Origin of the sequence: Streptosporangium sp. NPDC002524, assembly GCF_040295985.1 — a bacterium.
Classification (GTDB): Bacteria; Actinomycetota; Actinomycetes; order Streptosporangiales; family Streptosporangiaceae; genus Streptosporangium.
This window is the reverse complement of record NZ_JBEOWK010000004.1, coordinates 57672-114214: the sequence shown is the minus strand read 5'-3', so window position 1 is coordinate 114214 and position 56543 is coordinate 57672. Positions and strand designations below refer to the sequence as shown.

At 71.9% G+C, this 56543-nt stretch carries 50 protein-coding genes (1 of these 50 only partly in view); 31 read left to right on the top strand and 19 right to left on the bottom strand.

Annotation, left to right across the window (positions count from 1 at the left end; genetic code table 11):
* Positions 1–437, bottom strand: partial view of a sugar ABC transporter substrate-binding protein gene (locus ABT053_RS07570; protein WP_350968066.1) — the start only. Its footprint begins 817 nt before the window's first position; only the first 437 of its 1254 coding nucleotides appear in the window; its start codon is at positions 435–437; its stop codon lies beyond the left edge, outside the window.
* Positions 434–1459 (bottom strand): LacI family DNA-binding transcriptional regulator, encoded by a 1026-nt coding sequence (locus tag ABT053_RS07565; RefSeq protein ID WP_350968065.1) that lies wholly within the window; start codon positions 1457–1459, stop codon positions 434–436. The genes ABT053_RS07570 and ABT053_RS07565 overlap by 4 nt, the downstream gene beginning before the upstream one ends.
* A 481-nt stretch (positions 1460–1940) precedes the next feature.
* On the opposite strand from ABT053_RS07565, the gene ABT053_RS07560 reads away from it, so the two are divergent.
* Positions 1941–5141, top strand: coding sequence for an AfsR/SARP family transcriptional regulator (locus tag ABT053_RS07560; protein WP_350968064.1), 3201 nt, complete (start codon positions 1941–1943; stop codon positions 5139–5141).
* 253 nt (positions 5142–5394) lie between these two features.
* Here the strand turns inward: ABT053_RS07560 and ABT053_RS07555 are convergent, their stop codons facing one another.
* The 3 genes from ABT053_RS07555 to ABT053_RS07545 form a co-directional block, all read right to left on the bottom strand.
* The gene (locus ABT053_RS07555; RefSeq protein ID WP_350968063.1) at positions 5395–5538 is read right to left on the bottom strand and encodes a hypothetical protein; all 144 of its coding nucleotides are present in this window, start codon (positions 5536–5538) and stop codon (positions 5395–5397) included.
* Between the two features lie 587 nt (positions 5539–6125).
* Positions 6126–7094, bottom strand: coding sequence for an NADP-dependent oxidoreductase (locus ABT053_RS07550; RefSeq protein WP_350968062.1), 969 nt, complete (start codon positions 7092–7094; stop codon positions 6126–6128).
* A gap of 48 nt (positions 7095–7142) precedes the next feature.
* Positions 7143–8150 carry a zinc-binding dehydrogenase gene (locus ABT053_RS07545; RefSeq protein WP_350968401.1) on the bottom strand — a complete coding sequence of 336 codons (1008 nt, stop codon included), beginning with the start codon at positions 8148–8150 and terminating at the stop codon, positions 7143–7145.
* A 128-nt stretch (positions 8151–8278) separates the two neighbouring features.
* On the opposite strand from ABT053_RS07545, the gene ABT053_RS07540 reads away from it, so the two are divergent.
* The 7 genes from ABT053_RS07540 (at position 8279) to ABT053_RS07510 (ending at position 15352) form a co-directional block, all read left to right on the top strand.
* Positions 8279–9517, top strand: coding sequence for an ADP-ribosylglycohydrolase family protein (locus tag ABT053_RS07540; protein ID WP_350968061.1), 1239 nt, complete (start codon positions 8279–8281; stop codon positions 9515–9517).
* A gap of 163 nt (positions 9518–9680) precedes the next feature.
* A complete protein-coding gene (locus tag ABT053_RS07535; protein WP_350968060.1) occupies positions 9681–10526 on the top strand; it encodes a helix-turn-helix transcriptional regulator in 846 nt (281 codons plus the stop codon).
* A gap of 185 nt (positions 10527–10711) precedes the next feature.
* Complete coding sequence (locus tag ABT053_RS07530) at positions 10712–11059, top strand: hypothetical protein (RefSeq protein ID WP_350968059.1); 348 nt, start codon at positions 10712–10714, stop codon at positions 11057–11059.
* A 593-nt stretch (positions 11060–11652) separates the two neighbouring features.
* Positions 11653–11922: a hypothetical protein gene (locus tag ABT053_RS07525; RefSeq protein WP_350968058.1), complete on the top strand. Its 270-nt coding sequence runs from the start codon at positions 11653–11655 to the stop codon at positions 11920–11922.
* The gene (locus ABT053_RS07520) at positions 11915–12559 is read left to right on the top strand and encodes a DUF6879 family protein (RefSeq protein WP_350968057.1); all 645 of its coding nucleotides are present in this window, start codon (positions 11915–11917) and stop codon (positions 12557–12559) included. The genes ABT053_RS07525 and ABT053_RS07520 overlap by 8 nt, the downstream gene beginning before the upstream one ends.
* Before the next feature lie 179 nt (positions 12560–12738).
* Positions 12739–14976 (top strand): ATP-binding protein, encoded by a 2238-nt coding sequence (locus ABT053_RS07515; protein ID WP_350968056.1) that lies wholly within the window; start codon positions 12739–12741, stop codon positions 14974–14976.
* A 193-nt stretch (positions 14977–15169) separates the two neighbouring features.
* Positions 15170–15352 (top strand): DJ-1/PfpI family protein, encoded by a 183-nt coding sequence (locus tag ABT053_RS07510; RefSeq protein ID WP_350968055.1) that lies wholly within the window; start codon positions 15170–15172, stop codon positions 15350–15352.
* Positions 15353–15396: 44 nt separating this feature from the next.
* Here ABT053_RS07510 and ABT053_RS07505 read toward each other — a convergent pair whose 3' ends face one another.
* The 4 genes from ABT053_RS07505 to ABT053_RS07490 all read right to left on the bottom strand — a co-directional run bounded on the left by ABT053_RS07505 (position 15397) and on the right by ABT053_RS07490 (position 20480).
* The gene (locus ABT053_RS07505; protein WP_350968053.1) at positions 15397–15792 is read right to left on the bottom strand and encodes a hypothetical protein; all 396 of its coding nucleotides are present in this window, start codon (positions 15790–15792) and stop codon (positions 15397–15399) included.
* The gene (locus ABT053_RS07500; protein WP_350968052.1) at positions 15768–16553 is read right to left on the bottom strand and encodes an ARPP-2 domain-containing protein; all 786 of its coding nucleotides are present in this window, start codon (positions 16551–16553) and stop codon (positions 15768–15770) included. The genes ABT053_RS07505 and ABT053_RS07500 overlap by 25 nt, the downstream gene beginning before the upstream one ends.
* Complete coding sequence (locus ABT053_RS07495; RefSeq protein ID WP_350968051.1) at positions 16550–18052, bottom strand: hypothetical protein; 1503 nt, start codon at positions 18050–18052, stop codon at positions 16550–16552. Before ABT053_RS07495 ends, ABT053_RS07500 begins: the two co-directional genes overlap by 4 nt.
* Before the next feature lie 280 nt (positions 18053–18332).
* A complete protein-coding gene (locus tag ABT053_RS07490) occupies positions 18333–20480 on the bottom strand; it encodes an MMPL family transporter (protein ID WP_350968050.1) in 2148 nt (715 codons plus the stop codon).
* Between the two features lie 70 nt (positions 20481–20550).
* Between ABT053_RS07490 and ABT053_RS07485 the strand changes: the two genes are divergently transcribed.
* From ABT053_RS07485 to ABT053_RS07475, 3 genes are all read left to right on the top strand, one after another.
* Positions 20551–21021: a MarR family winged helix-turn-helix transcriptional regulator gene (locus ABT053_RS07485; protein ID WP_350968049.1), complete on the top strand. Its 471-nt coding sequence runs from the start codon at positions 20551–20553 to the stop codon at positions 21019–21021.
* A 186-nt stretch (positions 21022–21207) separates the two neighbouring features.
* The gene (locus ABT053_RS07480; RefSeq protein ID WP_350968048.1) at positions 21208–21564 is read left to right on the top strand and encodes a nucleotide pyrophosphohydrolase; all 357 of its coding nucleotides are present in this window, start codon (positions 21208–21210) and stop codon (positions 21562–21564) included.
* Between the two features lie 162 nt (positions 21565–21726).
* Positions 21727–23568, top strand: coding sequence for a DNA/RNA helicase domain-containing protein (locus ABT053_RS07475; protein ID WP_350968047.1), 1842 nt, complete (start codon positions 21727–21729; stop codon positions 23566–23568).
* Between the two features lie 32 nt (positions 23569–23600).
* Here the strand turns inward: ABT053_RS07475 and ABT053_RS07470 are convergent, their stop codons facing one another.
* Complete coding sequence (locus ABT053_RS07470; protein ID WP_350968046.1) at positions 23601–23807, bottom strand: hypothetical protein; 207 nt, start codon at positions 23805–23807, stop codon at positions 23601–23603.
* Between the two features lie 98 nt (positions 23808–23905).
* Here ABT053_RS07470 and ABT053_RS07465 point away from each other — a divergent pair, with 98 nt between their 5' ends.
* Positions 23906–24076, top strand: a complete 171-nt coding sequence (locus tag ABT053_RS07465; RefSeq protein WP_350968045.1) for a hypothetical protein — start codon at positions 23906–23908, stop codon at positions 24074–24076.
* Positions 24077–24107: 31 nt separating this feature from the next.
* On the opposite strand, the gene ABT053_RS07460 is transcribed toward ABT053_RS07465, so the two are convergent.
* A complete protein-coding gene (locus tag ABT053_RS07460) occupies positions 24108–24791 on the bottom strand; it encodes a DUF998 domain-containing protein (RefSeq protein WP_350968044.1) in 684 nt (227 codons plus the stop codon).
* Between the two features lie 113 nt (positions 24792–24904).
* Between ABT053_RS07460 and ABT053_RS07455 the strand changes: the two genes are divergently transcribed.
* Positions 24905–25591: a TetR/AcrR family transcriptional regulator C-terminal domain-containing protein gene (locus ABT053_RS07455; protein ID WP_350968043.1), complete on the top strand. Its 687-nt coding sequence runs from the start codon at positions 24905–24907 to the stop codon at positions 25589–25591.
* A 95-nt stretch (positions 25592–25686) separates the two neighbouring features.
* Here ABT053_RS07455 and ABT053_RS07450 read toward each other — a convergent pair whose 3' ends face one another.
* Entirely contained in the window at positions 25687–26340 is a 654-nt protein-coding gene (locus tag ABT053_RS07450; protein WP_350968042.1) for a class I SAM-dependent methyltransferase, read from the bottom strand.
* Between the two features lie 38 nt (positions 26341–26378).
* Between ABT053_RS07450 and ABT053_RS07445 the strand changes: the two genes are divergently transcribed.
* The 3 genes from ABT053_RS07445 (at position 26379) to ABT053_RS07435 (ending at position 28823) form a co-directional block, all read left to right on the top strand.
* Complete coding sequence (locus ABT053_RS07445) at positions 26379–26804, top strand: MerR family transcriptional regulator (protein WP_350968041.1); 426 nt, start codon at positions 26379–26381, stop codon at positions 26802–26804.
* A gap of 343 nt (positions 26805–27147) precedes the next feature.
* The gene (locus ABT053_RS07440) at positions 27148–27795 is read left to right on the top strand and encodes an HD domain-containing protein (protein WP_350968040.1); all 648 of its coding nucleotides are present in this window, start codon (positions 27148–27150) and stop codon (positions 27793–27795) included.
* Positions 27783–28823 carry a GlxA family transcriptional regulator gene (locus tag ABT053_RS07435; RefSeq protein ID WP_350968039.1) on the top strand — a complete coding sequence of 347 codons (1041 nt, stop codon included), beginning with the start codon at positions 27783–27785 and terminating at the stop codon, positions 28821–28823. The genes ABT053_RS07440 and ABT053_RS07435 overlap by 13 nt, the downstream gene beginning before the upstream one ends.
* A 209-nt stretch (positions 28824–29032) precedes the next feature.
* Here ABT053_RS07435 and ABT053_RS07430 read toward each other — a convergent pair whose 3' ends face one another.
* The 3 genes from ABT053_RS07430 to ABT053_RS07420 all read right to left on the bottom strand — a co-directional run bounded on the left by ABT053_RS07430 (position 29033) and on the right by ABT053_RS07420 (position 31664).
* Entirely contained in the window at positions 29033–29218 is a 186-nt protein-coding gene (locus tag ABT053_RS07430) for a hypothetical protein (RefSeq protein ID WP_350968038.1), read from the bottom strand.
* Complete coding sequence (locus ABT053_RS07425) at positions 29215–30168, bottom strand: class I SAM-dependent methyltransferase (RefSeq protein ID WP_350968037.1); 954 nt, start codon at positions 30166–30168, stop codon at positions 29215–29217. The genes ABT053_RS07430 and ABT053_RS07425 overlap by 4 nt, the downstream gene beginning before the upstream one ends.
* A 239-nt stretch (positions 30169–30407) precedes the next feature.
* Positions 30408–31664 (bottom strand): cytochrome P450, encoded by a 1257-nt coding sequence (locus ABT053_RS07420; protein ID WP_350968036.1) that lies wholly within the window; start codon positions 31662–31664, stop codon positions 30408–30410.
* A gap of 311 nt (positions 31665–31975) precedes the next feature.
* Here ABT053_RS07420 and ABT053_RS07415 point away from each other — a divergent pair, with 311 nt between their 5' ends.
* The 10 genes from ABT053_RS07415 to ABT053_RS07370 all read left to right on the top strand — a co-directional run bounded on the left by ABT053_RS07415 (position 31976) and on the right by ABT053_RS07370 (position 42170).
* Positions 31976–32359, top strand: coding sequence for a hypothetical protein (locus tag ABT053_RS07415; RefSeq protein WP_350968035.1), 384 nt, complete (start codon positions 31976–31978; stop codon positions 32357–32359).
* Between the two features lie 78 nt (positions 32360–32437).
* The gene (locus ABT053_RS07410; RefSeq protein WP_350968034.1) at positions 32438–33391 is read left to right on the top strand and encodes an ABC transporter ATP-binding protein; all 954 of its coding nucleotides are present in this window, start codon (positions 32438–32440) and stop codon (positions 33389–33391) included.
* A gap of 5 nt (positions 33392–33396) precedes the next feature.
* Positions 33397–34227, top strand: a complete 831-nt coding sequence (locus tag ABT053_RS07405) for an ABC transporter permease (RefSeq protein WP_350968033.1) — start codon at positions 33397–33399, stop codon at positions 34225–34227.
* Between the two features lie 289 nt (positions 34228–34516).
* Positions 34517–35854 carry a cytochrome P450 gene (locus tag ABT053_RS07400; protein ID WP_350968032.1) on the top strand — a complete coding sequence of 446 codons (1338 nt, stop codon included), beginning with the start codon at positions 34517–34519 and terminating at the stop codon, positions 35852–35854.
* A complete protein-coding gene (locus ABT053_RS07395; RefSeq protein ID WP_350968031.1) occupies positions 35844–37046 on the top strand; it encodes a flavin monoamine oxidase family protein in 1203 nt (400 codons plus the stop codon). Before ABT053_RS07400 ends, ABT053_RS07395 begins: the two co-directional genes overlap by 11 nt.
* The gene (locus ABT053_RS07390; protein WP_350968030.1) at positions 37046–38278 is read left to right on the top strand and encodes a Rieske 2Fe-2S domain-containing protein; all 1233 of its coding nucleotides are present in this window, start codon (positions 37046–37048) and stop codon (positions 38276–38278) included. Before ABT053_RS07395 ends, ABT053_RS07390 begins: the two co-directional genes overlap by 1 nt.
* Positions 38275–39069, top strand: a complete 795-nt coding sequence (locus tag ABT053_RS07385) for an alpha/beta fold hydrolase (RefSeq protein WP_350968029.1) — start codon at positions 38275–38277, stop codon at positions 39067–39069. The genes ABT053_RS07390 and ABT053_RS07385 overlap by 4 nt, the downstream gene beginning before the upstream one ends.
* Before the next feature lie 47 nt (positions 39070–39116).
* Positions 39117–39989, top strand: a complete 873-nt coding sequence (locus tag ABT053_RS07380; RefSeq protein ID WP_350968028.1) for a hypothetical protein — start codon at positions 39117–39119, stop codon at positions 39987–39989.
* Complete coding sequence (locus tag ABT053_RS07375) at positions 39923–40627, top strand: VOC family protein (protein ID WP_350968027.1); 705 nt, start codon at positions 39923–39925, stop codon at positions 40625–40627. Before ABT053_RS07380 ends, ABT053_RS07375 begins: the two co-directional genes overlap by 67 nt.
* Before the next feature lie 103 nt (positions 40628–40730).
* Complete coding sequence (locus tag ABT053_RS07370; protein WP_350968026.1) at positions 40731–42170, top strand: NAD(P)/FAD-dependent oxidoreductase; 1440 nt, start codon at positions 40731–40733, stop codon at positions 42168–42170.
* A 185-nt stretch (positions 42171–42355) separates the two neighbouring features.
* On the opposite strand, the gene ABT053_RS07365 is transcribed toward ABT053_RS07370, so the two are convergent.
* A complete protein-coding gene (locus ABT053_RS07365) occupies positions 42356–44794 on the bottom strand; it encodes an ATP-binding protein (RefSeq protein WP_350968025.1) in 2439 nt (812 codons plus the stop codon).
* A gap of 237 nt (positions 44795–45031) precedes the next feature.
* On the opposite strand from ABT053_RS07365, the gene ABT053_RS07360 reads away from it, so the two are divergent.
* Genes ABT053_RS07360 through ABT053_RS07340 form a run of 5 tightly spaced genes read left to right on the top strand, consistent with a single transcriptional unit; the run spans position 45032 to position 54618 of the window.
* Entirely contained in the window at positions 45032–47281 is a 2250-nt protein-coding gene (locus ABT053_RS07360) for a TOMM precursor leader peptide-binding protein (protein WP_350968024.1), read from the top strand.
* 14 nt (positions 47282–47295) lie between these two features.
* A complete protein-coding gene (locus tag ABT053_RS07355; RefSeq protein ID WP_350968023.1) occupies positions 47296–48657 on the top strand; it encodes a SagB family peptide dehydrogenase in 1362 nt (453 codons plus the stop codon).
* A gap of 6 nt (positions 48658–48663) precedes the next feature.
* Entirely contained in the window at positions 48664–49476 is an 813-nt protein-coding gene (locus tag ABT053_RS07350) for a biotin/lipoyl-containing protein (RefSeq protein WP_350968022.1), read from the top strand.
* Positions 49477–49492: 16 nt separating this feature from the next.
* Positions 49493–51721 carry an NHLP family bacteriocin export ABC transporter peptidase/permease/ATPase subunit gene (locus tag ABT053_RS07345; protein ID WP_350968021.1) on the top strand — a complete coding sequence of 743 codons (2229 nt, stop codon included), beginning with the start codon at positions 49493–49495 and terminating at the stop codon, positions 51719–51721.
* Positions 51718–54618: an NHLP bacteriocin export ABC transporter permease/ATPase subunit gene (locus ABT053_RS07340; RefSeq protein ID WP_350968020.1), complete on the top strand. Its 2901-nt coding sequence runs from the start codon at positions 51718–51720 to the stop codon at positions 54616–54618. Before ABT053_RS07345 ends, ABT053_RS07340 begins: the two co-directional genes overlap by 4 nt.
* 334 nt (positions 54619–54952) lie before the next feature.
* Here the strand turns inward: ABT053_RS07340 and ABT053_RS07335 are convergent, their stop codons facing one another.
* The 3 genes from ABT053_RS07335 to ABT053_RS07325 form a co-directional block, all read right to left on the bottom strand.
* A complete protein-coding gene (locus tag ABT053_RS07335) occupies positions 54953–55579 on the bottom strand; it encodes a hypothetical protein (RefSeq protein WP_350968019.1) in 627 nt (208 codons plus the stop codon).
* A 16-nt stretch (positions 55580–55595) separates the two neighbouring features.
* Complete coding sequence (locus ABT053_RS07330; RefSeq protein ID WP_350968018.1) at positions 55596–55994, bottom strand: DUF4259 domain-containing protein; 399 nt, start codon at positions 55992–55994, stop codon at positions 55596–55598.
* Between the two features lie 87 nt (positions 55995–56081).
* Positions 56082–56432: a DUF1801 domain-containing protein gene (locus ABT053_RS07325; protein ID WP_350968017.1), complete on the bottom strand. Its 351-nt coding sequence runs from the start codon at positions 56430–56432 to the stop codon at positions 56082–56084.
* Between the last annotated feature and the right edge of the window lie 111 nt (positions 56433–56543).

Here is a 56543-nt window from a genome sequence, read left to right as displayed (position 1 = left end):
ACGTACCAGGGCACGCCGTACGCGGTCCCCTCCACCTCGACCGTGCCCCACGCGCCGGGGAAGAACGCCGACTTGTCGATCAGGCTCGCCGGGGTGGGGTCGAGGGCGCCGGTCTTGGCCATCTCGCCCATCCAGGTGCTGCCCAGCATGGTGACGTCGGGAGTGGCGTTCCCGGCGATGGCCGCGGTGATCTTGTCGTGGGCCGAGTCCCAGCCGAGCGCGGTCACCTTGATCGTGATGCCGGGGTTGGCCGTCTCGAAGTCCTTGGCGAAGGCGCCCAGCGCCTCCCCCTCGGCCCCGATCGCCCAGACCGTGACCTCGCCGGTGGCCTTGCCGGTGTCGACCTCCCGCGCCTGCTCCGCGGCCCCTCCGGTGCTCCGGCCGCACCCGGCGAGCACCAGCCCCAGCGCGAGGATCCCGACGGCGTACTTCTTCACTTTTCCTCCAGGGGGTGAGGCCCGCAGCTGGATCGGACGATCAGCTGGGTGGGGAGAATCTCGGAGTTCGGGACGGTACGAATACCCTTGATGAGCTCGTCCAGCGCGCGGGCGGCGCGGGCGCCGAGCAGGCGCATGGGCTGGCGCACCGTGGTGAGGGCGGGCCTGGCGTGGCGGGCGGCCATGATGTCGTCCCAGCCGGTGATCGCCACGTCGCCCGGCACGTCGAGGCCGAGCTCCTCGGCCGCCAGGATGACGCCGAGGGCCACCTGGTCGTCGGCGCAGATCACCGCCCGGGGACGCCGTCCGTGTTTCTTGCTGAGCAGCGTCCGCCCCGCCGCGTACCCGCCCTCCACGGTGAGCTCGCACGGCAGCGGCTCGGGGGGCCGGATCCCGTGGCCGGACAGGACCCGCCGCACCCCCGTCCAGCGCTGGGTGACGTCGCCCCGGTCGTCGTCCCCGGCCAGGGCGAAGGTGGTGTAGCCGTGGCCGAGCAGGTGGGTGGCGAGCGCCTCGGCCGACGCGGTGTTTTCGCTGGAGACCGCGTCCGCCCGCTCTACGGGATCGCGGGCGAGCAGGACGAGCGGCGTCCTGCTCCTGACGATCTCGTCCACCACGGCGTCCCCGACGGTCCTGCCGAAGATCACCATGCCGTCCACCCGGCCGACGAGGTCCCTGACCAGGTCCTGTACGGCCGCTCGCCCGCGCGTGGACAGGATGAGCACGGAACGGCCGAGCTCGGCGGCCACCTCCTCGTACCCGAGGAGGACCTCGGCGAAGTAGGGACCCGACAGGTCGGGGAAGACGATCCCGTTGGCCGCGTGGCGGCCCTGGGCGAGGGAGACGCCGAGGCGGCTCGGGGTGAAGCTGAGCTCCTCGACCGCCCTCAGCACCTTCTCGCGCGTCCCGGCCGCGACGGGTCCGGTGTTGCGCAGCGCCCGGGAGACGGTGGCGATGGAGACGCCCGCCCGCTGCGCGACCTCGTAAATGGTCGCGCCCTGACCCTCGTCACTGTGTGGCACCCGTCGTCCGATCTCCAGGAGTGGAAGCGCTTACACTCAGCGGCGACGAAAAGTGGAAGCGCTTACAGTGGATGATTCGGAGTCAACCACCGGACGGAATCATCAGTAAAGGCTTGTTACATCACCGTTACCAAACGGGCACGGCGACGCCCGGGTGTTCGTGAGACCGCCGGAACGGGACGCCCCGATGTTGGTGAGACCGCTGGAACGGGACCTTCCAGAGTGCGTGAGACCCTTTGGAACGGGACCCTCCGGTATTCGCGGGACTCTTCGGAACGGGACCCTCCGTGTTCGTGAGACCCGCCGGAACGAGACGCCCCGATGTCGGTCAGACCCGCCGGCACCGTGCGCACGAACACCCGCCGACTACCGTTAAAAGATCATCCGAGCTATTCTCGCCGGAATCGGGCAGTCCATAACCTCCAGGGCGCGGCGCCGTTCACCTCGCCCCCTGAGATCCGTGAGCCGTTCGGGGAGCTTGATGAGATTCCAGGTGCTCGGCGATGTGACGATCGTCGCCGACGAGGGTCCCGTACCCCTGTCCTCATACAGGCAGGAGCAGCTGCTCGCGCTCCTCGTCTGCGCGCGGGGACGTATCGTGACGGCCGAAACCCTGATCGACGCGCTGTGGGGGGAGCGGCTCGGGCCGCGCGCCGGCAAGAACCTGCGGGTGCTCGTGCACCGGCTGCGCAGGACGCTCGACGCCCCCGAGCGGATCCGGCACGACCGCTCGGGCTACACGCTGTCCGCGCGGCCGGAGGAGGTCGACGCCTGGCACTTCGCCGACCTGGCCGAGCGCGCCAGGCGGACGCTGAACGAGGGGAAGCCGGAGGCGGCGTCCGTCCTGCAGCGGGAGGCGCTCGCGCTGTGGAACGGCCGGGCCTTCTCCGGACTGGACGGCGTGGCCCAGCTCGCGGAGGCGGCCGAACGCCTGGAGCAGGACCGCAGGCGGCTGCTGACCGAGCGCATCGACACCGACCTGGCGCTGGGCAGGCACGCGGAGGTCATCCCCGAGCTGCTCTCGATGGTCGCGGAGGATCCGCTGGTGGAGTCCACGACCGCGCGGCTGATGGTGGCGATGCACCGGGCCGGGTTGCGCACGGAGGCGCTGGAGACCTACCGGCGCACCCGCGCCGTCCTCGCCGACGAGCTGGGCCTGGAGCCGGGGCCGCAGCTGCGCGCCCTGGAACAGGCCATCCTGCGCGGGGACACCCGGGTCGACCTGGACCCCCGGCCCGAGGCGGCACCGGCGAAGGACCAGGCTCCCCCTCCCCCGGCCCCTCCCCCCGCGGCCCCGTCCCTGCTCCCCGCCGGGGTGAGCGACCTCACCGGGCGCGACACCGAGCTGCGCTGGCTCGTCTCCGTCCTGCGCGACCGCCCCGCCGCCGCGCCGGTGGTCTGCGCCGTCTCCGGCATGCCGGGGGTGGGCAAGAGCGCGCTGGCCCTGCGGGCCGCCCACGACCTGCGGGACGCCTTCCCCGACGGGCAGCTGTACGTGAACCTGCGGGGCGCCGGAGCCGAACCGGTCGAGCCGTCGCACGTGCTCAGCCGGTTCCTGCGCGCCCTCGGCGTGGCGGGGACGGCCATCCCCGACGGCCTGGACGAGCGCGCCGAGGTGTTCCGCGCCCACCTGTCCGACCGGCGCGTGCTGGTACTGCTGGACGACGCCGCGAACGAGGCGCAGGTCGAGCCGCTCATCCCCGCGGGGAACGGCTGCGCGGTGGTGATCACGAGCCGCGGCGCGCTGACCGCCCTGCCCGGCGCGCAGCGGCTCGCCCTGGGGGTGCTCGGGAACGCCGCCGCCGTCCGGCTGCTGGGCACGATCACCGGCCGGGCCGAGCTCACCTCCGGCACCGCCGCCGCCATGCGGCTCGCCGAACTGTGCGGGCATCTCCCGCTGGCCCTCAGAATCGCCGGGGCCCGCCTCGCCGCCCGGCCGCACTGGACCGTCGACCGGCTGCTCTCCCGGCTCACCGCCGAACACGACCGGCTCGACGAGCTCACCCACGGCACCCTGTCGGTACGGGCCAGCCTCGCGCTCGGCTACTCGGGTCTCGACGAGCCCGGCCGTACCCTGTTCCGCCGGCTCGGCCTGGTCGACACACCCGACTTCGCCGGCTGGGTCGCCGCGGCCCTGCTCGACATGGGACCGGGCGGCGACACCGGCCGTCACGACACCGGCCCGCACGGCGACACCGGCCCGCACGACGATGCCGGACCGCACGACATCGGCCGTCGCGACACCGGCCCGCAGGACGCCGAACCGCAGAACGCCGGACCGCGCGGCATCGGACCGCGCGGCATCGGATCGCGGAACGCCGGACCGCAGGACGCCGGACCGCGTGACTCCAGGTCGCGTGACACGTGGTCGCGTGACACCTGGTCGCGCGACGCGGAGGAGATCCTGGAAGGGCTCATGGAGGCGCGCCTCGTCGACTACGCGGGCCAGGACGGCACCGGCGAACCCCGCTACCGCGTCCACGACCTGGTGCGGCTGCACGCCAGGGAACGCGCCGAGACCGACGATCCTCCCGGCGCCGTCACCGCCGCGCTGACCCGGCTCGCGGGTGGGTACCTCGCGCTCGCCGAACGGGCGCACCGGCGGCAGTACGGCGGCGACTACACCGTGCTGCACGGCGACGGGCCCCGCTGGGACTGCGGTGAGGCCACCTCCGACCGCCTGCTCGCCGACCCGTCCGGCTGGCTGCGCGGCGAGCGGCTCGGCCTGGTGGCGGCGGTGGAGCAGGCCGCCCGGCTCGACCTGAGCGAGATGTGCTGGGACCTGGCGATGACGGCGGTCACCCTGTTCGAGGCGCAGGGCCACTTCGACGACTGGCGGCACACCTCGGAGACGGCGCTGGCCGCCGCCCTGCGCGCGGGCGACCGGCGCGGCGAGGCCGCGATGCGCTACTCGCTGGGCACGCTCGCCCTGTTCCGGCAGCGCTACACCGACGCGCGGCCACACCTGGAGGCCGCGCTGCCGCTCTTCGAGGCGGTGGACGACCGGCACGGCCAGGCTCTCACCCTGCGCAACGCGGCGCTGATCGAGCGGGTGGAGGGACGGGCCGAGACCGCGCTCGACAGCTACCGGCGGGCCCTGCGGATGCTCCGCGAGGTCGGCGACCGGCACGCCGAGGCCCACGTGCTCGGCAGCATGGCCCAGATCCACATCGAGCACGACCGCCCCGGCGCGGCGGCCCCGCTCCTGGAGACGGCGCTGGCCGTCTACCGCGACCTGGGCAACACTCGGGGGGTCGCGCAGATCCTCAACAGGCTGGGGCTGCTGCACCTGCGCCGGCACGACCCCGTCCGGGCGAAGGACGCGTTCGAGCAGGTGCTGGTGGCCGCCAGGGTGGCCGGGGACCGCATCGGCGAGGCGTACGGCATGCTCGGGATGGGCGAGGCCGAACTGCTGGCGGGCGAACTCGACCACGCGGCCAACCTGCTCGATTCGGCGCTGCTGCTGGCCGAGGGGCTCGGGGAGCCCTTCGTCGCGGCCCGCGCCCGCCTGGCCTGCGGGCGGCTCGCCGCCGAGCGCGGCGAACGCGAGCTGGCCGTGGCCATGCTGGACCGGGCGGTGCGGGAGTTCGCCGACATCGGCCTGCCGGTCTGGCACGAACGGGCACTCGACGCCCGGCGCGCCCTCGACGGCACGTTCTCCACACCGCCCACCCCGTGCTGACCTCTCACCCACACGACTCCTCGTGCCAACCGCGCCCGTACGCCTGCCCGTGCCGACCTCTCACCCGCGTGCCCGCCTGTACGCCTATTCCTGCCTCGCCCGTACGCCTCCCGCGAACCCGCTCGTGCCGGCCGGTCGCGGTGCCTCGGTGGCCTTCCCCTGCCCCCTACACACCGCCCACCCCCGTGCCGGCCGGACGGGAGCACCGAAGTCCCTCGCCCGGCCGCTTCCGGCGGCGCCGGTCGTCGGTGGGCTACTCGCCCGGGTCCATCCAGTGGCTGTCGCAGTTGAACCCGAGGCTCTGGCACGGAACCTCGATCGCCGAGGCCGGCGCGGCGCTCGCGCCCAGCAGCCCGGCCACCATCAGCGCCAGCAGCCCCGCCTTGATCTTCTTCATCGTTCTCCTCGTTCGTCAACAGATCAGTCCATACCCCCGCGGGCCTGGTGATCGATAGCAATACCACGACCATCGGTGCCGCGTATGGGATCTCGCCGTTGAACTTCCTCCCCGCCAGCCGCTGAGAAGCGAGGTGCCAGGTATGGGCACGGCCGCCGTTGGCCGTGCCCATACCGCCCCGGTGTCGTGTCGTTAAGCCCCGGTACGGACGACCCCGTCACCTCACATCCAGCTCGGACGCCGTCTGCGGACGGCATCGGTGCTGGTCGAAGCCAAAATAGACGGAACGGGTTTCACGAGGGTTTCACCTCGTTCCCGGCCTGAACCGCGCACCGCGGGTCCGAGCACCGCCGGTCCGGGCACTGCGGGTCCGCGCACCGCGAGTCCGCGCACCGCGGTCCGGGCACCGCGAGTCCGTGCACCGTGGGTCCGAGCACTGCGGGTCCGAGCACCGTGGGTCCGAGCACCACGGGTCCGAGCACCACGGGTCCGAGCACCACGGGTCCGAGCACCACGGGTCCGGACACCACAAGTCCGGACACCACGGGTCCGCGCACCGAGGGCTCCCGGCCGTCGCGGGCCCGGTGTCACGGAACGGTGATCACGATCTTGCCGAGCACATGTCCCTTCTCGCTCAGCCGGTGGGCGTCGGCGGTCCTCCTCAGCGGGAAGGTCGTGTCGATCGGCACGCGCAGCGCGCCGCGCTCCAGCAGGGGAAGGACCTCGGCGAACACCTCCGCCAGGGGGACCCCGCCGGCACCACCGGTGGAGAAGCGCACACCGTACTCGGCGGCCCGCCCGTCGGCGATGGTGACCACCCTGTCCGGCCCACCGGCCAGTTCGACCGAGACGGCGAGCACGTCGCGGCCGGAAGCGTCCAGGACCGCGTCGACGCCCTCCGGGGCCGCCGCGCGCACCCTCTCGGCCAGGCCGTCGCCTCCGTCGCCGTACTCGACCGGCCGCACGCCCAGCTCGCGCAGGAAGTCATGCCGGGCCGGGCTCGCCGTGCCGACCACCCGTACGCCCCTGGTCCGGGCGAGCTGCGCGGCGACCAGGCCGACGCCACCGGCGACCGCGTGGACCAGGAGCGTGTGCCCCTCCTTCACGTCGAGCTCCCGCAGGGTGCGCCAGGCGGTCTCGACGGCCACCGGCAGGGCGGCTGCCTGTTCGAAGGACAACCAGGCGGGCATGTCCAGCAGGTGTTCGGTGCCGACCACCACGTGGGTGGCCGCCGCACCGGAGAGGACCTTGCCGAAGACGGCCCGCCCCACGCTCCGGCCCCCCTGCCCGGCGGCGCTTCCGGCAGGGGTCCCGGCGCCCGCACCCGCACCGATGGCGTCGATCGTTCCGGCGAACTCGACGCCGACGCCCGCGGGCCCGGCCGACAGTCGGCCACGGTCCATGAACCCGTAGCGGAGTTTCCAGTCGATGCCGTTGACCCCGGCGGCCCGTACCGCGACCCGCACCTGCCCGGGGCCGGGTTCGGGAAGGGGAACGTCGTCGAGGGTGAGCACCTCGGGACCGCCGTGGCGGTCGTAGCGGATGGCCTGCGACATGGTCTTCTCCCTTGGAACGTGTGCGTGCTCGGTCGGCGGCATGGGTGCTCAGATCAGCAGCAGGGTCTTCCCCACGGTGTCGCGGGACTCGATCGCGGTGTGCGCGTCGGCGGCCCGCTCAAGCGGGAAGGTCTGCCCGACGACCGGCCTGATCCGGCCCGCCGCCGCCTCGGCGAGCGCCAGCCCGGCCAGCCGCCTGCCCTCCTCCGGGGCGAACTGCACCTGCTCCATCCCGCGCACGGCCACCCCGCGCCGTCCGGCCTCCCCGGGGTCGATCAGCGCGAAGTCCCCGCCGGGCACGCCGTACGTGAAGAACCTGCCGCCGCGCGCCGTGATCCCGAACGCGTCCTGGCCGATCCGCCCGCCTGCACCGTCGAAGACCACGTCGACTCCGGCGTCGCCTGACGTCCCGAGCGGCCCCCCATCGCCTGACGTCCCGAGCGGTCCTCCGTCGCCGGACGTCCCGAGCGGTCCCCCGTCGCCGGACGCCTCCCGCACCCGCCCGGCCCAGCCGGGCTCGGAGTAGTCGACCACGGTGTCGGCTCCCAGCTCCCGGAGCAGGCCGAGCTTGCGCTCGCCCCGGGCGGCCGCGACCACGTGGGCGCCGGCCGCGTGGGCGAGCTGCACCAGCAGGCTGCCGAGCCCTCCCGCCGCCGCGGTGACCAGCACCCGCCGCCCCGGCCTGAGCTCCGCCGCGCCCGCGAGGCTCAGCGCGGCCGGGCCGATCTGGAGAAGCGCCGTCGCCTCCCGTACGCCCACCCCGTCCGGTACGGGGACCAGGGCGTCCACCGGGACCACGGCCCGCTCGGCGTACCCCCCGTCGCCGGTCATGGCGATGACGTCGCGCCCGACCCAGCCGGGATCGACCCCCTCCCCGGCCGAGACCACCCGCCCGCCCACCCCGCCCCCGGGCACGTACGGCGGTTTCTGCCCGAAGAACTCGACACCCCAGCCGGTGCGGAGCTGCGTCTCCAGGAACAGGACGTCCACGACGGATACCCCGACCACGACCTGCCCGGCCCCGGCGACCGGCTCCGGCACCCGGTCCACGACCATTACCTCTGGCCCCCCGAACGCGGTTACCTGGACAATGCGCATATCGATCGCTCTCCCTCGATGGCTTAGCGCACAGTCTCAAACCTCAAGCATTGTTGATGTCAACCGGTGACGAAAGGATTGTGTCCGTGCGTCCTCCCGCCCGTGATCTGCCGGACCACCGCGACCGCGTGAGGGGTTGCCTGCTGGGCGGCGCGCTCGGCGACGCGCTGGGGGCTCCCGTCGAGTTCGAGTCGATCAAAAGGATCCGCGGACGGCACGGCCCCGAAGGGGTGACCGGCCTGGTCCCCGACTGGCGCGGCAAGATCGGCCTGATCACCGACGACACGCAGATGACGCTGTTCACCGTCGAGGGGCTGATCCGCGGCGGTGACGTCGCCGCCGTCCGGCGCGCCTACCTGCGCTGGCTGGACACCCAGCACCACCGCTCCCCGCTCCCCGCCTCCCCCGTCTCCCCCGCTTCCGTTGTGAACGACAGCCCCGCCGCCCACCCGGCGCGCGCTTCCTCCCCGGCCGCGAACAACCGTCCGGCGTACGACGATCCAGCTCCGGCCTCGTCCGGGAACGACCTGATCCGTACCGGCCTGCTCCGCGAGCAGGAGTGGCTCTACTCCCAGCGAGCCCCCGGGAACGCCTGCCTGTCGGGCCTGCGCGGCTCCCGGGCCTTCGTCCCCGCCCCGTTCGGCGAGCCGGGGCCGGTCAATCCCAACTCCAAGGGCTGCGGGACGGTGATGCGCTCGGCCCCCTTCGGCCTGGGCGCGCGCGGCCCCCGCCACGCCTTCGACCTGGCCGCCGAGTGCGCCCAGATCACCCACGGCCACCCCACCGGCTACCTCGCCGCCGGTGCCTTCGCCGCCATCGTCCACTTCCTGGCGGGGAACGGGCCTGTCGAGGCGAACGGGTCTTCGAAGCCGGACAGGACAGTCGCGCAGGCCGTACGGAAGGGAATGGACCTGCTGGCGACGTACCCCTCGCACGAGGAGACCAGCCTGGCGCTGCGCGAGGCCGTGTCCCTCGCGGCGGAGGGTGGCCCGAGCCCGGAGAGGGTCGAGGCGCTGGGCGGCGCGTGGGTCGCCGAGGAGGCGCTCGCCATCGCGGTCTACTGCGCCCTGACGTATCCCGCGCCCGGCGACGTCGGGCGGGCGCTGCTGCTCTCGGTCAACCACTCCGGCGACAGCGACTCCACCGGCGCCGTCTGCGGCAACCTCCTGGGCACCCTCCACGGTGAGGCGGCGCTCCCCGCCGGGTGGCTCGCGCACCTGGAGGGCCGCGACACCATCACCGAGCTGGCCGACGACCTCGCGGCCTGGTCGGCCGGGAGGCACGAGATCACCGACGCCTGGCTCAGGAAGTACCCCGGCGCCTGACACCGGGCAGGTCCCGGCGTACCGCACGGTGATCACATTGCGGCGGTCCCAGGAGGCGTGCGCCGGGGCGGGCGTCACCTCGAAAAGCACCCCGCGAGCACCCCGTCCCGCCTGGGACGGGTGGTACCAGGCTGTCCCCCGGGCACCGGCGCATACTGGGGGAATGACCGAAAGCGGAGAGCTGGGCCCCGCGCTGCGGCACTGGCGTGACCGGATCGCCCCGGCCGCGGTCGGGCTGCCCGGTGGCGGGCCGCGCCGTGCGGCGGGCCTGCGGCGCGAGGAGCTGGCGATGCTCGCGGGGGTGTCGGCCGACTACATCACCCGCCTCGAGCAGGGCCGGGCGACCTCCCCGTCCACGCAGATCCTCACCGCGCTGGCCCGGGCGCTGCGGCTGTCCACCCAGGAACGCGAGCACCTCTTCCTCCTCGCGGGACAGCCACCGCCCACCCCCGGACGCATGTCCTCCCACATCACCCCGAGCGTGCAGCGGCTGCTCGACCAGCTCGACGGCACCCCCCTCAGCGTCAACGACGCCGCCTGGAACCTGATCAGCTGGAACCGGCTGTGGGCCGCGCTCTTCGGGGACCCCTCCCTGCTGGCCGGGCGCGGGCGCAACGTGATCTGGCGCCACTTCACGGGCGGCCTGGGACGCGTCAGCCACACCCCGGAGCAGGAGGTCCGCTTCGAGACGGCCGCGGTCGCCGATCTCCGGTCGGCGACCGCCCGCTACCCCTCCGACACCGACCTGCGCTCGCTCGTCACCGACCTGCGCGGCACCAGCCCCCGCTTCGCGGAACTGTGGGACACCCACGTCGTCGGCGTCCACGAGTCGGACCGCAAGACCGTCCACCACCCCGACGTCGGCCCGCTCACGCTCGACTGCGACGTGCTCGCCGTGCCCGGCAGCGACCTCCGCATCGTCGTCTACAGCACCGCCCCCGGCACCGACGCCGCCGACCGGCTGAAACTCCTCACCGTCATCGGCACCCAGACCATGCGGCCGTCCTGACCCTCTCCATGAAGACCTGCTCCACGAAGACCCGCTTCACGAAGACCCTCTCCATGAAGGCCCGGCAAAGCGTCTCGTACGGCGAACCTGACAGATGCCTGCCCGCAGGGAACGGAGCATCACGGTCGACGTACAGGGGCGCCGGGCGTGACGAATTTCGCGGCGGACTTCCGCTGTTTCGGAATATGGCCGACACTGAGCACATGTCGAGACGCGCACTGGCCTGGTCGGGTGCGGCCGTGGCGCTGATGGCACTGGTCGCTCTGGGGTGGTATTTCATCGCGGTCGGCCTGGATCGCGCCGACAAACTCGCCAGCGTCCTCGGAGCCTTTGTCGGGCTGCTCGGGCTGGGGCTGGCGGTTTACGGCGCTGTTTCCTCGCGCCCCGAGGACACGGCGCCCGAACCTGGGCCCGGCGGTTTTCACAACGAGATCAGCGGCACCGTGCACGGTAACGTCGTACAGGCCGGGGATATCGAAGGTGGGATCACCTTCGGAGCTCCGAAACCCCACAGAGAACAGGACGTGGACTGACCGTCCTTCACGAAGGCGGCGATCAGGTCCCGCCGGTGGCCCCGGTCAATCGTCCCCGTACCGACCGTTACTCCAGTCGCAGATCACGAGTCGCGCGTGTGCGAACCCGCCGCGACCGTCCTCCGGCCATCCCAAATGGCGTCCTGGCCTGCGACAACACCCGCACTTTCCCTTCCTTCTCTTTGAGTATGAGAGTTCCTGCTACGAGAAAATCCCCTGTGCACTGTTCATGCCGTGGTGTTCTCAAAGTCTCCGGAGTCCGCTGACCGCCGCAATCGATCACCGATGAGCCGGATGTCGGAACACGCGACCAAAGCACGAATCCAAAAAGGCCCGTCCCGATCCGCGTTCAGCCGATAAACGCCCGCTCATGGTCGACCCGGCGTCGAACCATCGTGACTCTGCGCACCGGGAATCGGCGAAGCGGCGCGACGGCCACTTTCATTCAGTTCGCTTTCCTCCCGTTTCGGACCGGCCGTTTGTTTTTTTCAGCTGTTTTTGCATGGCAGCTTACTGATTCCGTTGTACCGGAGAACCGTCCAACATATGCTCCGCACAGGTGAAACGTACAGTCAAGCCGACTGGAGGCGGGCATGGCTCGTTCCTGGGAGGCCGACCCTTCCGCGTTGTTCGAGCGGCGATTAGGGAAGTCGGCCAAGGAGTTGGATCGTTCGGACGGGCGTGACGAATGCCCCGATATCTGGCAACTCAGCAACGGCGACATCGCGGTGATCGGCAGGGACCTCACGGCCGCCTACGGCCCTCACCTGCCCGAGGGCGTGTCCCTCGCACCAGATGAGCGACTGGTCGTCATCCCCGGCATCATGCTCAGCACGGCCAAGGCGGACATCGCCGATGTTTGATCCCCGCGCCCCTTTCGTCGTTCCCGGGCGGGGTGTTCCCGCGCAGGGCGAGAAACTCGTCAGGGAGGCCTACAAACGCGACTTCCGGCAACGGGACGCGCAGATCCGCGACCGTGACTCCTGGAAGTTCGAGCGGCGGCAGCATTTCGAGGAGCAGGACAGCCCAAGCCGTGACGCGTTCCGGCGAGGCGACTGGGACGAGGCGCTGCGACTGCTCGAGGAGAGACGAGACGACCTCCTCGCGCTCACCCGAGAGGACGAACGCCGCGGTTCCTTCTTTCACCGGGTACGCGTGGTCGAGACACCGCTCACCCCGTATATGCAGTGGGAGCTGCACTCGCTGCGGCTCCGCGCCGAATGCGGTGAGCGGATCCGTGTGATCGGCGTGGAAAAGGTGGCGGCCTCGGAGAAGACCGATCCCCTGCCCGAAGTGGTCATCCTCGGCGGCCGGACCCTCTACTACGTCCTCTACACCGCGACGGGCGTCCCGAACGGCGCGATCCGCTACACCGATCCCGGCTTCATCGAAGATTGGGAGAAATATATCGAAGATCTCTATGGGGTCGGCGAAGATGTGATTTCCTACTTCGACCGCGAGTTGACCTATCTTCACTCGCCCGGGACGAAGCTGGAGTAGGCGTCAACAGGACCGGAGAAGGAGAGGAGCGCCCCGGCGACTCGCGTTCCGAACTGTCGGGGTCCTCGCGTGATGTCGTACAGGCCAGGGACGTCAGTGGCGGAGTCCACTTCCACGAACACGGCAAACCTGACCGGAGCGTCCCCGCCAACCTCACCCCACGGCAACTACCGGCCGATGTGCGGGGATTCGTCAACCGCACCGGCGAGTTCGAAGAGCTGAACACGGTTTTGATCGGTGAGGACGGCGATCCGCGCGTCATCTCGGTGTACGTGATCGCCGGGACGGCGGGCGTGGGAAAGACGTCACTCGCGCTGCGCTGGGCACATCAGATCCAGGATCGCTTTCCCGACGGGCAGCTTTACATCAATCTCCGTGGCTACGACCCGGGAGAGCCGGTCACCGCCCACAAGGCCCTGCACCGTTTCCTGGTCGCTCTCGGCGTCCGCGCCCATTCCGTGCCGCAGGACCTCGACGACGCCGCTGCGCTCTACCGCTCGCGGCTGGCCGGCCGCCGGGTGCTGATCGTGCTGGACAACGCGGCGACGGCGGGCCAGGTCCGTCCGCTGCTGCCCGGCAGCGCGGGCTGCCTGGTCGTCGTCACCAGCAGAAACCGCCTTTCGAGTCTCGCCGTACACGACGGGGCCCGTCGGCTGACGCTCGGCACGCTGCCCGAGCCGGAGGCCGTCGCCCTGCTGCGTGCCGTCACCTCCGGATACCGGCCTGAGGACGACGAGGAGAAACTCACCGAACTGGCCCAGCTGTGCGCCCGGCTGCCGCTCGCCCTGCGCATCGCCGCCGAACGCGCCGTCAGCTACCCCCACATGCGGCTGGACGACCTGATCGCCGACCTACGCGACGAGTCCGCCCTGTGGGACGCCCTGAGCACGGGGGACGACGAGGAGGCCGGAGCCGTCCGTACGGTGTTCGCGTGGTCCTATCGTGCCCTGCCGGAGCAGGCCGCCCGGCTGTTCCGCGTGCTGGGCCTGCACCCGGGCCCGGAATTCGGCCTCCACGCCGCCGCGGCCCTCGCCAAACTGTCCCCCAGCCGGACCCGGCAGCTCCTTGACTCCCTGGTCGGCGCCCATCTGCTCGAACAGACGGCGCCGGACCGTTACCAGTTCCACGACCTGTTGCGCGCCTACGCCGCCGATCAGGCGCAGCAGGAGGAACCGCCCGGGGAACGGGACGCCGCGCTGCGCCGGGTGCTGGACTGGTACCTGCACACCGCCGACGCCGCCCAGAGCTGGATCAATCCCGCCGAAGCCCGGGTGGAACTCACCCCACCGGCGGACGGCGTGCGTCCGCTGACCTTCCCCGACTACAACGCCGCCGTGGACTGGTCCGAGCGTGACCACACGAACCTCCTGCAGGCGATCAGGATCGCCGCCTCGACCGGGCAGGACCGGCTCACCTGGCAGCTGTCGGCCGTCCTGTCGAACGCGCAGTCTCCTTCGGCGCCGGTCGCCGACTGGCTGGCCGTGGGCCGCCTGGGGCTGGCGGCGGCCGAACGGCTGGGTGACCGCGTCGCGGAAGGGCAGTTGCTCACCGAGCTGGGCATGGGACACACCCGGATCAATCACCTGGCCGAGAGCCTCGAATGCCACAGGAACGCGCTGGCGATCTGGCGCGAGCTGGGTGACCGGCTCGGCGAGGCGCACTCGCTCAACCTGATCGGTCTGGCGCATCTCCGCACGAGACGGCTGGACGACGCCGCGGAGCACTTCGAGCAGGCCGCCGCCGCCTTCCAGGAGCGGCACTCCGCTCACTGGGAGGCCACCATGCTGTCCAACCTCGCCAGCACCCACTACCACGCGGGCTGCCTGCCGGAGGCCGCGGACGCCGCCCGGCGCGCGCTGGCGGCGCACCGCTCCCTGGACAACCAGCGCGGTGAGGGCAACGTCCTGCGCCTCATGAGCGAACTCCAGCGGGAACGGGGAGAGATACGGGAAGCCCTGGAGTCGGCTCACGCCGCGCTGGACATCGCCCTCGGCCTCCGCAACAACCGGCTGGAGGGCTTCTGGCTCATCACCCTCGGCAACGCCCAGCTCGCCGACGGCCGGTTCGCCGACGCGCTGGACTCCTACCACCGCTCCGCCACGCTCCACCGCCGCCTCGGCGACCGCAGCCGGGAGGCACTGGCCTGGCACGGCGCGGGCGAGACCTACCGCCACCTCGGCCGCCACGCGGAAGCGGCCGACTTCCACCGCCAGGCCGCCACCGTCCACCACGAGCTCGGCGACACCTGGAACGAGGCCCTCGCCCTCGACGGCCTGGGAGCGGCCCTGCTCGACGAGGACCCGGAGGCGGCCCACCGGCACTGGACGAAGGCACTGAGCCTCCTCACCGGCTACGACGACCTGCGGGCGGTGGCGGTACGCGACCGCATCGGACTGCGGGTGACGGAGACGAGCTGAGCGGAACTCGGGTGCGGCGGTCACATCCCGGGAGTCCGTCCGGCGCTGGCTGCCTCAGGGATAGGCGACGGTCGGCCACACGGTCCGGGGAAGCCGGTTTTACCGGTTCCTGGGATTCCCGCCGTTGCCCTCGCCCATATGCGTGATAAGGATCGAAGGACACGGACCACGGAGTTGTTACGGGGTGGCAAAGGTGCTGAAGGGAAGGGAGAGCAGCGCCTACCCGGCCTGTGCCCCCGACGTCGAGCAGGCGGGCGGGACCTGGATCGACAGCGAGGCTCACGTCGACCAGAACCTGGTGACCGGCCGGGCCTGGCCGGACCATCCGGCGTGGATGCGCGCGTTCATGAAGGTCCTCCGCGCCGTGACCGGCTGAGCGGTCTCTCCTTTTTCGCGGCCACCACGGCGAGACCGGGTGGCTCAGGACCGGCGATCGCTGCGGGCACGGGCGCGGTAGTGGTCGAGGACGTCCTGGCGGAGGAGGTGGCCGAAGCCCGCGGCTTCGATGCGCAGGCCGAGTTCGGGCTCGGTCACGCCGAGCGCGGCGGCGGTGGCGGCCACGTTCCAGCCGGTGGCGGCGAGCCTGGTCAGCAGGTGGCCGCGCCGGACCTGGTTCTCCGACAGGCGGAACGTCTTGAGGTACGCGACCCGGCCCGCCCCGTCGGTGATGAGCTCGCCGATGTGGTTCTCGCGCTGCCGCTCGAAGGTCGGCAGGAAACGGGACAGGCGATACCCGCCCATCTCGTACACGCGCTGGTAGGTGTAGTCCGCGCCCAGCAGCCCGCCCGCCATCACCTTGTCGTGAAGGCCGCCCACTCGTCCCGCTGCCGGCGGGCCCGCGCGCGCAGGTCGGCGAGCGAGCGCACCGTCGCGTCCGCGACGCGGGCGCGGAAGTCGGGCACCGGCCCGCCGAACATCGCGTAGTGGTGGATCAGCTCGCCGTACAGGTCGTGCACGAGGGTGGTGTGCAGGGCACGGTAGTCGTCGGGGTGCGGCACCACGAACACGGCGGCGAGCGCGTCCGCGACGTGGACGAGAACGCCGCACTGACCTCGGTGGATCTCGAAGACGCGCAGGGCGTCCTCCAGGCCGCTGACCTCGGCGCCCACGTACGCCTCCTCGACGCGAGGCGAGAGCCCGCGGCTGACCGCGCGGTGCGACCACTCCTCCCACGCGATCTCCGGCCCGCCGAAGTGCAGCGCCAGATACCCCTCGAGCGCCAGGTGCATGGGCAGGAAGCGCAGCCGGTTCCTGTCGGCCCGGCGGGCCATCCGGCGGTGGAACCGCAGCGACATCCGCGCGGGCGGGCGGTCACGCTCCCGAGGCTCCCGGAGCTGGGTCCCGTACGCCGCGGCGGGGGTGCCGTCGTTCGTCCAGCTCGCCACGAACCCGTGCGGGATGTAGGAGAGGTACGAGGTCCGCGAGTCCACCGCGACGACTCCGAGCTCCGCGTCGTAGAGCCGGGCGTCGAGCCGCAGGTCCTCGATCGGCTCCTCGCGGACCAGCGGGACGAGCCGTACGCCACCCCACGCCTGGGCGGGGCGGGTGGAGAGCCCGGTGAGAGCGAGATCCGTCACGCGTCCTCCCGCAGGAACACCTCGGCGCGGCGGGCCAGGTGGGCGCGCAGCTCGGCGATCCCGCTGCGTCCCTCCGCGAACCGGGCCAGCTCCACCAGGGCGACCAGGTTCTCGGCGTCGCGGATCCCGGCGGTCGGGACGGTGGGCGCGAGCCGCCGTACGTCGAAGTCGGCGGCGTCGTACACCGGGTTGAGGTGCACGACGGCGCAGGTGTGGTCCGGGTCGAGCCGGGTGCGCCAGATCCGCAGCACCTCTCCCGCGAGCCCCGGCGGTGAGTTGTCCCATCCGTCGGAGACGATGACGAGGCGCTCGGGTCCGCGTTCGAGAGCGTCGAGGACACGCTCGCCGAGCGGTGTCGCCCCGTACGGATGGACAAGCAGCGCGTCCGTACGGCCCGACAGCCACAGCGGCGTGTACTCGGAGGCCAGCGCCTCCAGCAGGAAGTGGCAGGCGAGCGGACGGCGGCGCTTGTGCCCGGAGCCGTACGCGGAGAAGCTGTCGTCGAGGACGGCGGCCACCGTGCCCCAGCGCCCGGCCTGGTCGCCCGCGATCCGGCGGGCGGCCGCGCGCAACGCCTCCGTCAGCTCGGCGCGGCGGTGGACGCGATCGTCCACCGACAGGGCGAGCACGTACGACGCCAGCCGGGTCAGCGGCATCGTGGTGAGGTCGGCCCGCACCGCGCCGGCCCCCAGGCCGCGCGCCGACTCCTGCAACCGCAGCCGCTCCAGCCGGGTGAGCCGAGGCGCGATGCGCTCCAGGAAGGTGGCGCGCGCGATGCGGTGCTTCGCCGCGAACCCCTCCGCGACCGTGTACGGCAGCCTGTAGATCGCGGCCTGCTCGTAGTGGGCCCGCCGCCAGGTCTCCAGGATCGGCGTGGCGTAGGCGGCCGGCCGGTGCGGGGTGAACAGGAACGGCCCCAGCTCCCCGCCGGGCCTCAGGTGGGCGTGGCGGACGACGTCCTTGACGGCGCCTCGGTACTTCACCGCGTCGAACGCGAGGTCGGGACGGGCCGCCAGCCAGTCCCGCATGATCGCCCTGGTGCGCCGGTTGTTGACCTTGGCCCGGTGCAGCTCGCGGAACAGCCGGTACACCCGGGGCGGTGGCAGCAGGGCGAGCCTCCGCGCGATCAGGCGCCCCTCGGCCCGGCGCTGCCCCGGATCCGCCTCCCCCGCCGTGACCAGCAGGTTTCTCACGATCAGTACGGCGTTGTGGTCGTTGACGTCCAGGGCGAGGGTGGCCGCGTACAGGTCGCGGTAGTTGCCCAGCAGGTAGCTGTGCAGGAAGTCCAGCGAGAGGCTCTGCTCGCCCGCGCCGGAGTGGAACTCGCGCTGGCCGGTGGAGGTGATCGCCGCGTTCACGAACAGCAGGACGTCCTCGGCGGCGATCAGGTCCGCGACGGTCTCGATGTGAGCGTCGATCGCCGCCTCCGGGGTGACGTACGGGGCCGGCCGGGGAACGAGGGCACAGGCTCGCAGGGGTCGGCCGAAGAACGGGAGCACGAGCTTGTACGAGGTCGGCCGGGGAGTGGGAGCACGAGCTGCGAATCATCGCTTCAAAGGCGGGTCCCGGAAGTCGCGCCGGAGTCCCGCGGCCGACCCCGGAAGGCTAGCACCGGCATACCGCCTTCTTCCGCCCTATTTCCCGCCGCCCACGCCGGAGGTCACCTGTTTCCCGTCCGGGCCGGGTGTCACTTCGGCTTTCCCCTCTGGGCCAGAGGTGCCACCTCGACCTTCCCCTCCGGTCCGGCGCGTCACCTCGACTTCTCCCCTGGGCCGGGTGTCACCTCGGCACCTCGGTCAGTTCCCGGGATTTCGGCCCCACCTCGGCACGGCCCAGACGGCTGGGCCACCAGGCCCGCCCGCCCAGGTCCCGTACCAGCGCCGGGACCAGCAGGGATCGCACCACCAGGGTGTCGAGCAGGACGCCGAAGGCGACGATGAAGGCGATCTGCGCGAGGAAGGCCAGGGGGATCACCACCAGCGCGGCGAAGGTGGCGGCGAGCACGACGCCCGCCGAGGTGATCACCCCGCCGGTGGTGACCAGCCCGCGCAGCAGCCCCTCCCGTGCCCCGTGGCGCGCGGTCTCCTCGCGCACCCTGGACATGAGGAAGATGTTGTAGTCCACCCCCAGCGCGACCAGGAAGACGAAGCCGTACAGCGGAACGGACGCGTCGACGCCGGTGAAGCCGAACACGTGCGTGAAGACCAGCGTGGAGACACCGAGGGTGGCCAGGAAGTTCAGTGCCACGGTGACCACCAGGAGCACGGGCGTCGTCAGCGAGCGCAGCAGGACGATCAGGATGAGCAGGATGATCGCCAGGACGACCGGGACGATGAGCAGCGTGTCGTTCCTCGCGGTCTCCGTCGTGTCGTACCGCTGGGCGCTGTAACCGCCGACCATGACGCCGTTCTCAGCGTTCTCAGCGTTCCCGGTGTTCCCGGCGTTCCCGGCGTTCTCGGGGGCGAGCGCGGCGCGCAGGCGCCTGACCGTGTCCTGGGCGGCGTCGCCGTCCGGCGCGTCGTCCAGCGTCGCCTCCACCAGCGCGAGCCCGTCGACGACCTTGGGGGCGTCACCCGGCCGTCCGCTCCGGGTCACCACCTCGGCGCCGGACACGCCCTCGACGCCCCCGGCCGTCTCCGCCAAGGCCTCGGCACGCCCGGCGGGGACGACGATGACCGCGGGCTGCCCCGAGCCGCCGGGGAAGTGCTCGCTCAGCGTCGCCTGCGCCGCCACCGACGGCGCGTCGTTCACGAAGGTCTCGTCCAGCGGCACCCCTCTGGCGTTCAGCTGCGGCGCGAGGAGGGCGAGGGCGACGAGGGGCAGGACGGTGGCGATCCAGAGGCGGCGCGGACGGCGGTCGACCAGGGTGGCCACCCGGCCCCAGATCCCACGCGCCTCGGCGCCGGACACGTCCGCCGGGCGCGGCTTCGCGGGCCACAGGGCGGCGCGGCCCAGCAGGACGAGAGCGGCGGGCAGGAAGGTGAGCGCGCTGAGAGCGGCACACGCGATGCCGATGGCGCCCACCGGGCCGAGCGCGCGGTTGTTGGTCAGGCCGCTGAGCAGCAGCGCGAGCAGGGCGAGGGCCACCGTGGCGGCACTGGCGACGATCGGCTCGAACGAGCGCCGCAGCGCGACGCGGCCCGCGGTGAAGCGGTCGCCGGTCGTGGCGAGTTCCTCCCGGAAGCGGGCGGTCAGCAGCAACGCGTAGTCGGTGGCCGCGCCGATGACCAGGATGAACAGGATGCCCTGCACCTGTCCGTCGACCCGGACGATGTCGCGGTCGGCGAGGAAGTACACCACGGCGCACGCCAGGCCGAGCGCGAATACCGCGCCGCCGATGATGACGAGCGGAAGCAGGACGCTCCGGTACACCGCCAGCAGGATGATCAGAACGGTGATCAGCGCCACCCCGAGGAGCAGGCCGTCGATCCCGGCGAAGGCGTCGGACAGGTCGGCCCGGGTGGCCGCCGGCCCCGCGAGCTGAGCCCGCAGGCCGTCGACCGCCACCGCCGAGCCGATCCGGTCGAGGGTCTCCCCGAGCGAGCCCTCGACGTCGGGGCCGAGCTGGATCACTCCCTGCAGCGCCTGGCCGTCGTCCGACGGGATGGAAGGCGAGGGCGTCCCGACGACGCCCTCCGTCCCGCGCAGCGAGGCGAGCGCCCGGGTCGCCGCGTCGCCCTGCTCGGGCGTGACGTCCCTGCCGTCCGCGGTCCACACCACGATGAGCGGCTGCGTCGCGTCCTGGCGGAACCGCTCCTGCACCTCCAGGACGCGGGTCGACTCCGCGCTCTGCGGCAGGAACGCGGCCTGGTCGTTGGTGGACACCTCGGTGAGCTTGCCCGCGAACGGCCCCAGCCCTCCCCCGACGGCCAGCCAGACCAGCACCAGCATCGCCGGGACAAGCCAGCGGATCGATTGCCGCGCCATGAGATCACCTTTCCCACATATAACTCAACCATTAAGTATCTCAATGATTGAGTTAAAGTAGCATGGCCGTATGGACGGCGACAGCGAGGAAGGCATCGACCTGCTGTCCTTCGCAGTGCGGCTGCGCCGGATGACCGCCGAGTTCAACCGCATCGCCCACGAGTTCGCCCACGAGCACGGGCTGCACCCCACCGACGTCCAGGCCCTGATGAAGATCTTCGACGCTCCGTCGCCGATCACGCCGAGCCGGCTGCGGGAGGAGCTGAACCTCACCTCGGGTGCCATCACCGCGTGCCTCGACAGGCTGGAGCGGGCCGGGCACATCCGCCGGGTCCGCGACGCGCACGACCGGCGCGTGGTCCACCTGCACTACCTCGACGCGGCACAGGAACTCGCCGCGGTCTTCTTCCGCCCGCTCGGCCGCGGCACGGACAACGTCCTGCGGCGCTTCGGCCCCGAGGAGCTGCGCACCGTGGCCACCTTCCTCGACGCCATGAACGAGGAACTCGACGCACTACGAGCCGCGCCGGGTTCTCGTTGACCCCGCTCCCGGCCGCGCGGCCCGGCCGGAGGTCGGCAACCGATCCAGCCGCGCCTCACCCCTGTGTTCCTCGTCCACACGTCCGGGCGGGAGTCGCGGAAGTCCTGGTACGGCGAGCTCGCCGAGGTGACCGCCCCCGTGCGGGCTGCCGGTGGTTTTGATCGCCGCTGCCTGTAACGTGCCTCCATGACAGAGCTTGAGGAACTGGCCGGAAAACTTCGGCGGTTCGCCGAGGTCAGGGACTGGGAGAGGTTCCACACGCCGAAGAACCTGGCCATGGCTCTGGCCGGCGAGGTCGGCGAGTTGCTCGCGGAGCTCCAGTGGCTGACGCCCGGGGAGGCCGCGAGCGTCATGGACGATCCCGAGGCCGCCGAGCGCCTCAGGTCCGAGGTGGCCGACGTCATGATCTATCTGACCCGGCTCGCCGACGTACTGGGGATCGACCTCGTCGAAGCCGCCCACGCCAAGCTCGACCAGAGCGACCGGCGTTACGACGCGGAGACCTATCGGGGGTCGGCCAGGAAGGCCCCGCCTCTCGCCTGATTTTGTCGGATGATCGCTGTAATGTGCCTGGCGTAGTGATGCGGCCCGACGGGCTTCCGCTCGTCGTCTGAGCGCGGACACGCCCCCACACCGCACGAGTCTCTCGTGCTGCCTGGGGGTAGGTCCGTGACGGCATTTCGGCATTCCGCCGAAAGTCTGGCCATGCTGGCGACCGACGGTTCGGTTCCCGAACGACGGTTGAGCGAAGTCATCGCCGAGCACCTCCGAAGGACCGCGCGCATCAACCCCTCCGACGCCGAGCGCAGGTCCTGGGACCGCAGCCTCCCCGTCCTCGCCCGCGACCTGGTCGACGCCGGGCTCGGTGCCGTCGAGATGCTGGTCGAGTACCAGCTCCCGCTGACCAGCAAGCGCGCCGACGTGGTCCTCGCCGGGGTCGACCGCCGCACGGGCGGTGACGCGTACGTGGTGGTGGAGCTGAAGCAGTGGAGCCAGGCCGAGCTGTTCGAGGGCGATCCCAAACTCGTGCTCGTCGGAGGCGTGTCCGGCGACCCCCGGCTGCACCCGGTGCTCCAGGTCGAGAACTACTGCGAGTACATCGCCGACTTCGTCGCGGCCCTGGAGGGGCGGAGTGACGTGCTCAGAGGCGTGGCCTACCTGCACAACGCGGCCGACCTCGACGTCGAGGACCTCTACGGGGAGGTGCTGGGCGAGCAGGGCCGTATGTTCACCAAGAGCCGTCGCGGAGCCTTCCTCGACTACCTCCGCGAGCGGTTCGCCCCCGAGTCGGGCGCGGGCGCGGCCGACCGGTTGCTCACCAGCGCCGTCCGTCCCTCCAAGCAGCTTCTCAAACTCGCCGCCGCGGAGATCAGGGACCGCGAGCAGTTCGTGCTGCTCGACGAGCAGCGGCTGGCGTACGAGATTGTGCTGAACTCCGTCGCCAGGGCGCGCGGGGCGGACTCGAAGGAGGTCGTCATCGTCAGCGGCGGCCCGGGAAGCGGCAAGAGCGTCATCGCGCTGTCCCTGCTGGGCGAGCTGTCGCGACAGGGTCGCGACGTCATGCACGCCACGGGGTCCCGCTCGTTCACCGAGACGCTGCGCCGGGTGCCGGGCAAGGGCTCCTCGAAGGTGAAGAACCTCTTCAAGTACTTCAACAGCTTCACGAAGGCCGAGCGCAACGGTCTCGACGTCCTCATCTGTGACGAGGCGCACCGGATCCGGGAGACCTCGCAGAACCGCTACACCCCGGCCCACCTGCGCAGCGACCGGCGCCAGGTCGACGAGCTGATCGACGCCGCCAGAGTGCCCGTCTTCCTGCTGGACGAGCACCAGGTGGTGCGACCCGGCGAGATGGGCACCGTGGCCGAGATCAGGAGTCACGCGGAAGCGCGCGGGTTCCGGGTTCACGAGGTCTCCCTCGACGAGCAGTACCGCTGTGGCGGCAGCCGCGCGTACGAGGAGTGGGTGCTTCGCCTCCTCGGCCTGCGAGCCGGCGGCCCCGTGCCGTGGCTCGGCGACGACCACTTCTCGGTCTCGGCGGCCGGTTCGCCGCAGGAGCTCGAGGCCCTGCTGCGATCGAAGCTGGACAAGGACTACTCGGCCCGGATGACGGCCGGATTCTGCTGGCCGTGGAGCGATCCTCGAAAGGACGACACACTCGTCCACGATGTGCGAATCGGCGACTGGTCCCGTCCGTGGAACGTCAAGGGCGACCGCGCCGTGGGCGACGCGCCCGCGAGCGCGCTGTGGGCGACCCAGGACGGCGGCTTCGAGCAGGTCGGCTGCGTCTACACCGCCCAGGGCTTCGAGTACGACTGGAACGGCGTGATCATCGGCCCCGACCTGGTCTACCGCGACGGCAGGCTCGTCACCGTCCGGGCGGCGAGCAAAGACCCGGCTCTCACTCGCGGGACCAGCGACGAGCAGGCGGACCGGTTGATCCGCAACACCTACAAGGTCCTGCTCACCCGCGGGATGGCCGGCACCCACGTCTGGTCCGTCGACGCGCGGACCCAGGAGTTCATCGAGCAACTGATGCGGGCCTGAGGGCCCGGAGCGACACCGAACGAGCGACGCGTTCAGAGCCCGCGCCTGCTGCTCCTGGCGGGGCGTACCTGGAAGGGCGACTGGACCGACTGGGAGCGGCGGCGCTGCTTCGTCGAACCCGTGGAGGGAACCGGAGGGGAGGTCCGATGGACGTCCACCGCGTCCGGTGGCACGTCCTTCGCGACGGCCCGTGCCATGCGGGACGTCGCCCTGGGCGCCGAGCCTCCGGTACGGCTCACCCGCCGGGCTGTCGACGCACTCGCCGAAGTGCGGGCCGGGACCTACGACACCGTCCACCCCGACTGCACAGTGATCGCGCGCCAGGACGGCGACCTTCGTGCCCCTCCATCTCCGGCACCCGCAGGTGGACGACAGGGCGCTGAACGGGCTCAAGTTCAACACCGTGCTACCTCGCGGGCTCGCCGTCGAGACACTGGCCGCCCGCCTGGCCGACTTTTCCGCCGCGGCATCCGTACTCGGCGAGCCGACACGTCTTCTGGTCCGGTGATCGCCACGTCCGCACCACCGTGACCTTCTTCTCACCCGATGCCGGACCTGGTCTGCGTGTGTGATGCGCGCATCCGTACCGCGAGTGCCGCGGCCCACCCCCAGCCCAGGAGGGCGATGGCTCGGAGGAGCAGGCTCAGCGGCCGGGAGTCCTCGCCGCTGTCCGACAGCAGTCCCGCCAGCACGTAGAGGGCGGGAAGCGCCACGCCGGTGGCCGCGCAGTAGAGGGCCCATCCGCGCTCTCCCCGTACGGCGAAGTAGCGGGTGAAGACGAAGCACGCCGCGACCAGTGCGACGAACACCAGGCCGAAAGCGGCGCCGTGCAGGATGTAGCCCAGGCCGGGGTCGTCGGGGAGGCCCTGCGGCGCGCCGGGCGGGTAGCCCCACGCCGGTTCGAAGCGGAAGACACCGGTCCCGACCAGGCCGGTGCCGTACGCGCCGATCAGTAGCGGCCCCCAGGTCCCGCCGCGGCCCGGACGCAGCGCCCGCCACAGCCCTGCCGCGAACGCGACGTTCAGCAGGCCTGTGATCACGAAGTTGGCGATCTGGATCCACCCCAGGTCGCCCAGGCTCAGCATGCTGAGCGGCTGCCGCCGGGGGTCGAAGTCCGCGCGCGCGTAGTCCTGGATCACGACCACGAGGACGAACAGCGGCCCGGCGACGGCACCGCAGGTCAGCAGCGCCCTCGTGAGCCGCTGTTCTCGCATGGTGGACATGCTTCTCCCCTCCGCGGCCGACACTCCTGGGGTGTCCGGCACGCGAGTTTTCCTTAGCAGTGCTAAGTGCGCGTCGCCGTCATGCTTCCTTAGCGCTGCTAAGGTGTCAACCGATGGGTGAGAACAACGAGAACAAGCGGGGAGCCGGCCTGACCCGGCAGATGATGATCGACACGGCGCTGCGGCTGCTCGACGAGGTCGGCCTGGACGGGCTGACGGTGCGCAGGCTCGCCTCGGAGCTGGGGGTCCAGTCGCCCGCCCTGTACTGGCACCTGCGCAACAAGCAGGAGCTGCTCGACGGGATGGCCGACGCGATCGTCCTGGCCGCCGGGATGGGACCGCCCCGCGACGGCGAGCCCTGGCAGGACTGGCTCGCCCGCCGGGCCCGCGCGTACCGCGCCTCCCTGCTCGCCCACCGCGACGGCGCCCGCCTCGTCGCCAACGCCGCGAGCCTGAGCCCGGCGACGATCAGGATGTTCGACGAGGAGCTGACCGCGATGGTCGGCCGGGGCTTCACCCCGGTCCTGGCGTTGCGTACGATCACCGCCCTCACCCGCTACGTCAACGGGTGCGTCCTCCAGGAGCAGACAGAGCGTCGGGAGGACGCGGACGCGCCTCCGGACCGGCTCGCGGCGCTGGCCGGATTGCTCGACGGGGGCGGCGGGGGCGACGGGGGCAGGGAGGCCACCCTGATCGCGGCGCTCCGCGACAGCGGCGGCTCCTTCGGCGAGGACGCCTTCGAACACGGCCTCCAAGCCCTGATAGACGGTACGGCCACCGCCCTGGCCCGCACGGCCTGAGTCGTGTTCGTCCGGTCGGCTCGCACCCTTCACCCGTCCGGCGCGCATCGGATGGGTGACGACCCGATGCACGCCGCCCGCTCACCGCGCGGCGGTCATGACGGCGTGCCGGTCGGATTGTCGGCGAGCACGCAGGCGGCGGGTGGGTCGAGGTCGAGGGTCTCGACGCGGAGGTGGACGAAGCCGGCTTGGGTGAGCATGTCCTGGAGCTCTTGGGCGGCTCGGGTCGTGGTGTCGCGGGTGGCGCCGGGGCAGCGGGGCTGGCTGACGAGCGCGATGCGTCCCACGGGGCGGAGCAGGCGGCGCAGTTCGCGAAGCCGTTCCACCGGGTCGGGCCAGAATCCTGCGGAGTTGACGGCGAGGACGGCGTCGAGCGGTTCGCCGAAGCTCGGGAGCCGCTCCACGGAGGCGTGCGTGAGGCGCACGCGGCGGGCGCGGACGGCGGCGGCGTTGCGACGGGTCGCTTGGCGGACCATGGCCAGGGAGTGGTCGACGCCGAAAACGTGGCCCCGGGTGGCACGGGCGGCGAGCTCGGCGATGGCGATGCCGGGACCGAAGCCGATCTCCAGCACCCGGTCGGTGGGCCGTACGTCCAGCAACGACACTGCCCAGATGTTGCGCCGCCGGTTGGAGTGGCGGTGAGCGAAGATCCAGCCGACCACCCGCCCGACGATGCCCCGGGGGTGGTGCGCCTGGCTCACCAGTTCTCTGAGCGCGCGTTGCCTGAGGGACGTACTCGCTGTTCGCATGATCGGCAGTCAACGGCTTCAAGTACGCTTGAAGTCAAATGGACGAGCAGCTGACGATCGGCGAACTGGCGAGCCGCACCGGTGTCGCCACCTCCGCTCTGCGCTACTGGGAGGAGCTGGGCCTGCTCCCGGCGCCGACCCGGGTCTCGGGCCAGCGGCGTTACCCGCCGTCGGCGGTCGAGCTGGTCGGGGTGGTGCTGCTGCTGCGAGATGTCGGTTTCACGCTGCGAGAGGTCAAGGCGTTCGTCGCGTCCCGGTCGCCGGACGGCGACGGCTGGCGGGAGCTGTGCCGGCGCAAGCTCGCCGAGCTGGACCGGCGGATCGCCCGGGCCCAGGCGGCACGCACCGCCATCGCCCACGGCCTGGCCTGCCCGCACGAGGACATCTTCGGGTGCTCCAACTTCGCCGGCGTGGTCACGGCACGCTTGGCGGGATCGTCTCTCGAAGAGGCTCATTCGCACTGACCTCGTTGTCGGGACAGGCCGCCTCATTGCCCGCGTGCGAGATCGTCACGGATGACGGCTCCGAGATCGGCTCGCCGGGCCTGAGGTGACCGCGAAGCCACAAGGCCGCGAGGCCGCGAGATCGCGAGACTGCGAAGCCACGAGATCGCGATGGCCGCGTAGGAGGGCTTGCTGTCCCTTCTCGGCTTCCCGGGCCTGGACCTCTTTTCCCCGCCGTGGATTCCGGATGATGTCCGTATCTGTGGGCTACTGGGCCCCACGGTCATGGCGTCGCGATTGGGCGGTTCGTAGATTGGAGGTGCCGCCGGAGGGGCCGGGGGCGTCGTGAGCAGGGGTGATGGCGATGAACGGGGACTTCTCAGCACCGGCCGGGATACGGGTGCCGGACTCGACGCTGGCGAGGGAGGCGACCGCGCTGGTACGCGACAGCACGAGCGAGCTGATCTACGACCACTCGCGCCGGGTGTACTTCTTCGGCGCCCTGCGGGGACGTGACCGGGGTCTGGACTTCGACCCCGAGCTGCTCTACGTCGCGGCCATGTTCCACGACCTGGGCCTGGGCGAGCCCTTCCACGGCAGCGGGCGGCGTTTCGAGGTCGACAGCGCCGACGAGGCCCGCCGTTTCCTGCGGGAGCATCAGGTGCCCGAGGACGGCGTCCGCCGGGTGTGGACCGCGATCGCCCTGCACACCACCCCGGGCGTCCCCGAGTTCATGGAGCCGGAGGTGGCGCTGGTGACGGCGGGGGTGGAGTACGACGTGCTGGGCATCGGCTACGACGACATCGGCGAGGCCGACCGGGCGGCGGTCGTGGCCCTGCACCCGCGCCCCGGCTTCAAGCGGCGCATCCTCGGCGCCTTCACCGAGGGGATCCGGGACAAGCCGGAGACCACGTTCGGCAACGTGAAGGCCGACGTGCTCGCCCACTACGTTCCCGGGTTCGTGCGCGGTGACTTCGTACGTACGATCCTGGACTCGCCGTGGCCCGAGTGACGTCGGGCAGGCGGGCGGAGCACGTGGTCGCGGTGGTGGCCTTCGACGGCGTGCAACTCCTGGACGTCACCGGTCCCGCCGAGGTCCTCACCACGGCCAACGGCTTCGGCGCCCGTTACGCGGTACGGGTCGTCTCCCCGTCCGGCGCGGACGTACGTACCTCCTCCGGGGTGCGTATCGGGGTGGACGGGGCACTGGAGGGCCTGCCCGCGCGGCTGGGCACGGTCGTCGTCCCCGGCCGCCACGACTGGCGGCGGGCCGTGGCCGACGAGGACCTGCTCACCTTGGTCACGGAGCTCGCCCGTCGCTCGGCGCGGGTCACCTCGGTGTGTGCCGGGGCCTTCGTGCTGGCGCAGACGGGCGTGCTCGACGGGCGGCGCGCCGCCACCCACTGGCGGCTCGCCGCGCAGCTGGCGGCGGCCTATCCCCGGGTGAGGGTCGAGCCGGACCCGGTGTTCGTCAGGGACGGCCACGTCGTCACCTCCGCCGGTGTCACCGCGGGGATCGACCTGGCGCTGTCGCTGGTCGAGGCCGACCACGGGGCCGGTCTCGCGCGCGACGTCGCCCGCGAGCTGGTCGTCTTCATGGCCCGCCCCGGAGGGCAGTCCCAGTTCAGCGCCCGCCTGGCCCCGTGCGAGACGGCGCACCCGGTGCTGCGGCCCGTGATGGACGGGGTCGTGGCCGACCCGGCCGCTCCGCACAGTCTGGAGTCCCTGGCCCGTGACGCCGGTGTCAGCGCCCGCCACCTCAGCAGGCTCTTCCGCCGCGAGACGGGGACGACCCTGGGGCACTACCTCGAATCGGTACGGCTGGAGGCCGCCCGGACCCTCCTCGAAGCGGGGAACGACCCCGTGGAGAAGGTGGCCGAGGAGTCCGGTTTCGGGTCCGCGGAGACCATGCGCCGCGTCTTCCAGCACACCCTGGGCATCGCCCCGACCACCTACCGGGCACGCTTCCGCACCACCATCACCGCGACTACCGCCACCGTCCAGCCCGCCTCTGACGGGCGTCCGCCATGGTCAGGGTGACGGCGAGGACCCGTTTCCAGGTGTCCGTACGCGGTCCACCCGGCCAGGCGTTCGTGTACGGTCCGGGCTCACCGGCCTTCCGCGCGACGGCCTCAAGGGGCCGGATCGGCCGGTGGCGGCGGCTCGATCCGGTCCCGTGTCGCGTCGGTGGTCACCGGCCGGACGGACAGGTCCGATCGGCTGACCGTCCCGTCGGGGAGGAGACGGCTCTAGTAACGGGGTTTGCGGCTCAGGGCGACGCCGGCCACCAGGAAGATGCCGCCGATCACCCCCGCGCCTATCGCTCCGGGGGTGTTGGCGGGGGTGCTGCTCGCCTGGAGGACGGCGGTGACGATGCCCATCACGCCGCTGATGTAGCAGAAGATCGTGATGAAGATCTTGACGTTGGTGCTCACTGGATTCCTTCGGTGGTGTGACGGCCGCCGGGCGGCGCGTCGGGGGCGGTACCGGCTGCGGTGAACCCGAGGAGCATCACCCAGGCGTTGGGGTCTGCGCGGAACCGGTTCCAGCGGTCGGCTGCGAGGGCGAACTCGCGGAGCGACAGCACACCGGCCGCGAGGAGCGGCTGCAGCCGTCCCGGGCCGAGGTGGGGGGCGAAGTCATCCGTGGGTCGGGTGTCGTTGGTCGTGGCGAACGGGCGAAGGGCGACCTCCGTGAAGCCGGTGTCACGTAACAGGCGGGTGAGGCGGCGGCCGATCGTGCGGTCGCCGCCGGCGGCTTGCTGGGTCGCCGCCAGCTTGGCGTGGATCCCGGCCAGTTCCGGGTAGGCCGGCTCGGCCAGGCCCCAGCAGGAGGCGTCCACCTCGGTGACCAGGACGCGGCCACCGGGGCGGAGGATCCTGCGGGCCTCGGCGAGGGCCGGTGCGGGGTCGGGGAGATGCTGAAGGACGTACCTGAGGAGTACGTATCCCGCGCTCGCCGTTTCCAGCGGCAGGTCGGCGGCGTCGGCGACGATCAGCTCGGCACCGGTGCCCTCGGCGTGGGCGAGCAGGTCCGGGTCGATGTCCACGGCGACGAGCGACAGGTCGGGCATGGCCCGGCGCAACCGCCTGGTGATCGCGCCCGACCCCGCGCCGACCTCGACCAGCGGGCCGTCCGGCGCGGTCAGGCCCAGCTCGCGCAGCAGGCTCAGTTCCTCGTCGAACGAGAGCGCCGCCTGGGCCTCCAGCCGCGCCAGCTCGCCCGCCATCCCGCCCGCCGTGGTGGCGGCGGGGTTGTACGAACCGGCGTTCGGCGCCGGGGAGGCCGGGGGGACGGGGTTTCGCGAGGGGGAAGCCCACCGCGCGGGGTCGTCGTGGTCGGTGACGGTCGCCGTGGAGTGCGGGGAGGTGGGGGTGGTCGTCATCGGAGGCTCACGATCGTGTGCGTGACGTGCTGCGGGCGGGGATCATCGAGGGCCATCGGGGTTCATCGGTGGTCATCGGGGGTTCACGACCATGTGCGTGCCGTACTTCCCAGGGTGGTCATACACGTGACGTGCCGCGGGTGGCGGTCATCGGGGGCTCACGGTCATACGCGTGACGTGCCGCGGGCGGTGGTCATCGGGGGCTCACGGTCATACGCGTGACGTGCCGCGGGTGGCGGTCATCGGGGGCTCACGGTCATGCGCATGCCGTGCTTCGGCCGTAGTGTCACCAGGGCCTCCGGCTCCACCGGGAAGCCGGGTTCCAGCGTGAGCCGTACCGACTGGGAGAGCATCGCCAGGACCAGCGTCGCCTCGATCAGGGCGAGGTGCTGGCCGATGCAGATACGCTCGCCGCCGCCGAACGGCAGGTACAGGTGGCTCGGGAGGTCGGCGCCGTCGAAACGGTCGGGTACGTACGCATCGGGGCGGTCCCAGTAGCGGGGGTCGCGGTGCAGGACCCACTGGCTGACGCAGACGAGCGTGCCGGGCGGTACCGGGTGGCCGTCGAGCTCGTCGGGCCCGGTCGCGCGGCGGGAGATCAGCCAGACCGGGGGGTACAGGCGCATCGCCTCCTGTACGGCCCGGCGGCACAGCGGCAGGTCGGGCAGGTCCTCGGCGGTGGGACGGCGGGTGCCCAGGACGCGGTCGACCTCGTCGCGGATCCGCCCGGCCTCCTCCGGGTGGCGGTCCAGGAGGTAGAGGGTCCAGGTCAGGGACTTGGCGGTGGTCTCGTGCCCGGCCATGATCAGGGTGAGGACCTGGTCGCGGAGGTCGGTGTCCGTGAGGGAGCCGAGCATCGTGTCGAGCAGGGTGCCGGTGGTCCGCGGGGAGGCGCGGCGGGAGGCGATGACCGTACGCGTGATCATGTCGAGGAGGGCGCGGGCGCGTACGTAGCCCTGTCGCCTGCGGACCGTGTCGGCCGGGTCGGGATCGGGGTCGGGTACGTAGTGGCCGATGAAGCGGTTGACGTCGTCCACCGCCCGGCCGAACCCGTCGCCCGCCGCGCCGAGGTCCACGTCGAGCACCGCGCGGGTCAGGATCGACAGGGTGAGCGAGGTGAGGTGGTGGTCGATCGGCTGGGGGGCGCCGGTCTCCGCGGGGCCGCGCCAGCGGGCCAGCAGGGCGGCGGTCTCGTCGGTGATGATCTCGTCGAAGGAGGCGACCTCGCTGCGGCGGAAGGCCGGGGCGCACAGCCTGCGCTGACGTGACCACTCCGCGCCGGTGCTGGTGAGCAGGCCGTTCCCGAGCAGCGGGCGCAGCATGTGGTCGTCCGGCGTGTTCTCCTTCGTGTAGTTGCCGACGTTGTCCTTGAGGATGTGCCGGGCGAGGTCCGGGCGGTGCGCCATGAAGACGGTCTCGCCGTTCGCGTGGTGGCCGGTGACGTCGCCGTAGCGGCGGGCCAGGCCGGTCACGAACCCCAGCGGATCGCTACGCATGTCCCCCATGTCCACCGGGCCGGACGGGCCGGGGGGAAACCGCGTGCCGGTAGTGGTCACCGACACCTCCGTTCAACGTGCCTAAGTATCTCCATTACGTATTCACGGGTGCCGGATATACGTATTGAGTATTATTGATGATTCCATCCGTACTGTGGGATGCTGCTAATGTAACACCGCGTCGAAGAAGGTATCAATACTTACATGAATGGCGAATAAATTAAGTCTTGGTATGCGCCGCCCGGCATGCGAGAGTCCATTTCAGTTGCCGACGCAGAAAGCGGCGGCAAACACCCGAGAGGGAGAATCGCATGGCACTCGAGCCGCAGGAGCGCGCGGAATTCATCAACGCCTACACCCGCACGCTCATCACCGCCTGGTCGGACGAGGAGTACGCGGCCCGGCTGACCGCGAACCCGCGTGCCGCGCTGGCCGAGTCCGGGCTGGTCGTCCCGGAGGACGCCGAGATCGTCATCGTCCGGCACATCCCCGAGGGGCACGAGGAGGGCAACCTGGACGTCCAGGTCGGTCTGTGGGAGGTGGGCCTGGCCACCGGGCAGTTCGAGTTCCACATCCCTGAGACGCCGGTGGTCGACGCCACCGAGCTCAGCGAGGGCGACCTTTCCGACATCGCGGCCGGCGCCGACATGGCCGCCTGCTACTACTGCTGCTGCCCCTGCTGCTGCTGCACCTGATTTCCGGCGCCATTCTCGCCGTGATTTCCGCCGTGATTCACAAAATCCCGTTCCCGTCTCCATCGGAGGATTAAGTCGATGGCTTCCGCCGCCGCGGAAAACGATCCGGTCGCCGTCACCGGTCTGAGCAAGCGTTACGGAGAGCACACGGTGCTCACCGATCTGAGCCTGCGGGTGCACCCGGGCGAGGTGTTCGCTCTCCTCGGGCCGAACGGCGCGGGGAAGACCACGACCGTCGAAATACTGACGGGAGTACGGCGGCGGAGCGGTGGAGACGTACAGGTCCTCGGCCAGGATCCGGCCAGGGACCCGCGGGAATGGCGGGCGCGTATCGGGGTGGTCAGCCAGTCCACCGGCGCCTACCCCGATCTCACCGTGGGTGAGGTGGTGAGACAGTTCGCCGCCATGTACCCCAGGCCGCTGCCGCCCACGCAGGTGCTCGACATGGTCGGCCTGGGACCGTACGAGAAGAAGAGGACCACGGAACTCTCCGGGGGCCAGCAGCGCCGCCTGGACGTGGCGGTCGGCGTGGTCGGCGACCCCGAACTGATCTTCCTCGACGAGCCCACCACCGGGCTCGACCCGGTCGCCCGCCGCGAGGCGTGGGAGCTGGTGCGGTTCTTCTCCGGGCGCGGCCGCACCACGGTGCTGACGACCCACTATTTGGACGAGGCCGAGACGCTCGCCACGCGGGTGGGTGTGATCGCGGGCGGGCGGCTGGTGGCCTGCGGGCCGCCGGGCGAGCTGGGCGGGCGGGAGACGACCCCGGCCACCGTGTCGTTCCGGCGTTCCGAGTCACTGGCGGGCCGGGACCTTCCCGACCTGCCCAGGGGGGCGGTGCTCGAACCGGGGCCGGCGGGCGCGGGTGACCCGGTCACCGTGCTGACCTCGGAGCCCACTCAGCTGGTGAGCCTGCTGGGGGCCTGGGCCGGGACCGAGCTGCCCGACCTGACCGTGCACCGGCTCACCCTGGAAGAGATCTATCTCAACCTCATCGACCGGCACCGGGAACAGCCGGAGGGGAACAGGTGAGCGTCATGGAATCCGTCTCCGCGCCCGGCCGCGGGTTGCCGGCCGATCTGTGGCGGGCGAGTGCCGCCCGGTCGTCGGTCGAGCTGAAGTCGTTCTTCCGCAACAGGCAGTCGCTGGTCTTCACCCTGTTCTTCCCGGTGATCCTGCTGGTGGTGTTCGGCGCGATCTTCACCGGGAAGGTGCAGGGCACCGAGACCGACTTCAAACAGGTCTTCATGGCGGGCATCGTGGCCGCCGGCGTGATGAGCACCGCCTTCTCCGGGCTCGCCATCAACATCGCGATCGAGCGGGACACCGGTCTCATCAGCAGGCTCGCGATGACGCCGATGCCCAAGGCCGCCTACTTCATCGGCAAGCTGGTGAAGGTCGTGGTGACCACCGTGGTGGAGATGGCGCTGCTGCTGGGCATCGCGGTGACCGCGTTCGGGCTGCCCCTGCCCGGCACCGCGCAGCGCTGGTTCACCCTCGCCTGGGTGCTGACGCTGGGCACCGTAACGTGCGCGCTGACCGGGATCGCCTACAGCGCGGCGATCCCGAACAGCCGTTCCGCCGCGGCGATCGTGACGCCTGTGTTCATGGTGTTGCAGTTCATCTCCGGAGTCTTCTACCCCTTCCACCAGCTTCCCGCGTGGATGCAGACCACGGCCGCGCTGTTCCCGGTGAAGTGGATGGCGCAGGGGTTCCGCGCGGTCTTCCTGCCGGACAGCTTCACCGTCGTGGAACCGGCGGGCGGCTGGGAGCTCGGCCGCGTCGCGCTCGTCCTCGGGCTGTGGGCGGTGGGCGGGCTGCTGCTCACCGCGCTGACGTTCGGCTGGCGCAGCGCGCGCGTGCGGTGATCGGCCCGAGCACCTGATCGGGCAGGCCGTCGACAGAGACATCGATAGAAACGTCGACAGAGACGTCGATAGAAACGTCGACAGAGACGTCGACAGAGACGTCGACAGAGACGTCGACAGAGACGTCGACAGAGACGTCGACAGAGACGTCGACAGAGACAGGGCCGTCGATCGAACCGACGCTTGACTGAACCAACGCTTGATCGAACCAAGGCTTGATCAGACGGACCGCTGATCGGGAGATCGGGAAGCGGCTGATCGGGCGAGCGACAGCAAGGGAAACTGACGCGTGACGGCAGGCACTCAGATCCGGCTCCCCGACCACCTGTCCCACCCCTTCTCCCCCGCGGGACGGGCCGATCCCTATCCGGCCTACGACTGGCTGCGCTCCCGCGCCCCCGTCCACTACGACGCGATGTCGCGGCTGTGGCTGGTGACCGGGCACGCCGACTGCGCAGCCGTACTGCGTGACCGGGGGTTCTCCGCGAGCGCCGGGCAGCAGGGGCGGGCGCGCGGCGAGGAGCTGCCGCCGTCGATGCTCACCACCGACCCGCCCGACCACACGCGGCTGCGCGCGCCGGGACTGCTGCTGCTCGGACCTGCGGCGATCGCGTCGGTGGCCGGGGGGATCGCCGCCGACGTGGACGACCTTCTCGAACGGCTCGCGGGCGAGACCGTGGTCGACGCGGTCAGGGAGATCGGGAGCCCGCTCGCCACCTCGGTCTTCCTGCGGCTGTTCGGGCTGGCGGAACGTGACAGGAAGGTCTTCGCGCAGCTCGCCCAGGCGGCCTCGATCAACCTGGACCCGCTGGCCGGGCCGCAGGTGGCGGCGCTGGGCAGGTCGGCCATGGCGGAGCTGAGCCGGTTCCTGGACGGGCACTGCATGGTCGCCGCGCCCAGCCCGCTGGCCCGGCTCGCCGCCGACGACCGGCTCACCCGGCCGGAGATGCTCGGGGTGCTCGGGCTCGCCGTGGTGGGCGGGTGGCAGCCGCTCGCCGAGGCGATCGGCAACGCGCTGTACTGGCTGCTGCCCCGGCCGGAGGCGCTCGCCGCGCTGCGCGAGGGCGGGGAGGAACTGGCGCGTACGGCGATGGACGAGTTGCTGCGGCTGGAGGCGCCGATCCCGTTCACCGCGAGGGTCGCGGCCGGGAACGTGACACTGCCCGGCGGGGAGGTGCCCCAGGGGGCCCGGGTGCTGGCGGTCGTCGCCGCCGCGAACCGGGACCCGGCCGTCTTCGACCGGCCCGGGGAGCTGGTGCTCGACCGGACACCCAACCCGCACCTGGCCTTCGGCGGGGGGCCGCACTTCTGCCTGGCGGCGCAGCTCGTCCGGCAGACCGGGGCGGTGCTGCTGTCCCGGCTGGCCGGGCGGTTCCCGGCCGCGTCGCTGGCCGACGCGAACCCCGCCTGGGCCGCCACCATGATCCCCCGGCGGCTGCGCGCCCTTCCTGTGAACCTGTGCGCCCTTCCGGCGGACACTGTCGATCTCTCCGCCGACCCGGGCGCCCTTCCGGCGGACCTCGGTGCCGTCCCGGCGGGTTCGGGTGTCCTTGGGGCGACCCCGGGCGCCCTTCCGGCGGACTCCGCTGCTCTCCCCGCGGACGTGGGAGGCGGGGATGCGTACTGAGGTCCTGGTGATCGGGGCGGGGGTCAGTGGGCTGACCTGCGCCGCCCGCCTGGCGGAGGCCGGGGTGCGTACCGTGGTGGTCGAGGCCAGGGCGCGGGTGGGCGGCCGGATACGGACGTTCCGGCCCGCGGACGGCGGGCCCTCCCTGGAGCTGGGCGCGCAGGTCGTCCACGGCGACCGTAACCCCGTCCACGGGATCGTGGGGACAGAGACGGCGCCGCGGCCGACCGCGGCCAGGGTGGTCAGCGGGCGGGTGGGCCGTCCTATGGGGGCGCTGGCCCGCACGCCGAATCCGCCGTGGGCGCTGGAGGCCAGGCTGAACGCCGAGGGCGCCGGGGCCGGTGAGTCGGTGAACGACTGGCTCGGGGCCAGGGGCGGGCCGTACCCGGTGGCGAGCGAGTGGTTCCGCCAGATCTGGGCCGCCGATCCCGGCCGGCTCAGCGCCCGGGGGGTGGCCGAGTCCCAGCGGGGCGACACCGCCGGGCGGGGGGAGTTCGTGGTGTCCGGCGGGTTCGACCTGCTGCCGCGACGGCTGGCCGAGGGGCTCGACGTGCGCACCGGCTGCCCCGTCCACGTGCTCGGCTGGTCGCCGGGACGGGTCGGCGCGCAGACGCCGGCCGGGACCGTGGAGGCCGAACGGGTGGTGGTGACGGTGCCGCCCTCCGTCGTGGCCCACGGCACGCTCACCGTCAAGGATCTGCCCGATCACAAGGCCGAGGCCGCGCGTGCCCTCTCCGGTGGGGACGGCTGCTGCGTCGTCGCGACCCTGTCCGTCCCCGCGCCGGAGACGGCGTCGGTGTTCGACGCGGACGGGGCCGGTGGCTTCGTGAGCTGCCGCGAGGGGCGTCCCGAGGCGCTGATCGTGGCCAGGGACGCGGCGGCGGCCTGCCTGCGCGCCGCGACCGGTCCCGGCCTGTCGGCGCTGCTCGCGGTGGCCCTGCCCTGGAGCGCGCGGGCCCGGGTGGTGGACACGGAGGTCGCCGACTGGGGGGCCGACCCGTGGAGCCGGGGCGCGTTCACCGCGCCGCTGCTCGGCGCCGAGCGGGCCCCCGCCGTCTGGGCCGAACCGGTCGCGGACACGCTGTTCTTCGCGGGCGAGGCCACGGTCTCGGGAACGCGACCGCCGTGGGTTCAGGGGGCGATCGCCAGCGGGGCGATCGCCGCCGACCGGCTCCTGGAGGCGATGGGCTGATGACGTCCTATTCGGAACGACCGCATTCGGGGTGGTACCTCCCGGCCTTCACCTCGGAGCTGGAGGCCGAGGTGACCCCCCTGGAGATCGGGACCCGGCGGCTGGTGGCCGTACGGGACGGGACGGGGATCCGCGTCTTCGACGCCGACTGCCCGCACCGAGGCGCGCATCTCGGCTACGGGGGACGGCTCTCGGGCGGCTGCCTGGTCTGCCCGTTCCACGGCCGCCGGATCGCGCTGGGCGAGTCCACCGGGCGGCTGTCGGTGCGCGAGCACCACGTGATCGTCTCCGGTGAGGCGGTGTTCGTCCGGCTCTCGGACGGCGCCGGCCGCACGGACGACGACCGGGGGCTCACGAGGGCGCTCAAGGAGCTGGAGACGACCCACCCGCTCACGGCGGCCGTGGTCAGGCCGGTGGCCGCCGACCCGGCGCTGATCGTGGAGAACGCCTTCGACATCGACCACTTCACCGAGGTGCACAAGGTGCCGAGGCTGCGCGGGATGGCGCATCGGGACGGGGACGAGGGTGAGCTCGTCATCGAGGGCGAGTTCGTCATGGGGGCGAAGCCGGGGAACACCTCCGGGCCGCAGGTCACCCGGGCGCGCTTCCTGGCCCGCGCCTACAGTCCCGGCGTGGTCGTCACCCGGTTCGGGCCGCCGGGCTGGGAGCAGGTCATCGTCACCGCCGCCGTGCCGTACGAGGGGGGCGGGTGCGTGGCGCGGGTGGCGATCGGGGTCCGCCCGGAGCAGCGGGGGGAACTGCCGCTGCTCATCCACGGCAGCGAGCGCGCGCTCGCGGAGGACGCGGCGATCTGGGAGCGGCTGAACCCGCGGGCGGTCCCCCGCTTCGACGGCAGGGACGTGGCGGTGCTGGCCTACCGGGAGTTCTGCGCGACCTTCGGATCACCGGCCAGCGAGTCACCGGCCGTCGAGTCACCGGCCAACGGGGCACCGCCTACCGGGTCACCGCCCGTCAGGTCACCGTCCCTCGGGTCACCGTCTGTCGGGTCACTGGTCGGCGGGTCACCGTCCTTCGGGTCACCGTCTGTCGGGTCACTGGTCGGCGGGTCACCGCCCGTCAGGTCACCATCTCTCGGGTCACCGGTCGGCGGGTCACCGTCCCTCGGGGAACCCGCCTCCGGGGAACCGGCCCTCGGGAAACCGGCCCTCGGGAAACCCGCGCTCGGGAAGCCCGCACTAGGAGAGCCGGTGGCCCTTGGGGAGTCCGCGTGAACGGGTTGCGAATCGTCAGGTCGGGGACGGGCCCGGCGGTGCTGTGGGTGCACGGTTACACCATGGACCTCACGCTGTGGAGGCCGCTGTGGCAGCTGCTGCCGGGCTGGCGGCACATCGGCGTGGATCTTCCCGGCCACGGCGGCTCCGAACCGCTGCGCCCCGGTACGACCCTGCCGACGCTCGCGTTACGGCTGGCCGAAATCGCCGAGGCCGAGCGGGCGGACCGGGTCGTGGGACTCTCCTTCGGTTCCAGCGTCGCGCTGCAGATGGCCCTGGAGGCGCCCGAGGTCGTACGGAACCTGGTGCTCGCGGCGCCGACCCTCGGCGGCGCGCCGCCCGACCCGGCGGCCCGGCGGCGCTACATGGAGCTCATGATGGTGCGCAGGGCGGGCGGCGGGCGCGAGCAGATGGCCGAGCTGTGGATGAGCTCCCCACCGGACATCTTCCGCGGCACCGAGGCGCACCCCGAGCTGCGGGCCCGGCTGCGCGCGGTGATCGGCGGGCACTCCTGGGCCGAGCTGGACACGGGGGCGATGGCCGCCCTCAGCGCGCACCGGCACCCGCCGGAGGACCTGACCCGGATCAGGGCGAGCACCATGGTGATCATCGGTGACTCGGACATGCCCACGTTCGTGACCAACGCGGAGACGCTGCGGCAGACGGTGCCCGGATGCCATATTCGGACAATCCCTAACTCGGGGCACCTTCCCCTGCTAGAGCAGCCGGAAATGTCAGCAAAAGCAGTATTTGCGGGACTGACATTATCTGAGAGAGTAGATCGGGTTTGAGGCTATTGTACAAGCGTTTACAGTTGGACACCCGTAAGGGGGGTTAGTTGCCCCTGCTGTTGAGTTTCTTCGGCATGACCATCATGGTGCTCACCGAGCTCAGCTCCGGCGACCTGGCGTTCCTGTTCGGCCCTCACCTCGTGGAGAGCGGCGAACCACAGCTGGTCGTGAAGCTTCTCACCGGCAAGTCGCCGGCCGGGGAGCTGCTGGTCCACCGTCCCGACGGGATGCTGCTGCAGCGTCGCGTGTTCCGCGGATGGAGCACCATGCCACCCCCTCTCCCCCCGTTCGCCGTGCTCGACCATCTCTTCCTGGTGATGCGCGCCGTCGTCATGGCCAAGGACGACGCGACGGTCGCGCTGATCGGCAGCTCCTGCTCACCCAGCGCCGGTGTGGCGGCCGCGCTGGCCGGCCGGTCCTGGCGGCCGGTGTCGGGACAGCTCCTCGTGGTCGACCGGTCCACCGGCCACACCCTCCCCTTCCACGCCCCGCTGGACCTGCGCGGCAGCGCCCTGGAGTCGGCCAGGACCGGCGGCCTGATCGGCCCGGAGACCGCCCCCGGCGCCTGGCGGCGGGCCCAGCCGACGCTGGCCGGGGAGTCCGTCCTGGTCCGCCCGGAAGTGCTGGGCCCGATCGTCCCCGTCACCGCCAGGCTCGCCCCGCCCACGCTGGTCAGGCTCTGCCAGGGGGACGGCGACCGCTGCAGGCTGGAACCGTGGGCCTTCCAGCCGCACGTCTGGCCGCCGAACACCTCGGACCTGGCCGACGCGCCCCGCTACCGGCTGCTCATGCCGGAGTTCGGGGGCGCCGAGGAGGCCGCGGCACTCATCGACGACATGATCCAGGAGACACCATGCCCCGGCGGACCTCGTACGGCCCGGGAACACCTTGCTGGGTTGACCACGTCACCGTCGACCTGACCGGAGCGAAACAGTTCTACGGCGGCCTGTTCGGCTGGGAGTTCACCAGGGAGAACGACCGCGGCTACCACCTCATCACGCTGCGAGGGGAGATCATCGGCGGCCTCGGGCCCAGCCCGACGGTCATGGCGCCCGGCTCGTCGTGGAACGTCTACCTGGCCTCCAAGGACCTCGACCACACCCGGGCGGAGGTCGTTGACCTGGGCGGACGGGTCGTGATGGGCCCGGTGCCCGCGGGCGAGGACGGCCGCCTCTGCCTGGCCGTCGACCCGTCGGGCGCGGCGGTCGGCTTCTGGGAGGGCGGCAGGGACGAGGGCGTGGTCCTGGCCGACGAGCCCGGCGCGCTGTGCGCCTGCGAGCTGCACACCGCCCGCCCGGACGCGGCGGAGGAGTTCTACCGGGGCCTGTACGGCGACGTGCCCCTCGTGATCCGCCCATCGTCCAGGACCGGCTGGGTGCCGTTCTTCGGCGTCCCCCACGCCGCCGAGGGCATCGGAAACGCCGGGAGCACGGAGGACACCCGAGGCGCCGCGGCGGCCCTGGCCGCCGGGGCCCGCCCGCTGGAATCGGGACTGTTCGCCGATCCCCTGGGCGCGGTCTTCGGCCTCACCGACGGGAACCTCACCGACCTGAATTAGTCGATAAATGCGTATCACGATGAGCACAAATACGTATTAACAAGATTCCCCCACCCTTGCGATGATTCTGGAGTGAGCAATTCTCGCAAGGGAGGGGCATTTCATGGCGCCTGACGTGGTGGTGATAGGCGGTGGCCCGGCGGGAGCGATCTCCTCGGCGCTGCTGGCCCGGGCCGGTGCCCGGGTACGCCTGCTGGAACGGGATTTCTTCCCCCGATATCACATCGGCGAGTCGATCTCCTCTTCCTGCCGGGCCATCATCGACCTCGTCGGCGCCCGGGAGAAGATCGAGTCCCGCGGCTACCAGGTCAAGGAGGGCCTGCTGCTCCGCTGGGGCGCGGAGCGCGACTGGACGATCAACTGGCCCGACCTCTTCGGCGACCAGGTGCGGTCCTGGCAGGTGGACCGCGCCGACTTCGACGACGTCCTGCTCAAACACGCCGCCGACCAGGGCGTAGAGGTGGTCCAGGGCGCCCAGGTGAGGAAGGTCCTCTTCGACGGCGACCGCGCCATGGGCGTGGAGTGGACGCACGACGGACGTCCGCGGGAGTCTCCCGCCGACTTCGTGGTGGACGCCTCGGGGCGTGCCGGGGTGCTCTCGTCCCAGCACTTCCGCGACCGGCGCCCGCACGACGTCTTCCGCAACGTCGCCATCTGGGGCTACTACCGGGGCGGCGCCCTACTCCCCCGCACCCCACGGGGCGGCATCAACGTGATCTCCGCCCTCAACGGCTGGTACTGGGTCATCCCGCTCAGCGGCGACGTCTACAGCGTGGGCTTCGTCACCCACCAGGACCACTTCCTGGCCCGCAGGCCCGAGTTCCCCTCGCAGAAGGCGATGTTCCTCACCCTGGTCGCGGAGTCGGAGACGGTGGCGGAGCTGGTGGCGGACGGCCGCTTCGAGGGCGAGGCCCGCGTCGAGCGGGACTTCTCCTACTCGGCCGACAGCTTCTGCGGCCCCGGTTACTTCATCGCGGGCGACTCCGCCTGCTTCCTCGACCCGCTGCTCTCCACCGGCGTGCACCTGGCCATGTACAGCGGCATGCTGGCGGCCGCGAGCATCCTGTCCGCCCACGCCGGGGAGGTCACCGAACGCGAGGCGCTGGGCTTCTACGAGTCCCACTACCGCAACGCCTACGGCCGGATGTTCTCCATGGTCGCCGGGTTCTACGAGCAGTACCGGGGCAGGAACAGCTACTTCTGGCTGGCCCAGCGCCTGGCCAGGGGCCAGTACCCGGAGCTGATGAGAAAGCGCGGGGGCGACTCCCCTGTGCCCTCCGACGGCGCCTTCGCCTCGATCACCTCGGGCCTGACCGACCTCGACGACGCCACTCGCGTCGGCGGCGCGGCCCCGCTGGACGCGATGGTGCTCGCCAGCGAGCTGGTCACCGGGAAGACCGGAAACGCCGGGAAGGGCGGGAGGACCGGGAAGGGCGGGAGCGGGACGGGGCACCCGGACGCCGACGACGCGACCGGGCTGTACCTGGTCACCGAACCGAGGCTGGGCATCGGCAAGGCCGTCGAACCGGTGGCACCACGCTGACCGAAAACCGAGCCGAACCGGCGACCCCCCGCTGACCGAAGGCCGAGCCGAACCGGCAGCACCACGTCGATCGAAGAACGAACCGAACCGGCGGCCCCCACGCCCACCGGAACCAACCCGAACCGGCGACCCTCACCCTGACCAGGAACCAACCCGAACCAATGGCACCACCCTGACCGGAGAGGTCAGAGTCCGAGGGCGGTGGACAGCTGGTGCCGCCCCCGGATGCCAAGCTTGCGGTAGATACGGCCCAGGTGGGTGTCGATGGTGCGCTTGCTCAGGCAGAGCCGCTCGGCGACCTCCATGCTGCTCATGCCCTGCCGTACCAGCTCGACGACGCGCTGCTCGGCGGGGGTGAGCACGATCCTGGCGTGCGACGGCTGCGCGTCCGGCGCGTGCTCCCGGCTCCCCTGCGGCTCGGCGGCGATCGTACGGGCGGCGGAGTGCTCGCCCAGCGCGGTGTACGCCTCGGCGGCGTGGGCGCGCCAGGGCAGGCAGGCGGGGTTGGTGATGCCGCGGGCGGAGAGGCGGTGCCCGCAGTCGAGGAACAGGCTCAGCGCGGTGACGTGGTCGTCGTCCGCCGCCGCGATCAGCCCCTGGACCTCCAGGACCATGCTCTTGACCAGGGGGTGGGCGTCGGCGGGGGTCGTCGTCTCGCGCATCAGCGCCGCGGCGTCCTCCACGCGGCCCAGCCGGACGAGGGCCCGCGCGCCGCAGGCGCGGGCCGCCGTGGCGAGCACCCGCGCGCCGATCAGCTCGGCCCCCTTCCGCGCGTCGAGCGCGTCCCGCAGGCTGTCGGCGGGCTCGCCCCGCCGGTGGCCGACGTCCGACCGCAGGAGCAGCCCGAGCGCGTGCAGATCGGGCTGGTCCCAGGTGCGGGCGTCCTGCAGGATCCTGGCGCACACGGCCAGCGCCTCCTCCGGCCGTCCCGTCCAGCCGAACGCCAGCGCGGCGCCCACCAGGCCGGTCCCGACCGGCCGGTCCCTGCGGGACCGTTCCCTGGTGGCCCGCATCGCCAGCCGCCTCGCGGTGTCCGGGTACCGCCCGCCCGCCGCGACCATCGCCGCCAGCGCGCCGGAGAACTCCTTCGCCGCCGCGTCCTGCACGCCCGACACGGCCATCCGCAGCGACCTGCGCAGCCCGGTGCGGTATCCCGACAGCACGCCCTGCGCGGTGAGCCGCAGCAGCGGCTCCCTCGGCGGGTCCGCCACGGCCGCCAGCTCGTGGGCCGCGGTGACGAACGGCCTGACGCCCACCGTGCTGGCGGCCAGCGCGGGGCTGGCCAGGTTCAGCAGCGACCTGGCCCGCCGGACGGGGTCGGGCGCGGTGGTGGCCAGCGCCTCGGCGTGCCGTACGCAGGCGTCCAGGTCGTGGCGCAGCTCGACCATGCCGAGCTGCAACGTCAGCTCGTGAATGGTGGCGGGGTCGTCTGAGCAGGCCAGCGCGCGGCGCAGGTACCGGGTCGCGTCGTCGTACTCGCGGGCCGCGACCGCCTCGGTGGCCGCCCTGCGCAGCACCGGGACCCCCCAGTCGGAGTCGGTGAGCATCAGGTGCTCGGCGGTCTGCCCGGCCGGCGCGCCCAGCCTGTCCAGCAGCGCGGCCCCGCGTTCGTGCAGGCCGAGCCGGGTCTGGCTGTCGATGCGCGACAGCACGGCCGCGCGGATCAGCGGGTCGCGGAACCGCACCGGCGGCCCCTCCGTGACGAGGCCCGCCTGGACGAGGGTCCGGCGGGCCTGGCGGATCTGCGGCTCGCCCTGGCTCAGCAGGATCGCCGCCACGGTGATGTCGGTGTCGGGTCCCATCACGGCGAGCTGGGTGAGCAGCTCCGAGGCCACCGGGTCTTGACTGTGCAGCCATTCGAGCACGGTGTCGGACAGGGCGGCCGTGCCGATCTCCAGCACCTGGTCGGCGTCGGGCTCCCCCGGGCTCACCCTGGCCTGCCGCATCCGGCTGGTCAGCTCGCGCAGCACCAGCGGGTTGCCCTGCGACAGCGTGTGGCAGAGCGCGGCCAGCTCCACGTCGGGCGGCGCGCCCAGCGCCTCCGCGACGAAGTCGGCCGTGCAGGTGGCGCAGAACGGCCTGAGCTGGACGAACCGCGCGTACGGCAGCTTGCCCAGGTCCGCGCCGAGCCCGGCCGGGACGCTGCCCGGCAGCGTGGCGACCATCATCACCGGCAGGTCGTCGAGGCGGCGCGCGATGTAGGAGAACCACCGCAGCGACGGCGTGTCGGCGAAGGACAGGTCGTCGATCGCGATCACCACCGGATGGTCGGCGACCAGGTCCCGGGTGAGGTGGAACAGGTTGAGCAGCAGGTCGTGGGTCGCGGCGCCGTCACCGCCGGAGGCGCGGTCGAACTGCCTGCGGGTCCGCTCGCCGGAGGCGAGCACCGGGTCGAAGAGCTGGCGGACCATTCCGTAGGCGAAATGACTCTCGCTCGGGTGGCAACGTGCCCGTAACACCCGGCTGCGCTGGGGAAGCATCTCGGTAATGGCGCCGAGCAGAGAGCTCTTGCCCATCCCGTTCTCCCCGAGGATTGACGCGACGGTCGGCCTTCCTGACCGGAGCCCGTCAATTGCCTCCCCGAATACAGTCAGTTCTCTGTCTCGGTGAAGAAGTGGAGCCATACCTCATCGTCCCATTCTCCCGATACGGATCTCAACGGGTTCCATGCCCGTCTTTCGCGGCGATCCGGATGTGAGGCCGAATCCGCCGCCCGCCGCGGCGATACTGAGGCGGCCGCGACCGCTCCCTAAGTATCCGCCGCGCGATGCGTACAATTTTTTGCGCATTCACCATCGACCTCCTCCCGTGTTTAAATCCGCAATGAAGAGGGTGTCGAGAGCTTGATATAAAAAAGGCGGATGACGATGGAGAGTCCACGGCTGAAGGCTCATTTCCATGTCGAGGTCGTGGACGGATCCAGGGTCTTCCTGTACGCGGAGGGAAAGGACTTCCTCGTGCCGGGGAAGGCCGCCGCGGCGGTGCTGCCCTACCTCGACGGCCGCAGGACCGTGAGCGAGATCGTCCAGGAGCTGTCCGGGAGCGTGCCGTTCACCACGGTGCTGACCACGCTGCGCCGCTACGAGGCCGCGGGGCACCTCGCGGAGGGCAGGCCCGACCTGCCGGAGAGGGTGCTGGCCTACTGGGACGCGCTGGGCATCGACCCCGCGGCCGTCACGAAGGGCACACCGGTCACCGTCTCCGCCGCCGAGGGGGTGGACGCCGCGCCGGTCGTGGACGCCCTGACCGGGCTGGGGCTGAGGGTGGGCACCGGCCCGATCGGCGAGGTGCCCGCCGAGGGGGTCTCGGTCGTGCTCGTCGACGACTACCTCGACCCGGCCCTGGAACGCCGCAACGCGCTGCAGCTCGCGTCCGGCCTGCCCTGGCTGCTCGCCAAGCCCGGCGGCGTGAGCCCGTGGCTCGGCCCCTACCTCGACCCCGACCACACGGGCTGCTGGTCGTGCCTGGCGCAGCGGCTCAGTGGCAACCGCCAGCTGGAGCGCTACCTCGCCGGGAAGCGGGGCGAGCGGACGCCGCTGCACCCGGTGCGCGCGCAGATCGCGGCGGGGCCGCTCGCGCTGGCCGGGATGCTCGCGGCCGAGGTCGCCAGGATCGTGGCGACCGGCGAGCCGGGCGCGCTCTGCGGCCAGATGGTCGCCCTCGACCTCGCGACCCTGGAGACCAGCAGGCACGTGCTCGTCCGCCAGCCGCAGTGCCCCTCGTGCGGCACGCCCCCCGACGACGACCCCAAGATCGTGCTCACCCCCCGGCAGGCGAACCACGTCACCGACGGCGGCTACCGGGTCTACCAGCCGCAGGAGACGTTCGCCCGGCTGGAGCGGCACATCAGCCCGCACCTCGGCGCGATCACCAAGCTGATCTCGATCGGCGCCGACCCCACCGGCCTCACCTTCAGCTACGCCGCCGGACACAACTTCGCCATGGTCAACGACAGCATGGACCTGCTGCGCCGCAACCTGCGCGGCCAGAGCGGCGGCAAGGGGCGCTCGGAGATCCAGGCGAAGGTCAGCGCGGTCTGCGAGGCGATCGAACGCTACTCGGGGGTCTGGCGCGGGGACGAGCCGGTCGTCCGGGCCGCGTACGCCGACCTGGACCCGGCGACGGCCGTGCACCCGGACCGGATGCTGCTCTTCTCCGACGAGCAGCGCGCCGGGCGCGCGGAGTGGAACGCCGACCCGGCGCACCGGCTGCAGCAGGTGCCCGACCCGTTCCCGGAGGACGTGCCGTTCGACTGGTCGCGGGCCTGGTCGCTCACCCGCGACGAGGAGCGGCTCGTCCCGGCCGCCTACGCCTGGTACGGCCACCCCGACCTCTACGGCCACTTCTTCTGCATCGCCGACTCCAACGGCAGCGCCGCGGGCAACACCCTGGAGGAGGCCGTCCTGCAGGGCATCTGCGAGCTGGTCGAACGCGACTCGGTGGCGCTGTGGTGGTACAACCGGCTGCCCCGCCCCGGCTTCGACCTCGACTCGCTGGACGACCCCTACGTGGGCGAGCTGCGGGCCTTCTACGACGGCATGGACCGCGACCTGTGGATGCTCGACCTCACCACCGACGTGGGCATCCCGGTGTACGCGGCGGTCTCCCGGCGCCGCCACGAGGTCGAGGACATCATGGTCGGCTTCGGCAGCCACCCCGACCCGCGCATCGCGGCGTTCCGCGCGCTCACCGAGCTCAACCAGTTCCTGCCCAGCGTGGAACGGCGTGACGAGAAGGGTGACACGCTCTACCGGGTGGACGACCCGGAGATGCTCGCCTGGTGCAAGGGCGCGGTGATCGGCCGGGAGCCCTGGCTGCTGCCGGACCCGGGGCGGCCGGCCACCGTCGTCGGCCCGCCCGCCCCCACCGACCTGGCCGAGTGCGTACGCCGGTGCGTGGACTCGATCGAGGCGGCCGGCTCCGAGGTGATCGTCCTCGACCAGACCCGCCCCGACCTGGAGCTGAACGTCGTCAAGGTGATGGCCCCCGGCCTGCGGCACTTCTGGCGCCGCCTCGCCCCCGGCCGCCTCTACGACGCCCCGGTGCGCCTCGGCTGGCTCGACCGCCCGACCCCCCAGGACGAGATCAACTCCTGGAACGTGTTCTTCTGAGACGGACGGTCCCCATGAATCCCATCATCGTCTCCCGGCTCCGCCGGGGCGCGTCGTTCTCCGGCGAGCGCATCCAGCTCGCCACCACGGTCCTCGATCCGAAGAACCTGTCCCAGGGACAGGCCACGGCACTGAAGCTGCTCGCCGAGGGCGACCACGACGACGCCGCCCTCGCCGCCGCGGTGACCACCGCGGACGGCGAGGCCGGGCTGCTGCGCTGGCACCTGCTGTTCCGCGGGCTGAACACCTCCGGGATGGTCGAGCACGCGGTGCGGGTGGACGGCGCCGTCACGGCCAGGCTCTATCCCGTCGGCCGGGGCTCGACGCTGCCGGTGGCGGCCCCGGCCGGGCCCGTACGGCTGTCGCGCTTCGCCGAGGCGCGGGTGGTGGACGGCACGCTGACCCTGCGGGCCCCCGGCCGTCACCTGGCCGTCGAGCTGATGCCGGAGACCGCGGGGCTGCTCGGCGAGCTGGCGACCTGGAACACCGGGACGCCCGCCCCGCTGCTGCGGCTGCTCGCCACGGCCGGCCTGCTCGCCCCCGGCGGCCCGGACGAGGACCTGGAGGCGACGGAGCGCTCCTACGCGCAGTGGCACCCCGCCGACCTGGCCTTCCACTCCCGTACCCGCTTCCCCGCCTCGGCCTCCGGGTACGGCGGGACCTACCCCCTCGGTGACCGGTTCCCGCCGGAACCGGTCTCCCCCGAACCCTCGGGCCTCCGGACGGTCACGCTGCCGGTGCCCGACCTGGACGAGATCGCGGCCAGGGAGCCGTCGTTCACCGAGGTGCTCGAACGGCGCACCTCGACCCGCGCCCACGACCAGGAGGCGCCGATCACCCTCGCCCAGCTGGGCGAGCTGCTCTACCGGAGCCTGCGCAGGCGGGGCACCATGACGGGCAGCGACGGCCAGCGGCTGGCCAGCCGTCCGTACCCGAGCGGCGGGGCCGTCCACGAGCTGGAGGTCTACCCGCTGGTCTCCGCGTGCGAGGGACTGCCGGCCGGGCTGTGGCACTACGCGACCGACCGGCACGAGCTGGAGCTCGTCGCCGAACCGGGCAAGGCCACCGGCGCGCTGGTCGGGGAGGCGCGGAACGCCGCGATGATGGAGTCGGACCCGCAGGTGGTGCTGCTGGTGGCGGCCCGGTTCGGCCGGGTGATGTGGAAGTACGAGACCGTCGCCTACCCGCTGGTGCTCAAGCACGTGGGCGTCCTCTACCAGACCCTCTACCTGGTGGCCGCCGCGATGGACCTCGCCGTGTGCGGCCTGGGCGGCGGCGACACCGGGGCCTTCGCCACCGCCTCGGGACGCGACCCGCTCCTTGAGGGCACCGTCGGGGAACTCGTCCTCGGCTCCCGTCCCCGGACGGAGGCGTAGACCGCGATGCGATTCCGCTATCAGGCGCTGCAACGGATGCGCGAGCCCGACGAGCTCGACTCCCCCACCCTGCTCGCCACCCCCCGGGGCTGGATCGCGGTCTTCGTCGTGATGATCGTGATGGCCGGTGGGCTGGTCTGGGCGTTCGCCGCCGAGCTGCGCATCTCGGTCGCCGCCCCGGGGGTCCTCACCCACCCGGGCGGCACCGCCCGCATCCAGAGCCACTACTCCGGCCTGGCCCGCCGCGTGCTGGTCCGGCCGGGCGACCGGGTGATCGTCGGCCAGTCCGTCGCGGAGCTGCAGGAGGCCGACGGCAAGACCCGGGAGGTGGCGAGCCCGTTCACCGGCCAGGTGGTCGGCACCACGATCAACGACGGCCAGGTCGTCGCCGTCGGCACCACGGTCGCCACGGTCGAGCGGACCGACCTGCCCGACGACCGCCTCGTCGCCATGGTGTTCGTGCCCGCCGACCGGGCCGCGTGGATCGCCCCCGGCCGACCGGTCGACCTGGAGGTGTCGACCGCGCCCGCCGCGGCCTTCGGGCTGCTGCGCGGCACGGTCACCTCGGTGAGCCGCTACCCCCTGACCGGCGAGGCGCTGGCCGGGCTGGTGGGCGGCGACCTGGCCGCCAAGAGATACGCCGCCGTCCAGGCCCCCCTGATGATCATCGTGGACCTGATCCCCAAACCGGGCGCGCACTCGGGGTACGCCTGGTCGACCGCGCAGGGCCCGCCCGTACGGCTCGACTCCCAGGTGACCGTGTCGGCCTCCATCCACCTGGGAGAACAGACGCCGTTCGACCTGGTGCTCGGGCGCTGAGCGGAGGAGGGGACCGATGACGAACACCACACTGAAGCCCGCGTCCAGGAAGAAACAACCGCAGGCCCCGCGCCCCCGCAGGAAGAACCGCCACCGGGTCCCGACCGTGATCCAGATGGAGGCGGTCGAGTGCGGCGCCGCCGCGCTGGCGATGGTCCTGGGCCACTACGGCAAGCACGTCCCGCTCGAAGACCTGCGTGGCCGCTGCGGGGTGTCCAGGGACGGGTCCAAGGCCTCCTCGATGCTCGCGGCGGCCCGCTCCTACGGAATGGTCGCCAAGGGCTTCCAGGTCGAGGCCGAGCTGCTCCGCGACCAGACGGGCCCGGTGATCATCTTCTGGGCGTTCCAGCACTTCATCGTGGTCGAAGGGCTGGTGACCCGGTTCGGCCGCACCATGGTCGCGGTCAACGACCCGTCGTCGGGCCCGCGGCTGATGGAGTGGTCGGAGTTCGACTCCGGCTTCACCGGGATCATGCTGACCTTCGAGCCCGGACCCGACTTCAGGCCCGGCGGCGAGCGCGCCAGGCTCAGCAAGGCGCTGCTCCAGTGGCGGCTGCCGTCCGGGCGCGCCCTGCCGCTGGTGCTGCTGGCCAGCGCGCTGCTGCTGCTGCCCGGCATCGCGGGACCCGCCTACTACCGGGTCTTCATCGACCGGGTGCTGACCGGCAACTCCCCCGGCGTCCTGCCACCGCTGCTGATCGTGATGGCGTTCACCGCGGCGGCCGTCTTCGTGCTGACCTCGGTGCAGCAGTACTACCTGTTACGGCTGGAGATCAGGGTCGGGCTGGTCGGCTCCGCCCGCTTCTTCCGGCACCTGCTGCGGCTGCCCATCGAGTTCTTCCTGCAGCGCCGCCCGGCCGAGGTCGCCAAGCGGATCTCCACCAACGACACCGTGGCCGAGATCCTCTCCCGCGACCTCGCGCTGACCGTGATCAACATGGTGCTGGTGGTGTTCTACGCCGCCCTGCTGGTCCGCTACGACGTGCTGCTCGGCGTCATCGGCGTCGGCATGGCGGCGCTGAACATCCTGGTGCTGCGCTGGGTCGCGCGGGCGCGCAAGGACGCGGTCACCGCGCTCCGTACCGACCGCGGCAACCTCACCGGCACCACCTTCGCCACGCTCAGCATGATCGAGACGGTCAAGGCCACCGGTGCCGAGCCCGACGCCTTCACCCGCTGGGCGGGCTTCCTCGCCAAGGTCGTCTCCGCGCAGCAGCGGCTCGGCGTGCCCACCGCGGTGCTGGTCGTCGTCCCGCCCCTGCTCGCCACCGTGAACACCGGCCTGATGCTGCTCATCGGCGGGCTGCGGGTGGTGGAGGGCGTGCTCAGCGTCGGCATCCTCATCTCCTTCCAGACCCTGCTCGCCGCGCTCAGCAGGCCGGTCACCCAGCTCACCAACCTCGGCGGACGCCTGCAGGACCTCAGCGCCGACGCCAAGCGCATCCACGACGTGGAACGGCACCCGATCGCCCGCTGCTTCGAGCGCACCGGCGACGAGACGGAGATCGCCACCCGCCTGGAGGGCCACCTCGAACTGCGCGACGTCACCTTCGGGTACGGCCCGCTCACCGACCCCGTCATCGAGAACCTCTCGCTGAGCATGACGCCGGGCAGCCGGGTCGCGATCGTGGGCGGCTCCGGCAGCGGGAAGTCCACCCTGGGCCGCCTGCTCACCGGCCTGTACGAACCGCGCTCCGGGCGGATCCTGCTCGACGGCCACCCGCTGGACGAGATCCCGCGCACCGTGCTCGCCAGCTCGATGGCCTACGTCGACCAGGACATCGTGCTGTTCGCCGGGACCGTGCGCGACAACCTCACCCTGTGGGACGAGGCGGTCCCCGACGACGTGGTGCTCGCCGCGCTCCGCGACGCCGCGGTCTACGACGCCGTGCTGGCCCGTCCCGGCGGGATCAACTCATTTGTCCGCGAGGACGGCCGCAACTTCAGCGGCGGCCAGCGGCAGCGGCTCGAACTGGCCCGCGCGCTCGCCGCGGAGCCGACCCTGCTCATCCTCGACGAGGCCACCAGCGCCCTGGACCCGGAGACGGAACGCGTCATCATGGACAACCTGCGCCGCCGGGGCTGCGCCTGCCTGCTGATGGCCCACCGGCTGTCCACCATCCGCGACGCCGACGAGATCATCGTCCTGGACCGCGGCCGGGTCGCCGAGCGCGGCAGCCACGAGGACCTGCTCGCCGCCGACGGCATCTACACGCGGCTGTTCAACACCGGAGGAGGACTGTGAGCACTGTGAGCCCTGTGAGCCCGGCCGCGCTCGAAGGGGTCGCCATCCCGATGGACCTCGGCACCGACCGGTTCACGATCCTCGACAATCCCGGGCGGATGCTGCTGGTCGAGTCGGGCACGGTGGACCTGTTCGCGGTCCGGACCTCCGGCGGCGAGCTGGAGGGCCGCTGGAACTTCCTCGGCCGCGCCGAGGCGGGCACGGTGCTGGCCTGCGGGGTGCCGCCGGGGCCGCGCCACGTGATCGTGGCCCGCCCGGTGCCCGGCGCCGGGCTGGCCGACGTCCCGGCCGCGATGCTGCACGACCTGCCCGCCGAGGCCGCCGCCTGGCTGGTCAGGGGGCTCGGCCGCGGCATCGAGCTGCTCGCCGAGGCGCTGCCCGCCACCCTGCCGCCCCGCCAGTTCGTCCCGCTGCCCGCCAGCGGGACCGCCGAGCTGGACGCGGGCCGTACCCTGCGGTCGGTCGACGGCGTGCGCTGCGTGCGCGTCGAGGAGGGCGAGGTGGGGATCGGCAACAGCGACGGCCTGCTGCTCGGCGCGGGCACCGACATCTGCCTCACCGAGCGGGACTGGCTCACCGCCCGCACCAGGGTCCGGCTGCGGACCCGCTCGCTGCACTCGGTCTTCGACGAGGGCCTGCTCTGCGAGTTCCTCGCCGCCCACGCCGTCCGGCTGCTCGCCACCGTCGACGAGCGCCTCGAACGGCAGCGCGAGGAGGAGCGCGCCGCGCTCACCGGCCTGCGCGACCGCGAGAGCACCGTGCTGACGCAGGCCGTACGGAGCTTCGACGCCGTACTGCGCGACACCGAGGTCCAGGTCAAGCTCGCCGACGTGGCGAACGACCCGCCCGCCCTGGCCGCGGCCCGGCTGGTCGCCGCGCACCTGGGCTTCGAGGTCCGGCCCCCGGTACGGCACGGCGGCCAGGACCGCCCGATGGGCGACCTGCAGGCGATCGCGCTCGCCTCCGGCGTACGGACCCGGATGGTCCGGCTGGACGGCCCGTGGTGGAAGCAGGACCTTGGGCCGATGGTGGGCAGCACCTCCGCGGGCCGTCCCGTGGCGCTGCTCACCATGGGCCACGGCTACGTCATGGTGGACGACGGGGTGCTCACCCCGGTCACCGCGGACGTCGCCCGCGGCCTGGAGAAGCGGGCGCACGTGCTGTACCGGCCGCTGCCCGCCTCGGTCAAGACGATCGGCGCGCTGCTGCGCCTGGGGCTCCTCGACGGCGGCAACCACCGGGACCTGCTGCGGTTCGCCGCCATGGGGGTGCTCGTCGCGCTGCTCGGGCTGCTCGTCCCGATCATGACGGGCAAGGTGCTCGGCGTGTTCACGGTCCGGGCCGAACTCGACCTCATCGTCCAGGGCTCCCTGCTCGTGATCGGCTCCGGGTTCGTGATCGCGGCCCTGTCGGTGGTGCAGAACATCGCGGTGCTGCGGGTCGAGAGCCGTACCACCTCGGCCCTGCAGTCGGGCCTGTGGACCCGGCTGCTCTCCCTGCCCGCCGGGTTCTTCGCCCGCTACTCGACCGGCGAGCTGGGAACCACGGTGCTGGGCATCAGCTCGGCGCAGGAGATGCTCTCCGGGATGCTGACCACGGCCACGCTGGGCCTGCTCACCGGATCGGCCAACCTCGTCCTGGTCTACTTCTACGACGTGCGCCTCGCCCTGGTCGCCACGGCGCTCATGCTGTTCGGGCTCGGGTTCGCCGTCGTCGCGGGGCGGATGCAGCTCCGCTGGCAGCGGCAGTCCTACGAGCACGAGCGGACCATGTCGGCCCGGGTCTTCCAGATGCTCACCGCGATGCCGAAGCTGCGGGCCGCCGCCGCCGAGGAGCGGGCGTTCGCCGAGTGGACGCGCGAGGTCACCAGGGGCCGCTCGCTCACCGCCTCGGCCCGCCGCATCCAGAACGCGGTGACCACGTTCAACGCCGGGTTCCCGCTGGTCTGCACGGCGGTCGTGTTCGCGGTGGTGGCCGGGCCGATGGCGGGCCAGATCCCGGTCGCCACGTTCCTGCCGTTCTTCACCGCGCTCAGCCTGCTGCTCGCCTCCAGCCTCCAGTTCACCGCCGCCGCCGTCACCGCGATGGGCGTCGTGCCGATGCTGGAGAACATCCGGCCGATCCTGGAGGCCCGGCCGGAGACCGACGGCACCAAGGCCGACCCCGGCGACCTGTCGGGACGGCTCGGGCTCAGCAAGGTGTCGTTCCGCTACGGCCAGGACGGGCCGCTCACCCTCGACGGGGTCGCCCTCGCGATCGAGCCCGGCGAGTTCGTGGCCCTGGTCGGTCCCTCGGGCAGCGGCAAGTCCACGGTGCTGCGGCTGCTGCTCGGCTTCGAGACCCCGCTGTCGGGCACCGTCCTCTACGACGGCCAGGACCTCGCCGAACTCGACGTCTCCGCCGTACGCCGCCAGTGCGGGGTGGTGCTCCAGAACGGCGCGCTGCAGGCGGGCAGCATCCAGGCCAACATCGTCGGCAGCGGCATCCACACCGTGGACGACGCCTGGGCGGCGGCCGAGATGGCCGGGCTCGCCGACGACATCAGGGCGATGCCGATGGGCATGCACACGGTGCTCTCCGAGGGCACCAGCACGCTCTCCGGCGGCCAGCGGCAACGCCTCATGATCGCCCGCGCGCTGGTCGCCCGGCCCCGCATCGTGTTCTTCGACGAGGCCACCAGCGCGCTGGACAATCCCTCCCAGAGCCGGGTCGCCGAGAGCACCCGCCGGCTCAACGCCACCCGGGTGGTGATCGCCCACCGGCTCTCCACGGTGGTGGCCGCCGACCGCATCGTGGTGATGGACGAGGGACGGATCGTCCAGCAGGGCACCTACGACGACCTCCTCGCCGACCGGGACGGCCTCTTCGCCCGCCTCGCCACCCGCCAGCTCTCCTGACCTGGGGGCGCCCCCCGCCCGGCGGGCGCGCGGGTCACCCGCCGGCTCTCGCGGCCCGCGAACGCACCCGACGACCGGCCGCTCACCGGCTCCCCTGACCGGAGGGCGCACCCTTGGAGGGCGTACGGGCAGGGTCGTCGGGTGTCGACGGGTGTCGACGGGTGTCGACGGGTGTCGACGGGTGTCCTCGGATGCCTTCGGTGTCCTCGGGTGTCCTCGGATGCCTTCGGGTGTCCTCGGCATCTTGCTCGGACGCGGTCAGATTGCTCGGACACGGTCAGATTGCTCGGACACGGTCGGATTTATCGGACGGGGTCAGATTTATCGGACGCGGTCAGAGCACCAGCGCGAGGACCGCCCACGCCACGCCCGCTCCGGTCGCCGCGCCCGCGGCGACCTGGGCGGGCGTGTGGTGGGAGACGCGTACCCGGGCCCACCCGATCAGGCCGACGAGGACCGTGCCCACCGCGAGCGTGGCCACGGCGGGCAGCACGTGCGCCAGCACGACCGCCGCCCCGGCGGCCACCCCCGTGTGGAAGGAGATCTTCCATCTCAGGGTGATCGCCCCCATGACCACGACCCAGCCGAGCATCACCGCCGCCGTCGCCGTCACGACGGCCGGCGCGTCCAGCAGGGCGAGCAGCGCCAGACCGGCCGCCACGGTGACCAGGCCGACGAGCATCGGCCCCGTGCGGGACCTCCGGTCGACCAGGTGCATCGAGTCCAGGCGGCCCCGCCGCACACCGACCGCGATCACCCCCACCGGCGCACCTGCGCACAGTGCCGCCGCGAGCAGACCCCACAGCGCGCCCGCCCATCCGTGGGCGAGCAGCCCGGCCACGATCGGCAGCGCGATCACGACGTACTGGGGAGCGGCCACCTCGGTCACCGCCCAGGCGAGGCCCCCGCGCTCCGCTCCGGCCCCCGGGCCCTGCCCGGACGCCTCACGCCGATCGGTCATGCCGCTCCTCGGCGGGTCAGGCCAGGGCCTGGCGGTAGGGGGTGAGGGTCGCGAGCCATCCGTCCAGGGAGCCGGCGTCCTCCCACAGCTCGTACAGCTCGTTGTCGTCGGGGCGGGTCGCCCGGTCGATGGTGGCCCGGGCGAGGTCGCGGAGCTCGGTGGACGGCTCGAAGGGGTTGCTCTCCAGCCACCGGGCGGCGACGGCGTCCGGCTCGGCGCCGATCACGCGGGCGCCGACCAGGCAGGCCACCGCCACGGCCCCGCTCATCTCCGGCCCCTCCACGTAGTCGTCCTCGTCGAGGATCTCCCGCATCACCAGGGCGAGCCGGGCCGCCGTGTCCTCGTGGTCCTCGATGTCGTCCAGCTGGTCGAGAGCCCCGTCGTTGCCGAACGGCCCTATGTCCCACGCGCCCATACCGGTCTCCCGCCTGCTCTTCTGATCGGTCGATCGGATGGTAGGGATCGCCTGCGACATTTTCGCCGTCCCGGCCGCACGCCCCGGCTACTCCTGGTCCAACCGCACGGCCTGCCGCGCGTAGTCGCGCAGGGCCTCTCGGTTCACGGTTTCCGGCTTCTTGAGCTTGACGTGCCTCGTCGTCTTCCCGACACCCTCCAGCAGGCCGAAGGAGTCCTCGAACTCCGCACCCCGCGTGAAGGCGAACGTCAGATGCGTCTTGCTGACGCTGACGATCGCCAGGATCTTCCGGCCCTGCCAGGCGGGCGACCCCCGGCTGATCACCTCGGTCGCGTCGGGAGCGCACTCCTTCATGAGCGTACGCAGCGTCTCCACGATTTCCCGGTGTTCCGGCTGAACCTTGGTCTCGACGAACTCATCCACAGCCTCACTGCTCATGAACAGGCCTTTCCGGCATCGCGCGTTGACCCGGGTCGCACACGTCTCCGATTCCCGGCCGGTCGATCATCGACGGGATGAGGCAGCATAGCCCGACAGGAGAACGATGGT

What these genes read in the sequence shown, in the direction of transcription:
- ABT053_RS07420 (WP_350968036.1), bottom strand. Translation starts at nt 31,664, where the DNA reads ATGCGTAGCGATCCGCTGGGGTTCGTGACCGGCCTGGCCCGCCGCTAC.
- ABT053_RS07450 (WP_350968042.1), bottom strand. Translation starts at nt 26,340, where the DNA reads ATGCGAACAGCGAGTACGTCCCTCAGGCAACGCGCGCTCAGAGAACTG.
- ABT053_RS07480 (WP_350968048.1), top strand. Translation starts at nt 21,208, where the DNA reads ATGACAGAGCTTGAGGAACTGGCCGGAAAACTTCGGCGGTTCGCCGAG.
- ABT053_RS07530 (WP_350968059.1), top strand. Translation starts at nt 10,712, where the DNA reads ATGGCCGACACTGAGCACATGTCGAGACGCGCACTGGCCTGGTCGGGT.
- ABT053_RS07415 (WP_350968035.1), top strand. Translation starts at nt 31,976, where the DNA reads ATGGCACTCGAGCCGCAGGAGCGCGCGGAATTCATCAACGCCTACACC.
- ABT053_RS07475 (WP_350968047.1), top strand. Translation starts at nt 21,727, where the DNA reads ATGCTGGCGACCGACGGTTCGGTTCCCGAACGACGGTTGAGCGAAGTC.
- ABT053_RS07545 (WP_350968401.1), bottom strand. Translation starts at nt 8,150, where the DNA reads ATGGTCGTGGACCGGGTGCCGGAGCCGGTCGCCGGGGCCGGGCAGGTC.
- ABT053_RS07445 (WP_350968041.1), top strand. Translation starts at nt 26,379, where the DNA reads ATGGACGAGCAGCTGACGATCGGCGAACTGGCGAGCCGCACCGGTGTC.
- ABT053_RS07520 (WP_350968057.1), top strand. Translation starts at nt 11,915, where the DNA reads ATGTTTGATCCCCGCGCCCCTTTCGTCGTTCCCGGGCGGGGTGTTCCC.
- ABT053_RS07550 (WP_350968062.1), bottom strand. Translation starts at nt 7,094, where the DNA reads ATGTCGCAGGCCATCCGCTACGACCGCCACGGCGGTCCCGAGGTGCTC.
- ABT053_RS07555 (WP_350968063.1), bottom strand. Translation starts at nt 5,538, where the DNA reads ATGAAGAAGATCAAGGCGGGGCTGCTGGCGCTGATGGTGGCCGGGCTG.
- ABT053_RS07350 (WP_350968022.1), top strand. Translation starts at nt 48,664, where the DNA reads ATGCGATTCCGCTATCAGGCGCTGCAACGGATGCGCGAGCCCGACGAG.
- ABT053_RS07425 (WP_350968037.1), bottom strand. Translation starts at nt 30,168, where the DNA reads ATGACGACCACCCCCACCTCCCCGCACTCCACGGCGACCGTCACCGAC.
- ABT053_RS07490 (WP_350968050.1), bottom strand. Translation starts at nt 20,480, where the DNA reads ATGGCGCGGCAATCGATCCGCTGGCTTGTCCCGGCGATGCTGGTGCTG.
- ABT053_RS07455 (WP_350968043.1), top strand. Translation starts at nt 24,905, where the DNA reads ATGGGTGAGAACAACGAGAACAAGCGGGGAGCCGGCCTGACCCGGCAG.
- ABT053_RS07345 (WP_350968021.1), top strand. Translation starts at nt 49,493, where the DNA reads ATGACGAACACCACACTGAAGCCCGCGTCCAGGAAGAAACAACCGCAG.
- ABT053_RS07390 (WP_350968030.1), top strand. Translation starts at nt 37,046, where the DNA reads ATGACGTCCTATTCGGAACGACCGCATTCGGGGTGGTACCTCCCGGCC.
- ABT053_RS07410 (WP_350968034.1), top strand. Translation starts at nt 32,438, where the DNA reads ATGGCTTCCGCCGCCGCGGAAAACGATCCGGTCGCCGTCACCGGTCTG.
- ABT053_RS07370 (WP_350968026.1), top strand. Translation starts at nt 40,731, where the DNA reads ATGGCGCCTGACGTGGTGGTGATAGGCGGTGGCCCGGCGGGAGCGATC.
- ABT053_RS07460 (WP_350968044.1), bottom strand. Translation starts at nt 24,791, where the DNA reads ATGTCCACCATGCGAGAACAGCGGCTCACGAGGGCGCTGCTGACCTGC.
- ABT053_RS07325 (WP_350968017.1), bottom strand. Translation starts at nt 56,432, where the DNA reads ATGAGCAGTGAGGCTGTGGATGAGTTCGTCGAGACCAAGGTTCAGCCG.
- ABT053_RS07405 (WP_350968033.1), top strand. Translation starts at nt 33,397, where the DNA reads ATGGAATCCGTCTCCGCGCCCGGCCGCGGGTTGCCGGCCGATCTGTGG.
- ABT053_RS07360 (WP_350968024.1), top strand. Translation starts at nt 45,032, where the DNA reads ATGACGATGGAGAGTCCACGGCTGAAGGCTCATTTCCATGTCGAGGTC.
- ABT053_RS07330 (WP_350968018.1), bottom strand. Translation starts at nt 55,994, where the DNA reads ATGGGCGCGTGGGACATAGGGCCGTTCGGCAACGACGGGGCTCTCGAC.
- ABT053_RS07525 (WP_350968058.1), top strand. Translation starts at nt 11,653, where the DNA reads ATGGCTCGTTCCTGGGAGGCCGACCCTTCCGCGTTGTTCGAGCGGCGA.
- ABT053_RS07355 (WP_350968023.1), top strand. Translation starts at nt 47,296, where the DNA reads ATGAATCCCATCATCGTCTCCCGGCTCCGCCGGGGCGCGTCGTTCTCC.
- ABT053_RS07335 (WP_350968019.1), bottom strand. Translation starts at nt 55,579, where the DNA reads ATGACCGATCGGCGTGAGGCGTCCGGGCAGGGCCCGGGGGCCGGAGCG.
- ABT053_RS07485 (WP_350968049.1), top strand. Translation starts at nt 20,551, where the DNA reads ATGGACGGCGACAGCGAGGAAGGCATCGACCTGCTGTCCTTCGCAGTG.
- ABT053_RS07375 (WP_350968027.1), top strand. Translation starts at nt 39,923, where the DNA reads ATGCCCCGGCGGACCTCGTACGGCCCGGGAACACCTTGCTGGGTTGAC.
- ABT053_RS07535 (WP_350968060.1), top strand. Translation starts at nt 9,681, where the DNA reads ATGACCGAAAGCGGAGAGCTGGGCCCCGCGCTGCGGCACTGGCGTGAC.
- ABT053_RS07440 (WP_350968040.1), top strand. Translation starts at nt 27,148, where the DNA reads ATGAACGGGGACTTCTCAGCACCGGCCGGGATACGGGTGCCGGACTCG.
- ABT053_RS07560 (WP_350968064.1), top strand. Translation starts at nt 1,941, where the DNA reads ATGAGATTCCAGGTGCTCGGCGATGTGACGATCGTCGCCGACGAGGGT.
- ABT053_RS07365 (WP_350968025.1), bottom strand. Translation starts at nt 44,794, where the DNA reads ATGGCTCCACTTCTTCACCGAGACAGAGAACTGACTGTATTCGGGGAG.
- ABT053_RS07395 (WP_350968031.1), top strand. Translation starts at nt 35,844, where the DNA reads ATGCGTACTGAGGTCCTGGTGATCGGGGCGGGGGTCAGTGGGCTGACC.